The organism is Agrobacterium albertimagni AOL15 (genome assembly GCF_000300855.1).
Classification (GTDB): Bacteria; Pseudomonadota; Alphaproteobacteria; order Rhizobiales; family Rhizobiaceae; genus Allorhizobium; species Allorhizobium albertimagni.
This window is the reverse complement of the sequence record NZ_ALJF01000015.1, coordinates 1-57,671: the sequence shown is the minus strand read 5'-3', so window position 1 is coordinate 57,671 and position 57,671 is coordinate 1. Positions and strand designations below refer to the sequence as shown.

Genomic DNA, 57,671 nt, shown 5'->3' with positions numbered 1-57,671 from the left:
GATGAACATGTGCACTACTCCGCCGCCAAGTCCGGCGTCGTCGGCCTCGTGCGCGGCCTCGCCGTCGAGATGGCACGCGACGGCGTGCGCGTGAATGGCATCGCACCCGGTTATATCCGCACAGCCCAGCTCCTTTCGGAAGAGAACTCACTCGGCCCGGCTGGTGCGGAAAAAGCTGCCGAATTCATTCCGATGGGGCGGCTTGGAACGCCTGAGGACATCGCTGATGTCGCAGCGTTCCTCGCCTCTGACAACGCGAGATACATGACTGGCCAGGTGCTGGTCGTGGATGGCGGCCTACTCGTTGGCCGTTACTGAACGGCTCCGGTTTCGGGGCAAGAAAGGGGTCGCGGAGCGTCCCCGGGGAACGATAAACAAACTGGAGAAGAGACATGTTCAAGTCGGAAATAAATCGCCGCTCGCTCCTGAAGCGCTCGGCAGGCGCCATGGCACTCGCCATGGGTGCCGGCACGCCCTTCCTGTCCTCTCGCATGGCCTTTGCGCAGGCCGCTGACCTCGCCGGTCAGCAACTCCGCACCATCGGCCTTTCGGTAACGGTACAGGAGCGCATCCTCGAAGAATTCAAGAAAGCGTCTGGCGTCGGCACGACCTCAGGTACCGCCGCGACTTTCCCGGACGCGCAGACCAAGATCCTCTCGGGCTCCAAGGATTACGATTGCTGGGAAATCATCGCGGAGCGTCTGCCGTCGATCACCATGACCGACAATGTCGAGCCGATCCCTGCTGCATCGCTCAAGAACTGGGCCAATATTCGAGATACCTTCACCACGCCCAGCGACAAGTGGGATCGCTCCGCGCAGATCATTGGCCAGATCTGGGCCGATGAGGCGCAGACCGTGCTCAACATGGTTCCTGCCGTCTACAACTATGACTCGATCGGCTACAATCCGGACGTGGTCTCGGCAGAAGAAGCCAATACCTGGGCCTGCATCTTCGATCCCAAGTGGAAGGGCAAGTCGGGCCTCAACACCGACCCGCTCATAGCGTTTGGACAGGCGATCATGGCGATGAATTCGCTTGGCCTCTCCGACGTCAAGAACCCGGGCAATCCGACGACCGCCGAAATTGACGAAGCCGCAGCTTTCCTCATCTCGAAGAAGAAAGAAGGCCAGTTCCGCGCCCTCTGGGGTGACTTCGGGGAACTCGTCAACCTGATGGCCTCGGGCGAAATGGTCGTCTCCGACGCCTGGCAACCGGCCGTCATGGCCGTCAAGGCGCAGGGCAAGCCTGCCAAGTATGCCGTGCCGAAGGAAGGCTATCGTGGCTGGGCCATCGGTCCGTCGATGATCGCGGGCACCGCCAACAGGGAAGCTGTCATCGCCTATGCCGACTACTGGCTTTCGGGCGAACCGGGCATCACAGTATCCGAACAGGGCTACTATTCGCCGTCCACCAACATCAAGGATGTCATGGCCCCGGAAAAATATGCCTTCTGGTACGAAGGCAAGCCCTGGGTCGGCGCGGAAGAGCGCGGCATCAAGGAAGGCGACCTGCGCGACGGTGGCTCGCTGGAAGAGCGCTCGAAGAACGTGGCCTACTGGCACCAGTGGCCGGAAGAATACGACCACCTCATCCAGAAGTGGGACGAGTTCCTGAACGCATAATCCCAAGACGCGCGGACCGGGGCGATCGGCCCCGGTCCCTGGCCTTCACTTCGGGAGACCCCCCAATGATATTCGATCTGGAACTCAACAAAGTCGGCAAGGTCTACGACAATGGCACGCCGGCCGTCATCGACTTCAACATGTCTGTGAAAAAAGGTGAGTTCATTGCTTTCCTCGGTCCATCCGGCTGCGGCAAGACCACGACGCTGCGGATGATCGCGGGCTTTGAGAGCATCTCCTCCGGCGACATGATGATCCGGGGCGAGCGCATGAACGACGTGCCGCCGCAGCGCCGCCCGACCTCCATGATCTTCCAGAATTACGCACTCTTTCCGCATATGACTGTGCGCCGCAATGTCGGCTACGGGCTGGAAGTCAAGGGCGTGGCCAAAGCCGAACGCGAGGCAAAGGTCGACCGCATTCTTGCAACGCTCGGGCTTGAAGATATTGCCGAGCGCAAGCCCGACCGTCTCTCCGGGGGGCAGCGCCAGCGTATTGCACTTGCCCGCGGCCTCGTCGTCGAGCCGGACATCCTGTTGCTTGACGAGCCGCTAGGCGCGCTCGACGCCAACCTGCGCAAGGCAATCCAGAATGAACTGAAGCTCCTTCAGAAAAGCCTTGGTGTCACCTTCATCTTCGTCACGCACGCCCAGTCGGAAGCCCTGGCCCTGTCTGACCGCATCGTCGTGATGAACCAGGGGCGCGTGGAGCAAGTCAGCCCTCCGCATCAACTCTACACCCGACCGAACACGCCGTTCGTTGCCCAGTTCATCGGCCGCAATACGGTCCTGTCGGGTGAGGTTGCCGGGCAGGAAGGGGACGACATCATCGTTTCTACCGGGATTGGCACACTGGCGGGTCAAGCGAACGGGACGGTTGCCAGCAAAGGCCGCGTCAACCTCGTCATTCCCGCCGAAGCTGTCGAGCTTCATTGCGCGACACGTCGCGAGGCGCTGGCGGGAAATCGCAATCTTGTCGATGCCCGCATCGAGCGTTCAGAGGTGGTGGGACATATCGCCCACCTCGTCGCACGGCTCGGCGATGGCAAGGCCGTGTCCCTCGAAGCCCATGTCGACAAATATCCCCCGGGGCAATTCCCGGCCGGCAGCGAAGTATGCCTGAGCTGGAGCCCGGCGGAAGCGACGGTCATCCCGGCTCAATAACCACCCAAGAACAATCAGGAAAAAAGGAGAAATACCCATGGCTAAGGAGATTTTTTGCAGCTTCGGCGTCGACGTTGATGCGGTTGCTGGCTGGCTCGGCTCCTATGGCGGCGAGGATTCGCCAGATGATATCTCACGCGGCCTTTTTGCCGGTGAGGTGGGCAGCCCGCGCCTTTTGAAGCTGTTTGAACGTTTTGGTATCAAGACCACCTGGTTCATCCCGGGCCATTCGATCGAGACCTTCCCGGAGCAGATGAAGGCGGTGGCTGAAGCCGGCCATGAAATCGGCATTCATGGCTATACCCATGAAAACCCGATCGCCATGACCCGCGAGCAGGAAACCGAAGTTCTCGACAAGTGCATTGACCTCGTCACCAAGCTCTCCGGCAAGCGCCCAACCGGCTATGTCGCGCCGTGGTGGGAATTCTCCAATGTCACAAATGAATTGCTGCTTGAGCGCGGCATCAAATACGACCATTCGCTGATGCACAACGACTTCACACCCTACCGCGTGCGCGTTGGTGATAAGTGGACCAAGATCGACTATTCCAAGAAGCCGTCGGAGTGGATGGTGCCTCTGACCCGCGGTGAGGAAACGGATCTCATCGAGATCCCGGCTTCGTGGTATCTCGATGACCTGCCGCCGATGATGTTCATAAAGAAGTCGCCGAACAGCCATGGCTTCGTCAACCCGCATGACATCGAGCAGATGTGGCGTGACCAGTTTGACTGGGTCTATCGCGAGATGGAATATGCCGTCTTCCCGATCACCATCCATCCTGACGTTGCCGGCCGCCCCCAGGTCCTGATGATGCTCGAGCGCCTCTATGCTTATATGATCAAGCATCCGGGTGTTAAGTTCGTCACGATGAACGAGATCGCCGACGACTTTGCCAAGCGTTTCCCACGCAAGTAAACCTGAAAATGGGGGCGGGTCGCCCGCTCCCTCTTAAAGACATGAGGCAGGAGCGCCATGTGTTCTCTTTGTGGTGTCATTGGTGGCAACGAACACTGGACCGATGCCGTGGCACGGCCGGGGATCTATACCCGCAATGTCGAAAGGTTCGACCGCCGGCGTGAGCGGGCACGTCGTGTGGCTGCTGCAAACCGCGTCCTGTCCGCCTTTGGCATGAGCCTATCCGATTGGCAGGGTTCTTCCTTCCTGCTTGCCACCCGCACCGGCAAGAACGAGATCATAGAGGATCTCGGCCATCTATGGCCTGCTGCCGAGCAGTTGTCGGGCCGGATCTGCGATCCACTGGATCCGGTGCTGATTGCCCGGCTGGAGGAGGGCCACGATGGCTGACATTCCTGCATTCACGCCCGTTCACTTGCTGACCGGATTTCTCGGCTCTGGCAAGACGACGCTGTTGAAACGTCTGCTCGCGGATCCGGCACTGGCCGATACAGCGGTTTTGATCAACGAATTTGGCGAGGTCGGGCTCGACCATCATCTGGTCGAGCGGATTGATGACACGATGGTTTTGCTGCAATCCGGCTGCGTTTGCTGCACTGTGCGCGGCGAGCTTGCCGATGCGCTAAAGGACCTCCATTCCAAGCGAGATCTTGGCTTGGTGCCGCCGTTCACCCGCGTGGTCATCGAGAGCACGGGGCTTGCCGATCCGTTTCCGGTCCTGTCCACCCTCAAATCCGATCCGGTCCTGCGGCATCATTTTCGCGCCGGCAGTGTCGTCACCACAGTCGATGCCGTCAACGGTCTCAGGCAGCTTGAGACCTATGTGGAATCGAATCGTCAGGTGGCCATTGCCGACCGCATCGTCGTCACGAAAACGGATCTTTCTGCGACCGGCACTTCGGCGCTGCTTTCGCGGCTTGCTGAGCTTAACCCTGATGCCTCAACGCATATTGCGAGCGACGAGGGACCGGATGCAGAAACCCTGTTGGCGGAGGACCATCGCGGCGCGAAGCTGCAGTCTGTCTCAGGATTTTACTGCGACGCACCTGCAACCCTTCAGACAGCCGAGGGCGTCGCGCATACGACTGCCATCTCCTCTTTCGTGATCACGGTCCAGGATCCGATCGACTGGACCGGTTTCGGGGTCTGGCTCACCATGCTCCTCAACTGCCACGGCGAGCGCGTCCTGCGGGTCAAGGGCATCCTTCATCTTGCAGGAGAAGAACGCCCGGTCGCAGTCCACGGCGTCCAGCATCTCGTGCACCCGCCCGTGCATCTGGAAGCCTGGCCATCTTCTGACCGAAGCTCGCGCCTTGTCTTTATTGTTGACGGTCTCGACACGAACCTGTTGAAACGGTCCTTCTCTGCCTTCGCCCTGCCGGGTCAGGCACAGGGCCGCTTGCCGCAGGAGGCAGCCGTTGGGGTCCAGAACGCCTAGAGTCCTTGATGAATAAGCATTCCCCCTATCCAAACGCTGCCGCGCCCGCCGTTCATACGGCCGGCAAGCCGAAGTTGCGCGTGCTGGGCACCGCTATATCTCTTCTGGAGGAGCTGCGCTTAAAGGCGCAGGCAGATCTCGGTATCGACGTCGTCTTCGACAATAACGACTTCGTGGTCACCCAGCACAAGGCTGCGCAGGAGCCTGATAGCTACGACATCTATGATCAGTGTTTCCATAATCTGGACATCGTCTGGTACTGGCGGGCGGTCCAGCCGATCGAGATTGAGCGGATTGCTCTGTGGGACGAGATAAACGACCTGACCAAGACCGGTCAGATTGGCCCAAGCGCACGTATGGGGCAGGGGGATGTGCCGGCCCGCAAGCTCTTTGTCCAGCCGAACCTTGCGCTTGGTGACATGCCGACGAGCCGTATCTCCATGCTGCCAACGACCCATAACTTCGACAGTTTTGCCTATCGCAGTGATGTGGTGGATGGGGTGCAGTCTGTGGCGAGCTGGTCTGCACTCCTGAACGAGCGCTGGGCGGGACGATGCGCTTTGGTTGATGAGCCGGCGATCGGCATTTTCGATGCGGCACTTGCCGCACAGGCCGCCGGCTTGATGAGCTTCGGCAATATCGGCAACATGACGGTCGCCGAGATCGATCAGTTGATGGATATCCTGGAAGCGCGTCGCAAGGCCGGCTTTTTCCGCAGCTTCTGGCGCACCGCCGAGGATGCCGCCCGCCTGATGATCGATGGCGACACCGACATCCAGAGTATGTGGTCTACCGGCATCGGTATTCTCAATAGCAAGGGATTACCAGTGGAGCAGGCCGCGCCCGTGGAGGGTTACCGGGCATGGCATGGTGGCTTGTGTCTCTCGCGCAGCCTTTCAGGACGCATGCTCGACATTGCCTATGACTATCTGAACTGGTGGATTTCCGGCTGGCCGGGCGCTGTGGTCGCCCGCCAGGGTTACTATATTTCCACCCCTCAACGCTCCAGAAGCCACATGACCGCGGCCGAGTGGGACTATTGGTACGAAGGCCTTCCTGCCCGCGAAGATCTTCCAGGACCTGACGGCGTGATCCGTATAAAGCGCGGCTCCGTCCGCAGTGGCGGTTCCTACTGGCAGCGCGCCAACGGGATCGCCGTGTGGAACACGACCATGGATGAACACAACTATCTTGTCCGCCGCTGGATGCAGCTTGTCGGACGTGCAGAGAAGGACATTTGACGATGTCACGTTCGATCGCCCAGCTTTCCGCGCTGCTGCAATCCGGGGCTCTCGACGCGGTCGATCTGTTCGAGGAAACCTTCGAAAAGATCGAGACCCATACCGACGAGACAATCTTCACAGTGCTTCTGAAGACGAGGGCGCGATCGGAGGCCGAGGCTTCGCGTCGGCGCATCCGTGAAGGCCGTTCGCTTGGTGCACTTGACGGGGTTCCAGTCGCTTGGAAGGATTTGTTCGACATAGAGAGCTTGCCGACGACCGCGGGCTCTTTCGTGCTGAAGACCAACGAGCCTGCAGCCCGAGATGCTGGTGTGGTGCGCGCGCTTGCCAGCGCCGGCATGGTCAGTGTCGGCCGCGTCAACATGAGCGAGTTCGCCTTTTCCGGCCTCGGCATCAATCCCCATTACTGCACGCCGCGCAACCCGGCCTCGCCAGATGGCGAACACCGCATTCCAGGTGGGTCCTCGTCCGGTTCGGGCGTGGCGGTTGCTGCCGGTCTCGTGCCCGTTTCCATCGGCACCGATACCGGCGGCTCGGTTCGCATTCCAGCGGCCTTCAACGGTATTGTCGGCTACAAGGCGACGCGCGGCCGCTATTCGATGGATGGCGTCTTTCCGCTAGCGCAGAGCCTTGATTCGCTCGGACCACTTTGCCACACGGTCCAGGACGCGGCCTGGGTTGACGCTGCCATGCGCGGCCTGCCGGCTGGCATGGCCTTGCCGCGTCCGGCGATCTCCGATCTTTCCTTTGTCGTTCCTGAGACCGTGTTTTTTGATGACGCGGAAGCCGAAGTCGTCGAGGCCTTCGAGCTGGCTGTCGATCACTTGGCAAAGCAAGGGGCCCGGATCCGCCGCGAAGCGTTCCCCGATTTCTCATCAATATTCGATCTGATGGCGAAGAACGGCGCATTGGTCACAGCCGAAGCCTTCATTCTCCATCGTGAGCGGATCCTGGGAGCCGCAGCAGCGGATATGGACCCCCGAGTGGTCAAGCGAACGCGACTGGGTGAAAAGATTACGCTTGCCAATTACATGGAGACGCTCGCCGAGCGCGACAGGATGATTACAGCTTTCGAGGCCCGCCTTGAGCCGGGATCGCTTCTCCTCAGCCCCACACTTCCCCATGTTGCGCCTGCGCTTCAGCCATTGCTGGATGATGAGGACCTGTTTTTCCAGGTCAATGGCAAGACACTGCGCAATACGCTGATTGGGAATTTTCTCGACTGGTGCGGGGTCTCCATGCCTTGCGGTAAGGGCGCCAGTGCCATGCCTGTCGGATTGCTGGTTTCGGGACCGCGAGGAAGTGACGAAAACGTTCTGGCGGCTTCGCATTCGCTTCAAGTTGCTTTGGGCTCGTGATGGCCAGTTTGACCCCGGCAATACTGAAGTCTTCGGACTCCCAAAACGCTGTTACCCGGTCAAGATTGCATCAGCGAATCTCGTTTACGCGTCGCCGATGAGCGGCAAGGAGCACAGATCCGACTAGGCGGCGCGTGCGATAGTTGCCGAGCCCAGCGATTGTTTCTTGTCTCTACACGCGGAAACTGGCTCTGTCGGGAGACTGACCCTAGCTTTTCTCAATTGGCTTGACGGGCCGGTGGCAAATAGCTGACGGCGTTCCATGATTTGGCTCCTGAGCGAGTGTTTTGATGCAGCCTCACTCTGCCAGAGCGGCGGCCGCCGTGCACTTCTCATTGGATATAGAGCCGAAGAGATGTGCCCCTCACGCCCCGATCTGATCTTGCAAGCGGTTCTGCCGCTCAGATCGGGGACGGCAGCACCGGTGCCGCGTTTCTAACTGGCTGGTGAACACGCGCCTCTAACCAGCTTTGACAGGATCGACCTTTGGCCTAGCAGCTAGATCGACTGCAAGCAGATTTCTCCCCGCGCTGATCTATAAGTTGACAGTAAAAGCAGCGTTTCGCTTCAATTTGCCTCAAATCGACTTGATTTGATCATTCGCCAAACAGGAATAGACCGTAGTCCGTTGCGCCGTGTAGGATGTGGATAATGACCACTTTGGTGGGCTCGATGCGATAGAGGATCAGGTAGTTGCCGTAAACGCGCCGACGGATTCCATGATGTTCATAGCGAGGGACGAGGGCGAAGCTGTCGGGGTTATTTACAAGATCTTCACGACGGCTCCTCAGCTCTCGAATGAATGAAAGCGCGCGCCGTGGATTTTGCTCGGCAATGTAATCAGCGATCTACTCAAGATCGCCTTCGGCCTCACTGGTAACCTCAAGGATCATGCGGAATTTTCGGCTTCGTCAGCCATTGCACGGTATTTTGCGTCGAGACGGTTGAACACATCGCTGGCCGACTTAGTTCGACCGGTGTCCGCATCGGAGATGCCGCGCATGATTGAAGCATCCAGAGCGGCCAGTCGCGTTTCACGGCCCTGAACCAGTCGCACGCCTTCGCTTTTCGAGCCGTAGCGACCTGATCCACGAGCTGCTGAATATAGCTTTCGAGCTGCTTTCCCAGATCGGCGCTGATCATACATATCTCCCGCAAAGGTAACCGGAATATAATAGTCGATTTATCAACTATTACCAAGGGAGCAAGTTCTCGCACTGCGGGTTCAGCGTTGGCCAATTCCCCCTCTCCCAATGGGCGACAAAAGAACTTTGGCGATAATCGCAGTCGGGCGAGCACAGCAGGGAGGAACTGAGGGGAAATCCTCCGGAATGTGAGCCCTGTCTCAGCCCGGGATAGATTTGCGCTACTCAACCCTGAGAGTGCAAACGGCAGGTCGACGGTTCGAACCTATTCAAGAGCATTCGAATCCGGATGGGCGCCGGGAGGCTGATCGGAGTGGATCTGTCAGTCGTTCACAGCAATCAGGGCGTGAACTTTTTCACCCGGCTAGGGCTTCACGGTACGGTGATGACACTATGTGACCGGTAATCTTGACGAGAGTTGGCCAAGGCCCTTGTACCGGCGCTACCGCGGTTGATGCTGAAGTGACGCCAAACTTGGCTTAGCGCTAGCCGATGTCATGGGGTTCTCATTGAGAAAGCGTGCTCAACCTCAGCTTCAACGAATGGGCCGGCGTCTTCGGTGATGCCAAGATGACCACGGCGCTACTGGACCGGTTCACACATCACTGCCACATCCTGAAACCGGAAAAGACAGCTTCCGCTTCAAGAACAGCTCAGCGCACGACACCAAAACGGCGAAGGAAAAAACTAGGAACTTGACCACGACCGCAGATCCGAAACATACCTGACAGGCGGGTCAACTCTCGGTGCGAACGCCGGGGCGTCTCTCAGTGGCAATTAAAAGAATCTTGTCTTGGCCTGCATGTAGAGAATTTCTCAGGGTCGTTCCGAGGTGAGTGTTACCGGTCGTACGGCCCCCCACGAATATGGGCTCCTCCCATTAAACGACTAAATTTCACTGCACAGTGAATATCATTTTTTTGTTGAACATTCAGGATTTATGCATTATTCACTGCGCAGTGAAGCGGGTATGCGCGATGAATAACAGTCTTGAATATCTGCTGGTTGACGAATTCCGCCAAACTCTGGACCGGATACCGGGCGGCGCCGTCTACCAGGTAGAGCGAGAAAGCCCTCTAGACAGGTTCCGCGTTGACGCAGTCGTCAAAGCTACACTTCGCGACAGCGAGGCCACTTTCGTCATCGAGTGCAAGAGGTCTGGCTTCCCAAGAGATGTCCGCGCTGCAATCTATCAGCTCCATAGCTATCTCAGTCAAACAGGCGACCTCGGGTCTGACATTGTCCCCGTTATCGCCTCCGAGGCTCTTTCGGATGGAGCGATGAACCTCCTGAAGGAGGAAGGCGTTGGATACTTCGATCTAGACGGCAACCTGTTTTTGCCAGGCAAGTCCTTCTATGTGCTGATCGAAAAGCCGCGAAGCGATAAGAAGCGAAAAATCACCTCATCTATCTTCAAAGGGAAACGCGCAAGGGCGCTCCACGCAGTGTGGCTTGCCGGTGATGCGTGGTTCAGTGTCGGCGAAATCGCCGACCGCGCCGGCGTATCAGCAGGTACTGCATCTGAGACACTGACATCACTGGAGGAGAGAGAATGGGTGGCAACAAGAGGCCAGGGGCCAAGCAAGGAGAGGATGCTCAAGAGCCGTACCGAACTGCTGGACGCATGGTCGGACGCTTGTCGTGCAATCAAGCCGCCAGCGACGCGACGCTACTATATGAAGAATGGCACGCCCCAGTCGATCATGCAAATGATCGACGACGTGAGCGAACGCAACGGCTGGCAGTATGAGATCACTGGGGAGGCCGCAGCTCAACTCTATTCCCCATATCTGTCGACCGTCTCGCAGGTACGGTGCAGACTGAACATCCTGGACCGCATCGATCTGGCTGAGCATTATGATCTTCGCCCGACATCTCAAGGCTGGAATCTCTCGATTCTCTATCCTGAAGCCGATGGCGACCTTCCGTTCCGGACATTCCGGGACGGCGTCTGGTTCGCCGACGAACTGCAGACCTATTTCGATCTGCTACAGGCCGGCGGCCGCGCGAAAGACTTTGCGGCCCATCTTCGCCAGGAAATTTTGAAAGCGTGATGATGAAGCCGAATGTACTGAACGGATATAAGGAAGAGATCACCGCCCAATGTGAGCGGGTGCTGGTAAGTCTCCTTCGCGGCTTTGGCCCCTGGAAGGATTCTGTATACCTCGTGGGAGGCCTCGCGCCGCGATATCTCGCGCCTTCGAGGCCGCCCGGAGCAGTCCATGCCGGGACCGGTGACGTCGACCTCGTCGTCGACATGGCCATTCTCACGGATGTGGAAGCCTATCACACGCTGGAAGACAATCTCAAAAAGATGGGATTTGAACGCGCAGAGAATGCTCAGGGCAAGAAGGTCAACTGGCGCTGGCAAGCGCCTGTGAAAGTCGGTGCGGCGATCGTCCTTGAGTTCCTTGCCAACGACCCAAAGCTTGGCGGCGGGAAAGTCCAGGAACTCCCCACCGAGGGTAATGTCTCAGCCATCAATATTCCGTATGCATCCATGGTGTTTGATCTCCACGAAAAAATCGAGGTCACTGCCGAACTCTTGAATGGCGACGGCAAAACCACGGAAACCATCTCATACGCCAATATCGTCAGCTTCACCTGCCTTAAGGCATTCGCGTTCGACCATCGTGGCGAACGCAAAGACGCGCACGATCTGATCTATTGCCTCGAAAATACGGAAGGTGGGATCGACAAGGCTGCCGAAGCTTTCAGATCAGCCCTCAAGGGCAAACACGCAGGTGCAATCCAGGCCGCCATCGACATTCTAAAAAAGCGCTTCTGCGACGACGAGAAAACTGAAGGGCACGAAAAGGATGGCCCGACCTCACTTGCAAACTTCGAGATCGAAGGAGATGAGCCGGAAGACCGCGAGACGAGAAGCCTGCGACGTCGTCAGGCAAGTGACCTCGTCATGTCCCTTTTGAAGGCGATCTAGCCCGCCGGATAATGAACGGCGCGCCGATGGAAGGTGAGCCGTTTTCCTCTCGAAGCTCACAACAAAACATCGTTGTCGGTCGCGGTAGCCTTTTTCCGCGACCAAAGCTCGGACTTTCCATCCATGACGATCATATCCAATGGAAACGCACGTCCCGCAGCGCACGAGTTGCACCGAAGGTCGAGCTCATACCTATTGGAAACGTCACCCGTTCTGCCAGCCGATCCGGAGCGACCGAGCGTTGGTTGGGATTGCAACCCAGATTCAAAATCCGTGATGCAGGGTTGCAAGTATGGGTTTGTCCGCTCTCTCCCCATGGCTACTCTCGTTGCATGGGATGGGGATGCCGACGTGCGCAGACGCGGTTTCATTCTTGCCAGTGGATTGTCGCCTCTTGGCCCGCGACTGGGACAATTTGGCCTTTCAACGATCCTGTTTTCGACGACCTCGCTCACCACCGCCAATGCGCGCGGAAATACCGGCCGGCTCGTGAAACTGGCCAAGCTTGCCGCCATCCGCGGCGACTGGAACGGGCAGGGAGCCGCCAACCTCATTACCAGTCTCTTAGCCGTTCAGTCGGAGACTTGTTTGATGATGTCTATTCACTCATGCTGCGCCTGCTTCAGCACGCTTTCGCGTCCGGCGCCGGTGGGCCCGCAGCCTCATTCTTCTGTGACGCAGCCATCAATGCCATGACCACCCTCATCCAGCCGCTCGGGGAGGAGTTAGCGCTTCTGCCGTCGGGCCACCCCGACGGATCACGGGCTGGCACGGCTTTTGGTCTGACCCGTCACGTAACTCTGCCATCGCAAGCGACCATTGCACGCATCGTCGCCGCCGAGCGTGGGCGAGAACTTGCGGAGACCGCCGGTGCCTTCGCTCGCCTTGCCGGGGCTCCCTCATCGTTTGGACTTGCAGCGGCAAACCTCAGACGGATCGTCGACAGGCTTCAAACTCCACTTTGTTGATGTGGGCTGGGCCTAAGGATAGGGCGTCAGGAAGCTGTCGGGAAGAGGCTGCCTTTGCTCATCGACCATGACAACGGGGCGGGACTCGAAGACCACTTCACCCGCCCGGTAGCGGAAGGCCCCATCGGGGCCGATCAACGACCCCATGGACAATTTCCTGGCCGCCGACCAATCCCCGCTTGCCGCGATGAAGTCGCTTAACATCACCACTTCTTCGTCATTGCCGCGCATGTAGTCCAGAAGGGTGGTTGGATCGCCGAGAGCGTCTTGCCGTCCGACCCAGTCGATGCAGCGCCGATAGAGCTTGGGATCGAAACATTTGGAACGGAATGAATCCGTGCCGCGAATAGAGTTCGAACCATTGTCGTCCTGGTCTGTGTCGCGCATCGACCGTGATGTGCACAGGCCCGGCTCGAAATCCTGCAACTGGCTTGAGAGATTGCTGCGCAGTTGCGACTTCCTTGCCCCGCCAGCACCGTGGCTTGCAAAAAGGCCGGTCAGACGCTGCATTTCGCCGACCGTCATGCTGCCGTAGAACGAGCAGAAGGCAAAGCCTTCCTGCAATGCCACGTCATTGAGCACGACATCCTGGCCGTTCTGCGAGAGCGTGACATATCCCACGATGCGCCCGTAGACGTCGGCCGCCCCATTGATACTGTCGGCGAGAATCTTGAGCTTGGCCGGCACGAGCACTTCCTGTTTGTCCTTGTCAAACGCACCAACCCCAAGCTTTGTGCGCAGGCTGTTGGCGAAGAAGTCGGTCGAGATCTTTCCATACGGCTGCCTGTAGGACATCTGCCGCGCGACATGCTTGGCGATCCACTTCGCATAATCCCCGTCGAACATCCCCTCACGGTAGTTCGGCGCATAATGCGTTTCGGGGGCATCGATTCCTTGTAGACGAACCGAAAGCGAGCTGCCGCCGCTGCCTCGCAGGATGGATCTAAATTTTTGCTCGCCGGGCTTGTTGTCATCCGGCTGGAAGGTGCCGCCCCGTTCAAAGAACTTTGCCACCTTCACGGGCGCGCCGTCGGAATAATAGGTTGCTGTGCTCAGGTCTGGCAAAAATTTGAGCGTGTCAACATCAGATGCGCCATGTGGCCAGTACTGGAAAACATCAGCCTGCCCATTGATCTCTACGTAGCCCATCGCAGTCCTCCCTAAGCCAGCAAGACTATGCTGGAACACGTATAGTTTGCATGTTTCAATACTTGCGTGAAGATCTATAGTTGGATGGGCAGTGACTGCCGTTCACTACTTGCGGCGTCGATGGAACATTGGGGTCGCGGGCGAGCCCGAATGGACGATACCGGGCAGACATGTCAGCCTGTTTTCAGCCTAATAATAGCCGTTCGCCTGCATCAAGTGAAACATTTCGTCACCGGATATTTCACCCGTTTTTGATGCATTCGTAATGCTTTCCAGGGTGCGTTAGCTCCCCTCAAGGGCAGATGGTTAGGGCACCTTTCGCTAGAAGCAGGCGTTGCGACCTTATTCTCAACCGCTCTTGCGTCTAGGACAGGTCGTGGAGGTCTTTGCTCAGGGCCCGCCTCAATTGCCACTCCCTAAACCTGACCTCCAAGCCGGCTCGTTCTGGAGTGCAGCACATTGGACCAACGAGATAATGATCCGCTTTCGGGAAGGGGCAGAGGCGAACGAGTGGCCAAGTCTGCCCATCCTCTGACGCTTGTATTCTTAGAACGCCGCTCTCGACGGTCACCCGGACCCAGAAATCGGAAGGGTTGCCGTTGTATCGGCACGTGGCCCAGTCGGAGGCACCATCCGTCAGCACGCTACCGAGCAAGCCATGTCCGTCGGAGAACTCGATTCCGGTCTTGACCCACCGTCTTTCGTCGAGCCTGACCATGAGGCCAGCCTGATCATAAAGATGTTGGAAATGCGCCTGGACGCGAACCTGGGCGGTGAAATCGCCTTCGGCCCGGAATGCGTAGAAATGGCCGCTGTCGCGCACAAAGCCGTAATGCGTCTCTCGCCAGAAATCGGTATTGGCGTCAGTCGTCACGAAAAGATCGGCATCCGAAACATCTGCTTTTGTGGGCTCATTGAGCCAGCGTCCATTCTTGAAACTCTGCATCGGTGTCTCCTGTGACAACACGAGGGATTGCTCCTGCGCCTCTTATGTCGATTGGTGACTTCTTGAGCCCATTTGGTGCCAACAGACAAGGATTGAAACTGATACCCCGGGTCGCGCCGAAACGCCTATCAGCTGTTTCAAGGTGGAGGATTCAACGGGGCCGGGATCGCCTGTGTGCGAGCAGCACTTGTAGTCGATACCCGGTGGAGAAACATTTTGGCCCGGTAATTCATGAACGGGGCACGCCACGCAGGCTCGTGGCCCTTGAAGATTGTTGACCCCTGGCGTCATCGGGAGACGCCCGGTGTTCGGGCTCAACCTGCTACGGCCTCCTATCCGATGTGGGGGCCGGAAAACGAAGCTCCACGCGCGTGCCTTCCCTGAGGCGAGAGCTGATCTTCACCTCACCGCCGGACTGCCGGACGAAGCCATAGACCATTGCAAGCCCGAGCCCGGAGCCTCCGGTTTTCGAGCGTGTGGTGAAATACGGTTCCATCGCCTGATCCAGGACCTCCGGTGACATGCCGACACCTTGATCTATCACGGCGATGACGACGCTACCCGCCTCCTTGCGCGCCTCTACTCTGATCGCGCCGCCGTCCGGCATCGCCGCTGATGCATTGAGGCACAGGTTAAGGATGGACTGCTCCAGAAGCATGGGGTCCAGCTCGACCGTCGGCAGGTTTGCGCTGAGCTCCAGTTCCAGCCGATTGCGCGAGCCGATTGCCATTTCCAGGACATCGGCCATGCCCTGCAGAATGGCCGCAACATCGATCGATGCCGGGTGAATCTGCTGCTGGCTGCCGACGGACAACATGCTGGAGGCAAGCGCGCGACCGCGTTCTGCAGCCTTTCGGATGCGCCCCAGATGACGTTTCTGTCGTTCGCTAAAGCCGGGCTCGCGTTCGAGAAGTCCAAGGCTGCCGGTGATGATGCCGATCATGTTGCCGACCTCGTGGCTCACCTGATGCGTCATGCGCATCACCACATCGAGCCGCTGCGCGCGGGCCGCTTCCACTTCCTGGCGATCCATGGCCGTGACATCGCGGGCAAGCAGCACGACGCCCCCGTCGGGTTGCCGTGACGCGGATATCTCCACCACCTGCTCGTCAGAGAACCTGTGCCGCAGCACGCGCCGCTCGATCAGCGAGCCGCTATCGTTTTCTGCCGGCATCAGCAATGGGTCGATCTCCGGCAATGTCCCGACAAAGCGCCGCAGTGGCATCTTTCGCGACGATCCCGTCTGACGCATCAATTCTATGATCCGGCGGTTCATCGTGATCGGTCTGCCCGATGAATCGAAGAGCGCTATGCCTTCATTCATTGTGCGAAAGGTCGAGCGGATGGTGCGCGCAGCCGCTTCTGCGGTTCTCCTCAGCCGGGAGACGCGGTCCACGCTCTCCTTGAAGGCACGAAATGCATCCAGCAGACGGATGAGTTCCGTCTCTGTCCCGGCATAGACCGGGGGGCCAACATTTTCCTCCCCACGGGCCAGTGCATTCATGCCACGCGACAGATCACCGATACCGCGTGAGACACGCATGACCGAACGAATGGAAAGGATCGCGAGGATGACGACCGCAAGGGAGGCGAGCACGATCATGACCAGCAACTGGCGCAGGGCAACAGAGGTGGATTCGAGGTTCTTGTTCAGCGCGCCGGCCACCAGCTCGCTCTGGGTTTCCGTCGCATGCGATAGATCGCGCGAGACCGAGTGCAGGCGCGAGACGGATGCGCGGATGGTGAACATCTCCAAGAGGTAGCGTGTCTGTGCCTCGAAGATCCGTCGATACGGTTCGAGTTGATCGGGCGATACGCGCAGATCGGGGCCAGGCACGATCATTCTGGCGGACGTCTCGGCAACGAAACGCCGCTGGAGTTCGCCCAGTTGGAAGAGACTGTCCGAGGTCGAGGCCGATTGGGCAATGCCGTTCAGGCGCTGCCGCAGATCCTGATCCTTTATGGCGCGCGCGGTTGCAATCTCTCCGAGCGCCACGGCTGCCTCGGCCTTGTGCCCTTGTGCGGCATCGGCATTGGCCGCGAGTGCCAGCGTCTGGACCTCGATACGTTCGAGCAGGTCGATGATGCGTCGCGCCCCGTTGCCTTGCAGAGCCGGTCCGGGCTGATCGGGTGACATGGTCTCAAGCAGGGCCTCAACCTGGGCGACCACCGCCCGGCTTTCACTCGAAACTCTGTAGGGAGACGTCGCATTCATCAGAAATGGTGCGCTGGAGACGAGGTCCGAGACCTGCCGGGAGACGAGCGAGGCCTTGGCAAGGCTCGAGAAGGCCTGCACGCTGTAGGCGGACATTTCGTTGCGCGCCCTCTGAAGGCCGTAGATTGCGACGGCCGAAAGGAGCAGCACGGAGACGCAGATGAAGGTGATCGCAAAAGGCAATCGGAAGGCGATCGACGACAGAAAGGCCCGGTTGATCAAGGTTGCGACCCGGCCTCATCCGTGTGCAGCACATAGCCCTTGCCGCGTCGCGTTTGGATATGGCGGGGCAGGTCGGGATTGCGCTCGATCTTGCGTCTCAGTCTCAGCACAAGCACGTCGACGTTTCGGTCGACAAACCGGTCGGTCTCCGCGCCCATGCGGTCAAGGATCTGCGAGCGACTGACCGGCATGTTCGGCGTTTCGGCCAGGATTTCCAGAAGTGCGAATTCGGCCGCGGTAAGCGTTCTAGCCGGATCCGTCAGGCAGAGCGCGCGTCTTTCGGTAAGATCGATGGCCCATTCTCCCAGTTTGAGCGATGGCGAATGCTGCTCACGGTCGGCTTCCCGCTCCTGGCGCAATTGCGGATGTGTACGGCGGAGCACCGCCTTGATCCTAGCCGCAAGCTCGTTTGGTTCGAACGGCTTGACCACGTAATCGTCAGCCGCCGTCTCCAGTCCCAGAACCCGATCGGCGGCACTGCCCGCCGCCGTCACCATGACAATGCCGACATCGGTCTGAGCCCTTAAGCGCTGGGCGAAGGCCCGTCCGGAAAGGCCCGGCAGATTGTGGTCGACCAAGACGAGTTGCACCGTCTCTTGCTGCAATCGTTCCTGAGCGGCTTCTGCCGAAGGCGCGGTCACCGGTATCCAGCCTTCTGCCTCCACCAGATCGCAGATAAGCTCCGCCATATCCGGATCGTCCTCGACGATCAGAATTTTTACCTTCTGGTTCAACACGTTGCAGTCCTCCCGACGGCATCATAACCGTGCCGTGACAAAATACCAAAGACTTGCTGGTTATCGCCTGAAGTCACATTTGTAATATTTGAAATCTCTGAAACGCATGGGGAGGGCCCTGTTGAAAGATCGGTAACCATTCTCGGGTTGAACGCCTGGACCGATGGCGACATGCTTTGGACATTGGAACGGGGAGGTTCCAGGGAGGACGACGTGAATTCATTGACCGTCATGGGCTTAGGGGTATTCATAACCCTCGCCACGGTGCTGCCAGGGCGCGCCGCCGGCTCGTTGAACATCCTCTGTGGTGTCGACGAAGTCTGGTGTGCCGTGATGGAGAAGACCTACGAGGCAAAGACGGGCCTTGACGTCAACATGCCGCGCATGAGCACCGGCGAGATTCTCGATCGTGTGCGTGCCGAAAGCGATGCGCCAGCTTTCGATGTCTGGTGGGGCGGCACCGGTGTCACCCATCTGCAAGCAGCTTATGAAGGATTGCTCGAGCCCTCCAGGCCGAAGCAGGAGGCCGATCTCCTTCCCTGGGCGCGCAACTTCTTTTCCCTTTCCGGCGGAAAATCCGTTGGTCTTTATGCCGGCGCGCTCGGTTTTGCCTACAACAGCGATCTGCTTTCGACGGCTCGATTGCCGGCTCCCAACTGCTGGAAGGATCTGGCAAAGCCGGTCTATCGCGGACATATCCTGTCAGGAAACCCACATTCGTCCGGCACGGCGTTCACCACACTCGTGACGCTCGTGCAGTTGCTCGGCGAGGATGAGGCTTTCGCCTATATGCGCGAACTGGACGGCAACATCATGGAATACACCAAGGCGGGTGCTGAACCGGTCAAGGCTGCGGGCAGGGGAGAGATCACCATCGGCATCTCCTTCATGCATGATGCCGTCACCCAGAAGCAGGCCGGTGCGCCGCTCGTGATCGTCGCGCCCTGTGAGGGCACTGGATATGAAATCGGTGCGGTCAGCATCATCAAGGGCAGCCGCAATCTGGAGGAGGCACGCCGCTTCCTGGACTTTGCGCTGAGCCCGGAAGGCCAGGCAACCGGCGCTGCAGCCGGTCAGAACCAGGTGCCGTCCAACGCTCGGGCCATGCTGCCACCTGCCGCCCCCGATATCTCGATGATCAAGATGGTGGATTATGACTTTGCCACCTTCGGCTCGCCCGAACAGCGAAGTCGGCTCTTGAGCCGCTTCGATAGCGAGATCAACCCGACGAACTGATTTCTTCACGACAGGACCATCTGCCACTGCGCCTCAACGGCGCTGCCGCCGAAGGTTTGTCCGCTTTCTTCGACTTCCATCAGACGCAAAAACAGGAGGATACCCATGCGACTGACAGTGCTTTCCACCCTTTTTCTCGCCACGACGAGCCTGAGTGCGGGCGCAGCGTTCGCCGCTGGTGACCTCAATGTCATCTGCGCGGCAGACGTTGTCATCTGTGAGCAGATGAAGAGCGATTTCGAGAAAGACCATGACATCAAGGTCAACATGGTGCGCATGTCCTCTGGCGAGGCCTATGCCAAGATCCGGGCCGAAGCGCGCAACCCGAAGACCGATCTCTGGTGGGCCGGCACCGGCGACCCCCATCTTCAGGCCGCATCCGAAGGCCTGACCGCGGAATACCAGTCGCCGATGCTCGACCAATTGCAGGATTGGGCGAAGAGCCAGGCTGAAAGCTCCGGCTTCAAGACCGTCGGTGTCTATGCCGGTGCCCTCGGCTGGGGCTACAACACAGACATCTTCAAGCAGAAGGGCTACAAGGAACCCGTCTGCTGGGCCGACCTTCTGGCGCCGGAACTGAAGGGCGAGATCCAGATCGCCAATCCGAATTCGTCCGGCACGGCCTATACGGCGCTGGCCTCGCTCGTCCAGATCATGGGCGAAGAGAAGGCCTTTGAATATCTGAAGGCGCTGAACGCGAACATCTCGCAATATACGAAGTCAGGCTCTGCACCAGTCAAGGCTGCCGCCCGCGGCGAGACCGGTCTCGGCATCGTCTTCATGCATGATGCCGTCGCCCAGACGGCCGAGGGCTTCCCCGTCAAGTCGATCGCCCCATGTGAGGGCACCGGTTACGAGATCGGCTCGATGTCGATCGTCAAGGGCGCACGCAACATGGACAACGCCAAGACCTGGTATGACTGGTCGCTGAAGCCGCAAGTCCAGTCCCGGATGAAGGATGCCAAATCCTTCCAGCTCCCGTCCAACAAGACCGCCGAGATTCCGAAGGAAGCGCCGCGGTTCGAGGACATCAAGCTGATCGATTACGATTTCAAGACCTATGGCGACCCGGAAAAGCGCAAGGCATTGCTCGAGCGCTGGGATCGCGAAGTCGGTGCCGTCGCCAACTGACGCGTGATCCTTCCGGCCGGCGGTCTGCGGGCTGCCGGCCCCTCCCACCTTTGCTAGACTTACGAATGAGGTCGACCATGAGACATGGCAACCGCAGACTGGACCTGTTGCTGGCCTTCGGGGCCGCGTCCTTCATTCTGCTTCCCTGGTATCGGCTGGAATCCGGCTTTTTCGGCCTGAACTGGCTTGGCAATTTTCCCTTTTCTGAGGAGACGGCGCCAGGTCTGCTGCAATTGTTCGGCTATGGTCGCCTCTGGTTGTTCGGTGTCGTTATCTTCTTCGGTCTCGGTCTTGCCGCACGCTTCATCGCCGACCCCATGCGCCGCGGAGCCTTCTTTGCCGCAGCAGGCGCGGCCGGTCTCGTCTACCTGTGTCTCCAGGGGCTCGCGATCAGCTTCTCCGGTTGGACCTGGGAGATCAGCGAAAGCCTCTTCGGTGTGCTGTCCGACGGGCAACCTTCGATGGGTGCCGGTGCCGTCTCCATGGCGATCGTCTTTGTCTTAATGTTCGCCTTCGGCCTCGTCGAACGCGGCGTGATGAAGGGTGACGCCTTCGTCGTCGGATCGATCTCGCTGCTCGTGTTTCTGGTCTTCGTCTTCGTCTTCTATCCGATCGGCAGCATGCTCGTTGCAGCCGTCCAGGATTTCGATGGCTCCTTCAAGCCCGATGGGTTCATCAAGAATCTGCAGGACCCCGGCATCTGGAGCCTGAACTGCGTGATCGGTGAAGGACGCTGCGGCGTTGCCTGGCGCACCTTCACACTCGCCATCATGACGGCCTCCGCCTCGACGCTTCTCGGCCTCGCCTTTGCGCTCGTCGCCACCCGCACCCGCTTCCCCTTCAAGAAGGGACTTCGGCTTCTCACCGTCCTGCCGATCATCACACCGCCCTTCGTCATCGGCCTTGCACTCGTCCTGCTCTTTGGCCGCGCAGGCGTGGTCACCGAGACCCTCTCGAGCTTGTTCGGGATCGAACCCGGGCGCTGGCTCTATGGTCTGACCGGCATCTGGATCGCCCAGGTCCTGTCCTTCACCCCGATTTCCTTTCTCGTCCTGATCGGCGTCGTTGAAGGTGTCAGCCCCTCCATGGAAGAGGCATCGCAGACGCTGCGGGCCGACCGCTGGCGCACTTTCTGGCGCGTGTCCTTGCCGCTGATGAAGCCGGGCCTTGCCAACGCCTTTCTCATCGGTTTCATCGAAAGCATGGCCGACTTCGGCAATCCGCTGGTGCTTGGTGGCAGCAATGGCGTGCTCTCGACCGAAATCTTCTTTGCCGTCGTCGGCTCGCAGAACGATCCGTCGCGCGCGGCGGTCCTGGCGCTCGTACTCCTGTTCTTCACACTGTCGGCCTTTCTCGCCCAGCGTCTCTGGCTGTCGGGCAAGAACTTCGCGACCGTTACCGGCAAGGGCGACAGCGGCGCCCATATCGCGCTGCCGCGTGGCATCTCGATTGGCGTGCATGCACTCGTCGTCCCATGGATGATCTTCACCGTCGTCGTCTATGGCATGATCCTCGTCGGTGGCTTCGTCACCACCTGGGGCCTCGACAACACGCTGACGCTCAATCACTACGCCCGTGCGTTTTCGGTGAGCATCGAGAACGGCTCGATTGCCTGGACCGGGGTTGCCTGGAACTCCTTGTGGACCACCATGGAGATCTCGCTCATCTCCGCACCGCTGACCGCTGCCGTCGGTTTGCTGACCGCCTACATCATCGTCCGGCAGAAGTTCGCCGGCCGGAACCTCTTCGAGTTCGCCCTGATGATGAGCTTTGCCATTCCCGGTACGGTCATCGGCGTCAGCTACATCATGGCCTTCAACCTGCCCCCGCTCGAAATGACGGGTTCGGCGCTTATTCTCATCGCCTGCTTCGTCTTCCGCAACATGCCGGTCGGGGTTCGCGGCGGGATTGCGGCCATGAGCCAGCTCGACAAGAGCCTGGACGAAGCCTCGCTGACCCTTCGCGCAAGTAGCTTCCGCACGGTGCACAAGATCATCCTGCCGCTTCTGCGGCCGGCAATTACTGCGGCCCTGGTTTATTCCTTCGTCCGCGCCATCACGTCGATCAGCGCTGTCATCTTCCTCGTCAGCGCCGAACACAACATGGCGACATCCTACATCGTAGGCCTCGTCGAAAACGGCGAATACGGTGTGGCGATCGCCTATTCCTCCATGTTGATCGTGGTGATGATCACCGTCATTGCAGGCTTTCAGCTCCTTGTCGGCGAACGCAAGTTGCGCCGCGAAAATCGTGTCGCCGGTCTCAGCGACAACAGCCCCCTTCCTCTTGGTCAGGAGAAAACCGCATGATCAATGTCAAAGCCGGATCCGTTACCTTTCAGAATGTCCGCAAGACCTTCGGTGCCTTCACGGCCATCCACGATCTGTCACTCACCATTGAACCGGGTACGCTGGTAACCCTGCTCGGACCCTCCGGCTGCGGCAAGACGACGACGCTGCGCATGCTGGCGGGGCTGGAACACCCGACGTCCGGCAAGATCCTGATCGGCGGCAAGGATGTGACCATGCTGCCGGCCAACGAACGCGACGTGTCCATGGTTTTCCAGTCCTATGCGCTCTTCCCCCACATGACTTCGCTCGAGAACGTCGCTTATGGCTTGCAGTCATCAGGCCTGGCCAAGAAGGAAGCGCGCGAAAAGGCCGAAGAAGGCCTGAAGCTCGTCGGTCTTGCCGGCATGGGCCATCGCCTGCCGGCAGAGCTTTCGGGCGGCCAGCAGCAGCGCGTCGCCGTCGCCCGTGCGCTGGTGCTGGAGCCTCAGGTGCTGCTGCTCGACGAGCCGCTTTCCAATCTCGATGCGCGTCTGCGCCGTAGGGTTCGCACTGAAATCCGTGATCTGCAGCAACGCCTTGGCTTTACCGCCGTCTATGTCACGCATGACCAGGACGAGGCGCTTGCCGTTTCCGACCGGATCATCGTGATGAAGGATGGCGAGATCGCCCAGTCGGGAGCGCCGCGCGAGCTCTACGAGGCGCCGGCCTCGCCCTTCATCGCCGACTTCATGGGCGAGGCGAATGTGCTGCCCTGTGAGGTCATCCAGTCAGATGCCGGCGAAGTCCTGGTCCGGGTCAGCAATCTCGAACATCGGCTGCAGTCGAAAGCGGCTCAGGGCCCGGCCAAGCTTGCTGTCAGACCCGGCGCCATCAGAATAGGTGCGCCGCACGCTGCAGGCTTGAGGGGCCGTGTCCTTCACTCCGCCTATCTCGGCGGCCATGTCGAATACGAGGTCGAAACCGATGTCGGGACGCTCTTCGTCATCGATCACGACGTCGACCATGCCCATGCGGCGGCGAGCGACGTCACACTTGCGTTCAAGAACCGTGGCATTGCCGTCATCAGCGGCTGACACTTGTTGCAGAAAGATCAAGGAAGAAGAGAATGACAGTGAATGATACGGCGCTCGCCGCGCGGTTTGCGCTTGCCAAGATGCTTGCCGCCGAAGCGGGCGCCATGGCGCTCGACTATTTCAACCGGCGCGACACGCTGGTGATCGAGACGAAGCGAGACCTGCAGGATGTGGTCTCGATCGCCGACCGCAATGTCGAGACCTTCCTAAAAGGACGCGTTGCCGAGATCTATGCCAATGACGGTTTTCTCGGCGAAGAATTCGGCCATGACGAAGGCTCCTCCGGCTTCACCTGGGTCGTCGACCCGATCGATGGCACAGCGCCCTTCGTCAATGGAATGCCGACCTGGTGCGTCTCCGTTGCGATTGTGCGGGAAGGGGAGCCGGTCGTCGGCGTCATTCATGTGCCCTGCTCGGATGAGCTTTACGCCTCAGCGCTCGGTTTCGGTTCAACGCTGAATGATCAGCCCCTACGCCTCGATCCTGCCCGCAATTTGCAAAATGCGATGACGGGAATTGGCTGCAACAACTACGTGACCCCTCAGCGCGTCGGCGCCATCATTGCCGGCCTTATGGACCGAGGCGGCAATTTCATCCGAAATGGGTCGGGTGCGCTGATGCTGGCCTATGTCGCAGCCGGCCGCCTAGTCGGCTATTACGAGCCCCACATGCGCGCCTGGGACTGCATGGCGGGGTTCTGCCTGGTGCGCGAAGCCGGGGGCAAGACCCTGCACTTTCCGGGGCGTGGCGCCGAGTTCCTGAATGGACATCCGGTGCTTGCGGCAAACCCGTCCTGCTATGACGAGCTGCTGGATCTTCATTTGCGCAATCTCTGACCGCCGTGCCTCCCTTTAAGCGGCGTGGATTTCGTCGAACGGCTCGCGTGAGCATGCGAGTTCCGGTCCATGCCGCGTTCAGGGAAAGGTAGGCTGGCAGGTCATGGAACTGGGCGTCGTCCGTCTGCGAGCAATGCCCGTGAGGAATTTTGTTCTGATCCTTGCAACTTGCCGGTAGACCGCGTCTCAGGACAGTGATCGCCAAGGACAATGCAAATGGCCCTGGGGCCTGCTCGAAAATGCCCTTTCGAAGCACTGGGCACGCGGGCCATGGTTCGAACAGAGAGGTCGGTCTGACACGACCATCTGTTCGATCCCTTCCGTCAGCCGGGCGCACCTCTGTCGGGGGCGTTGCCGACGGGCCTTGGCGCCGCTCCACACATTCTCTTTCCGATGCGCAAGCGGGCGAGAGGACCTTGCACCACCTGCCAGACCAACTGCTGCCTGACCTCCGGATGGGTGGTAATACCAGTTGATTCTTGTCAATCGATACGCTGCCTTTTGGGATTAGCGTGATGGTCTGGGAGGACAAGATGATGCACACACAGCCAAGACTGAGTTTCCATGGCGCCGCGGGCACGGTGACCGGTTCATGCTTCAGTCTTGAGGCAAATGGCCGTCACATCCTGATTGACTGCGGGATGTTTCAAGGCTCCAAGAGCGAAAAGCAGTTGAACTACAGGGCCTTCCCTTTCGATCCCCGCCAGATCGACGCCGTCATCCTGACCCATGCGCATATCGATCACTCAGGCCTTCTGCCGAAGTTGGTCAAGCATGGTTATGCGGGACCGATCTATGCGACGCGTGGGACAATCGATCTCTGCAGCGTGATGCTGCCGGATTCGGCCCATATCCAGGAAGTCGAAGTCGACCAGCTCAATCGCCGGAACCGCCGCCGTGCTCGTGAGGTCATTGAGCCCATCTATACGGCCGAGGATGCAGAGGCGACGCTTACACAGTTCAGACCTGTTGCACTGCGCCAATGGCAGGATCTGGGATACGATATCCGTATCTGCTTCTGGAATGCCGGACATTTGCTTGGGTCGGCCTCCGTGGAAATCGAAATCAGTGGCGAGGCGGGAAGACGTCTCCTGTTTTCCGGCGATCTCGGGCCGGCGTTCAAACTGCTCCAGACCGATCCGGAAGCGCCTCAGGGCTGGGATTATGTGATTTGCGAGAGCACGTATGGCGACCGGGACCGCATCGACACGACCGACGCGATGCGCAGGCAAATCTTGCAGGATGAGGTGAACGCCGCCGCGCAGCATCAGGACGGGGCGCTGATCATTCCCTCCTTCGCAGTCGAGAGAACCCAGGAGCTTCTCGCCGACCTCGTCTTCCTGATGGAAGAGAAGAAGATCCTCGAATGCCCCGTGATCATCGACTCACCGCTTGCAACCCGGGCGACCGAGATCTTCAAGGCCCATAGCGGCGAGCTGGACAATGGAGACCTGCTGGAGCGCGCGATCCGGTCACGTTTCGTGCGCTTCACCGAAAGCGTCGAGCAGTCCAAGGCGTTGGATTTCGTCAAGGGCTTTCACATCGTCATTGCCGCAAGCGGCATGTGCGAGGCGGGACGTATTCGCCATAGACTGAAAAACTGGCTGTGGCGGGAGGAGGGGACAGTGCTCCTTGTCGGCTTTCAGGCGGCGGGAACGCTTGGACGTATTCTCCAGGACGGCGCGACCACCGCCAAGATCCAGGGTGAGGAGATTGCCGTAAGGGCACGGATCCGTTCGATCGACGTCTATAGCGGACATGCCGACGGTGCGGAACTGCTTGCATGGCTTGCCGCACGGCAGCCTATTCGCGAGGCGATTTTCCTGGTGCATGGGGAAGATCAGGCACTGGCCGCGATGAAGGAGCGCGCTGCAGCTGTCATGGGCGAGCACCGAATCTTTGTCCCTCACATCGACTCGACTTTTCGCCTCGACGCTGACGGCCCGGTCGACCTTTCGACATTCGTGCCGCCGCCGCGTCTCGATCCAGCGCAGGCAGGTCATCGCGACTGGAACAATGACTACCAGAGCCTGATCCTGGATCTCCAAGCTCAGCTTCGCATGGCCGCCGACGACAAGGCACGCCGCGCCATCGTCCGCAAGATCAGGCGCGCCCTTGAGGATTGACGAAAAAGAGATCAGCTGGACGGATCTCTCAACGGGTTGAACTCGGCCGTTAGCAGTATCTGTGGCGTAGACTGTGTGCGCCGCGCGGCAATCGAGATCCTCAGTCGCTTCCCGCCACGGCGTCGGGGAAAGCTCGGACCCGTCCCAGATAGACAGGATCAAAACTGGCCAGTGTGACAAGGCGCTGATAGTCGTGGATGCGAACAAAGCCGTCACGGAATGTGACCAGTCCTTCCTCACGAAAATGACGAAGCACCCGGTTTACATGCACACTGCTCAACCCGAGCACGTCAGCAATCTCATCCTGAGACAACGGACACAGATAGCCTGTCTCGCTGGCCAATCCCAGCTGGGAAAGCCTGACGCCGGTTTCCAATAGGAAATGTGCAAGGCTCTGCGTCGCATCGCCACCCCCCAGATTTGCCAGATGCTCCACGATGATCGCCTCATCGCGCAAGGCAGCTCGGTACACGGAAGCAACAGTCTGGTTGTTGCGCTTCAGTGCCTGCATGAAATCGCTTGCAGGCACTTCAAGGACCTCGACATCGGTGACAGCCTGAAAGCTCAGGCTGGGCACGCCCAGGAACAATCCTTGTAAACCCAAAATGTCTCCGGGCAGCTGCAAGTTGACGATTTGCCGACCTCCGTTTTGAAGCAGATGGTAGGAACAGGTCCAACCTGCGGTGAGCACATAGACTGCCTGGCAAGGTCTTCCTCGATGAAGAAGCTCAGCACCCGCGCGTCGTGTCAGGCGACGGGTATGCAATCCACTGAGATCGACCGCCCCACTATTCCAGAAATCAGCACCCCAGGGGTAGTCACCGTCTTGCAATGTCTTGTTGGCAAGGCCGCCGCGTTGCGTGACATTTCGATCGTAACCGTCGTCTTCGCCCATGGCCGACCTTTGCCCCGTCGACGGCCACTGTGTGACCGAAAGGCCTATGTGCGTCTTCGCGAATACATAGTCGTAGAATGCTGCCGAGCGTATTGACTTCGATCAAACCGAATTCATTCGGCACCCCGTGAGTGTCATTGCGGTGCTGCGGTTGCAGCGGAGCACTGCTCAAGGAGCTCTCTAAACCATCATTTGCCAGCTCTCGCGACCGGCCGCCGGTATCCTCTTCAACTAGTATCATGGCAATCGTCCCCTGTCGCCGGTCCGGCGGCTGGAAAGGGTAACGACTGGCTGACCAACACCCGGGTAGCAACTGCTGCGGCTTTAAAGGCGTCGACATCAAGGTCGACGCGTTCTTCGGTGCGGTGCGGGAATTGCCCTTCGTCAGGAGGACGCGCATCTGCGTCAGGCCTTGGATGCGGCACTCGTTGCGACCATGGATAGCAGGAAACATGACGAGATCAACTGCCACGTATCTTCCCTACAGCTTGCAGTGATCAAGCCGGTTGGATCTTCGCTGCAGATTTCGGGCAGATGAACGGCATCCGCCCGAAATCCGATACAGCTGATTGGCGACCGACCTCGGTCAGTTTTTGGGCGCGAGTAGCGGCACGCCAGCGCCGTCTGACCCGTGCTGGCGCAACGGCCTGTTTGCGCTGAGCATGCGGGCCAGGAGGTAAAATACCGGCGTCATGAAGATGCCGAAGACGGTCACTCCGATCATGCCCGAGAACACCGCAACACCCATGGCAGCCCGCATTTCGGCTCCCGCACCCGTCGAAACCACAAGCGGTATCACCCCCATGATGAAGGCCATCGAGGTCATCAGGATCGGGCGCAACCGCAGACGACTGGCTTCGATCGCCGCCTGGAACGGCGTCCGGCCCTCGAATTCGAGTTCGCGCGCGAATTCCACGATCAGGATCGCATTCTTCGCCGACAAGCCGACCAAGACGACGAGCCCGATCTGGGTGAAGATGTTGTTGTCCCCGCCCGTGTACCAGACACCAATGAGTGCAGCGAGGACGCCCATTGGCACGATCATGATGATCGACAGCGGAAGCGTCAGGCTTTCATATTGCGCGGCAAGAACGAGATAGACCAGAAGAAGCGCAAGCGGAAAGACGATGATGCTCGAATTGCCGGCCAGGATTTGCTGATAGGTGAGATCGGTCCATTCGAAGTCAATGCCGGCGGGCATGGTGTCATTGAGAATTTTCTCCATCGCCGCCTGCGCCTGGCCTGAGGAATAACCGGGTGCCGGACCGCCATTGATGTCAGCTGCGAGAAAGCCGTTATAGCGTGTGGTACGCTCCGGACCGGTCGACGTCTCCACCTTCAACAGCGCCGAAAGCGGGATCATCTCGCCACTTGCAGAGCGTACCTTCAGCTGACCGATATCCTCCGGCTTTGCCCGAAACTGGGCGTCCGCCTGGACGCGCACGCTGTAGGTGCGGCCAAAGGCGTTGAAGTCATTGACGTAAAGCGAGCCCAGATAGATCTGCAGCGTCTGGAAGACATCGGTGACCGATACGCCGAGCTGTTGTGCCTTCACCCGATCGAGATCGGCAAAAAGCTGTGGCACATTGACCTGGAAGCTCGAGAAGATGCCGGCGAGTTCCGGGGTCTGATAGGCCTTGGCAAGAACCGCCTTTGTCGTTTCATCGAGTGTTTCGTAGCCGAAGCCGGCGCGGTCCTCGATCTGCAGCTTGAAACCGCCGGTCGAGCCGAGGCCGTTGACCGGTGGCGGCGGGAACATGGCGATGAAAGCGCCGTCGATGGCTGCAAATTTCTGATTGAGGGACATGGCAATTGCGCCACCCGACAAGGATGGATCCTTGCGCTCCGCAAAATCGTCGAGCACGGCAAAGACGATGCCGGCATTGGAGCCGATGGTGAAGCCGTTGATGGAAAGGCCCGGAAAGGCGAGCGCATTCTTCACGCCCGGTTCTTGCAAGGCGATGTCGCTCATCCGGCGGATAACCTCTTCCGTGCGATCAAGCGTTGCACCATCCGGCAATTGCGCAAAGCCGATCAGGTACTGCTTGTCCTGCGCCGGCACGAAGCCTCCCGGCACCGTCGTGAACATTGAGTAGGTCATGGCCACGAGCGCGAGATAGATCACCATCACCAGGCTCTTTCTGCCAAGCAGGCCGCCGACGCTGCGTCCATAGCCATTGGAGGCTGCACCAAAGGCCCGGTTGAAGCCACGGAAGAACCAGCCCAGCAGATGATCCATCACGCGGGTCAAGCGGTCCTTCGGCGCGTGGTGGTCCTTGAGAAGCAGGGCGGCCAATGCCGGCGAGAGTGTCAGCGAATTGATCGCCGAAATTACCGTCGATATGGCAATCGTCAGGGCGAATTGCCGGTAGAACTGTCCCGAAAGTCCGGAGATAAAGGCAAGTGGCACGAAGACAGCGACAAGGACCAGTGCAATGGCAATGATCGGTCCGGATACCTCTTTCATGGCGCGATAGGTGGCCTCGCGCGGCGAAAGTCCATTTTCGATGTTGCGCTCGACATTTTCGACCACGACGATCGCATCGTCGACCACAATGCCGATCGCCAGGACAAGGCCGAAGAGGGTCAGCGCGTTGATCGAAAAGCCGAAGGCATACATGACCGCGAATGTGCCGATGATCGAGACGGGAACGGCAATCAGCGGAATGATCGAAGCGCGCCAGGTCTGCAGGAAGAGGATCACCACAAGCACGACCAGCGCGATGGCCTCGAGAAGTGTGTCAACCACCTTGTCGATCGAGGCGCGGACAAACTCCGTGGTGTCATAGACGATCTCGAAACGGACGCCTTCAGGCATGGCCTGCTGGAGATCGCTCATGGTCTGCTGAACGGCGTCGGAAATCGCGATCGCGTTCGATCCAGGCGCCTGGAAGATCGGAATGGCGACAGCCGGTTCGCCGTCGAGCAGCGAGCGGAGAGCGTATTCGGCAGCCCCAAGCTCGATGCGTGCGAGATCTGAAAGCCGCGTGATTTCGCCATTCGAGCCGGATTTGACGACGATCTCTCCGAACTCCTCCGGGGTCTGGAGACGGCCCTGGGCGTTGATGTTCAGCTGGAGATCAACCCCTTCTGGTGAAGGCGAGGCGCCGATCGTGCCGGCTGCGGCCTGGACGTTTTGCTGGGCAATGGCGCTGGTGATGTCGCTGGCCGTGAGGCCCCGCTCGGCTACCTTTTGTGGATCGAGCCAGATGCGCATCGAATAGTCGCCCGCGCCGAAGATCTGAACCTGACCGACCCCCTCGATGCGCGCCAGCCGGTCCTTGATGTTGAGCGTTGCATAGTTGCGCAGATAGGTGAGGTCATAGCGATCGCCGGTGGACACGAGATGGACCACCATCATCAGATCGGGCGAACTCTTGACGGTCGTTACACCGAGCGCTCTAACCTCTGCCGGCAGGCGCGGCTCGGCCTGGGCAACACGGTTTTGCACAAGTTGCTGTGCCTGATCCGGGTCGGTTCCAAGGCGGAAGGTGACGGTGAGCGTCATCACGCCATCGGATGTGGCCTGGCTCGACATGTAGAGCATGTTTTCCACGCCATTGATCTGCTCTTCGAGCGGTGTTGCCACCGTCTGGGCAATCACGGTCGGATTGGCACCGGGATAGACGGCCCGCACCACAACGGATGGCGGCACAACCTCCGGATATTCCGAAATCGGCAATGCGCGAAGACCGATCAGGCCCGCGACGAGAATGAGGATGGACAAGACGGCGGCAAAGACCGGCCGATCAACAAAGAAGCGAGAGAAGTTCATCTTTAAGGCCCCATAAGGCGGACACGGGAGGATCGGTCCCGGGATCACGATCCCGGGCGCGCGGTAGATTGGGGTGGTAAAACCGGTGATGGCAGGTCTGGGTGCTGAAGGCGCAAGTGAGCCTATGCCTTAGGCTTGCCGATCAGTTCTTCAGGGCCGTCTCATCCTGCGGGGCAACGACGGCACCTGGCCGGATGCGCTGTAACCCGCTGACGACGATCCGATCGCCGGCGTTCAAGCCGGTTTCGACAATGCGCTGGCCGTCGACCGCTGCTCCCAGTTCGACCTGCCGGTAGCTGACCGTATTGTCGGCCGCGACCACAAAGACGAACTTCTTGTCCTGGTCGGTGCCAACCGCACGCTCGCTGATCGTCACGCGGTCCTTCGCCTTTGGCTGTCCCAGGCGAATGCGGGCAAATTGTCCAGGCAGAAGCCGACCGTTGTGGTTGTCGAAGACGGCACGTATGCGGATCGTCCCGGTCGAGGCATCGATCTCGTTGTTGATCAGCTGCAAACGGCCAGGGATTGTGGCCGCGGCACCGGGGCCGGTGCCGGTATCGACTTCCACCGGTATCTGATCGAGAAGCAGGCTTGCATCATTGGCCGGCAGTGTCGACAAGACATCGCGCAGATGGCCCTCGTCGATGGTGAAGCTTGCATAGATCGGGTCGAGCGATACAAGCGTGACGAGCGACGGAGAAGACGGGCCGGCCGCCACGAGATTTCCCGGGGTGACCTCGAGCGTGCCGATGCGGCCTGCGATCGGCGCGCGGATCTCGGTATAGGCAAGGTCCAGTTCGGCGAGCTTCAATGCCGCCTTGGCGGATTTTAGCTCGGCCTCGGTCGAGGCTTTCGTGCTCTTGCGCTGTGCGACCTCGCTTTGGGAGATCGTGTTGCGGGACAAAAGCGCATTGCCGCGTTCGAGCTCGGTTGTTGCAAGAATGAGACGTGCCTCAGCGGAGGCTACGGCACCGCGCGCCTGCTCGACAACAGCGCGGTAGGGCTCCGGGTCGATCGTGACCAGGAGGTCGCCCTTTTCGACCAGCCCGCCTTCGCGGAAATGCACCGACTGGATGGCGCCGGCGACCCGCGAGCGGAGCTCGACCCGGTCCACCGCCTCGAAGCGTCCCGATACTTCGCGCCAGACATGAACCGGTCGCGGTTGGACGGTGGTCACCGTGACCGGCACTGCTGGTGGGGTGGCCTCCGTTTGAGTGGACGCTGCCTGCGCGTCTGACCAGGGCTCGACATAGAGAGCCCCGCCAATTGCCAAACTTGTCGCCATCGCGAAACCCCACAGGGCCGCGTTCCTGATCCTTGCGGTCATGATCGTCTCCTTCGGTTCGCCTGGAACCGCTATGTGGTGGGAGCGGGTTGGGAGCCCGCCGTCAGTATGGCAGTTCTTGGACGAACTGCTCGAATTCGGTCGAGACATGCGCACGCCACGCGCCGTCCCGGCCGTCATAAAGTCCTGTCCATCCGAGATGAGCGGGCAGGATCTTGCTTTTCACGGATACGCCGGCCAATCGCAGACACTCCGCATAATCCAGGCCCTCGTCACGCAAGGGATCGTCATCCGATGTCATGACAAGAGCAGGTGCTGTGCCCATCAGCCGTGTGCAAAGACAAGGCGCAGCATAGGGGTGCTGGCCATCGCTGGCTTTGGCGAGATAGTGCTGCCAGCCATCCGCCCAACGCTGCTGCAAACCGATATCGTCTGCGCTGCGAAACGAGATCGTGACCATGCGCGGGTCAAGCATGGGCGACAGAAGAACCTGACCTGCCAGTTCGCCGGGCATTGCATCACGGGCCTTCAATGCAAGGCTGGCCGCGACGTTTCCGCCAGCTTCATCTCCGGCCACCAGCACCGGCGACCGGAGATTGGCGAAGCGCTTGCGCTTCGCAAACAGATGCTTCAACGCGTCAAACGCCTTTTCCAGGGATCCTGGAAACATGTTGCATGACGGGCCGCCGCAGTCCGCCTCAACGACGAGGGCGCCAGCTTCTGCCATCGCCAATGCCGCGGGGGCGTCGTTCGAACGGGGCGGGGCCGCTCCAAATGCGTTTCCGGAAAAATACAGGACAAGCGGCCGGACCCTGGCCTTGCCCGTCCCTTCATAAATGCGGAATGGCAAGGGAAACCGCGTCTCCTCGTCTGCTCCACTTTGCCACGGCTTGATCATGCTCTTGGTAGTCGCTCGTTGGAAACGCTTTCGTTTGTGCGCAATTTATATTATTATCCCATCATGCGGCACAAGTTGGCAATTTGTGAGAACTCTGTTCCGGTATTCTGAATAATACGCGTGTTTTTGAAAGAGGTGTTTCCATGGACCAGTTGTCCGCCATGCGGGTGTTTACGAGAGTGGTGGAGACCGGCAATTTCTCCAAGGCGGCGAATTCGCTGAAGATGCCGAAGACCACGGTCACCACCGCCGTCCAGGCACTCGAAGCGCATCTGGCGACCAAGCTCTTGAACCGGACAACCCGACGGGTCGTGGTCACGACCGATGGAGCACTCTACTACGAAAGGGCTGCTCGCATCCTGTCCGAGCTCGACGAGCTCGACGGCAGTCTGTCCAGTTCGCAAGCGCAGCCTTCGGGCAAGGTGCGTGTCGCTCTGTCTGGCGCATTTGCCGACCGGATCATCATGCCGGCCCTTTGTGACTTCCACACGCGTTATCCGAAGATCCAGCTGGAATTCGATATCGGCGATCGCATCGTCGACTATGTTGCCGAAAACATCGATTGCGCCTTGCGCGCCGGCACGCCGAGCGATCAGTCCCTGGTTGCCCGAAAGGTCGCGGACCTCGAATTGCGTACCTATGCCGCGCCGATCTATCTCGAACGCATGGGCCTTCCCCGTCATCCCCGTGATCTCGAGAAGGGGCATTTCGGGGTGGGTTACATGAAGGCCTATGAGGGCCGGGTCTTTCCCCTGATGTTTCGCAAAGGTGATGAAGAAGTCGAAGTCAGGCTCGATTATGTGATTTCGGTCAACGAGTTCAGGAGCTATATGGCCGCGACTGTTGCCGGCATCGGGGTCGCCCAGGCCGTGGCCTTTACCGTCTCTGACTATGTGGACCGCGGCGAACTGGTCGAGATTCTGCCTGACTGGCCGCGCGAGCCCATTCCGCTCTACATCGTCTATCCGCAGACCCGCCATTTAAGCAACAAGGTCCGCGTCTTCGTCGACTGGCTGGCCAAGAAGCTGCAGGAAGCGCAACGATGCGAGTTGCGTCATGATACGTCACTGCGGGCAAAGGCAGAGGGTTGAGGTTTTTGCCGGTCGACCTTGATGGGCCGGATAACGAGCACTGGTCGCTCTGCCCGCAGCCATGTCCCACCATGTCGGCGATTAAACGATTCCCGCTATGCGCCTTCCACTCGGCCATAACGGTCGTCATAGCGCCTGCCTGGAAGCAGACATCGCCCTGCCGCCTCACGTCGCCTGTGCGCCGTCAAGCACGAACCCGCTTCGCGGGAGGGAGTGCGCGGCGAGTTTCGCATGATTATCTGAGGTTCTAGGCAGGCTGTTGGTGTTGCCTGACCATGACGTTCCCTTCAACGAGAGGAACGTTCAATGGCCAGCTTTCAACACGATGCCCCGACCACACCGCTCCGCCAGCGCATGCAGGAAGACATGCTGATGCGAGGGTTAGGATCCCACACTCGGCAGGACTACATCCGTCACGTTCGGCGCTTCGCTACGTTTCTTGGGCGTGCCCCCGACACCGCGACGGTCGAGAACATACGACGTTTCCAGTTGCATCAGCATGAGAACGGCGTAGGTCCTGCGACTATAAACAGCACGGTTTCGGCGCTACGCTTTCTGTTCACGGTAACGCTGAAGCGGCGGGATCTGGCGCGGGCGCTGGTGATAACGCGCAATCCGCGCAAGCTACCGGACGTGCTCAGTATTGAGGAAGCTGCCCGCTTACTGGAGGCGGCACCTGGCATCAAATACAAGGCCGCCCTCGGTGTGGCCTATGGTGCGGGCTTGCGCGTCTCCGAGGTCGCCCATCTCAAGGTCGATGACATTGACTCCAAACGCATGCTGATCCGGGTTGAACAAGGCAAGGGACGCAAGGACCGCAATGCCATGCTTTCTCCGCAGCTCCTCGAACTGCTGCGGCTTTGGTGGCGCGAAGGAAAGCGGCGCGGCGTAATGCTACCTCACGGCTGGCTGTTTCCGGGGCGTAGCCGCACCGATCCGATCTCGTCGCGGCAACTTCATCGCGCGGTTCAGGAAGCTGCCGATGTTGCCGGCATCCACAAGCGCGTCAGCCCGCATACCTTGAGGCACAGCTTTGCCACCCATCTTCTGGAGGATGGCACCGATATCCGTGTCATCCAGGTTCTGCTCGGTCATAGCAAGCTGGAGACGACGGCTCTCTATGCGAAGGTCTCCACCCGAACCATTCACGCGGTCGCGGGCCCTCTTGATCGGCTGATGGCGCTGATGGAAGGCAAAACGCCCGACGGCTGAACCATGCGTACCTCGATCGAGGTCGCCGATATCTTCCGTGCTGCAGGGCCGAACTATCGGAAAGTCCACACGGGACATCTCAGCTTGAGCCAGCTCAAGGTTATGTCGGCGGTCGAGCACTGCCGCACAGCAGCACTGGGCGGACATGTCGAGGCCTGCGAGGATTGTGGAGAGTGGCGCATCGCCTACAATTCATGCCGCAACCGGCACTGCCCGAAGTGCCAGGGCGCCGCTGCACGCACATGGCTTGCCGAACGGGAGGCCGATCTCCTGCCTGTCGGATACTTCCACGTCGTCTTCACATTGCCAGCCGAGGTCGCCGCCATTGCCCTCCACAACAAGGCGCTGGTTTACGATCTGCTCTTTAAGGCCGCATCCGAGACGATGCTGACAATCGCCGCCGATCCGAAGCATCTCGGCGCGCGCATCGGCATCACTGCTGTCCTGCACACATGGGGATCGGCCATGACCCATCATCCCCATGTTCACATGATCGTGCCAGGTGGTGGCATCGCGCTCGATGGATCACGCTGGATATCGTCACGTCCGGCATTCCTCCTGCCGGTTCGTGTGCTCGGCAAGCTCTTCCGGCGCTTGTTCCTGACACGGCTGCTCCAATTCCACGATGCCGGGCGGCTCGCCTTCTTCGGTTCGGCTGCGCCTCTGGCTGATCACCGGGCATTTGTAAGATACCTGTCGCCAGTCCGTAGGAAGCGCTGGATCATCTATGCCAAGCCGCCCTTTGCGGGGCCGGAAGCAGTGCTTGCCTATCTGTCGCGCTACACGCACCGGGTCGCCATCTCGAACAGTCGCCTGATCGCGTTCGATGAAACGGACGTCACCTTCCGCTACAAGGATTACCGCCGTGACGGTTGCGATCGGCAGCAGGTCATGACGCTCGCGGTCGATGAGTTCATCCGCCGTTTCCTGCTCCATGTCTTGCCGCGTGGCTTCCACCGCATCCGGCATTACGGCCTGCTCGCCGGAGGTTCTCGAAAGATCAGCATCGCTCATGCCCGCGAGCTCCTCAACGCTGCCCCGCCGCCCCCTGACGAGGCGGACGACGAACCGACCGACATCCGGCCGCCATGCCCATGCTGCGGTGGACGCATGGTCGTCATCGAAGTGCTCAAGCGCTGGCGGCAACCGCGAGGACCACCAGACGAGGCAACAACGAACCGGGAGAGTGCGTCATGACCCGGCATGGCCGATCCATTCATATCGTCTACTCACAGCAGAGCAGGCCAACGGGACGGCCTGCGCCAGCACCCATGATGAGGGCGTTCAGCACGACGAACATGTTTCCACTCACCTGGAAAGCCTTCGCAACCCCAATGGAAACCATCATTCGGGACCCGCCCGGACTGACAGTGGTCGTGGCGATCGCCCGACCGCCAGAGGCTCCAATCCAGAAAACCCCATAGCTCAGCAAGTGCAGACCGCGGGTTCCGGCATGAAAGGCTTTCGTACGCCTGACGGCACCCGAAACCCTCCACCACATCGGACATTGAAGGTGGTCGGTTGGATACTCAAGAGGAGTCGTTCAGCTCGCCCTGTCAGCAAAGCGCCGCGAGCGAGCGTTGATGTATCGTTGTCCCCTGGCTTTGAGCTGACGTGAACATGACTCTGGAGCGGCAATAAATTCGGCATCCATGCCAGCGCAAGGAGCTTGGATCACGAGGACAGATTTCGGGGATCGCTTTAGCCGCGCCGCTCGGGTTAACGACATGCCACAGCAAGCCATCCCCTCTTTGAAGGCAGTAGTTGAGAAGACTTTGTTCGTGCCGGAGAGCGAGGCGCAGCGCTAACCACATAAAGCGGGCATCTCTAGTCACGCCCTATGGATGTTTTTCAAGGCCCTTGCAAGTTCTGATAAGCAGGCCCATATTCATGGAAGTGGCAGCCATTGAACGGGCGCTGCCACTTTCTGGGCGGCACTCACCCTGGCCCCAATAAAGGAGGACATCATGTCTTCCGACCTTCATCAGCCTATCGGCAGCTTCGACATCAGCATCATCAGAAACGCGCTCCGGCATGCCGGGTTTCGCTATGAAGAACCCCTCTGCCAGTTGGATCGCGGCGCGGCGCGCCATGCGATGACGCTTTACCAGAAGGGCGTCCACAGATCCGCCGAATTGATTGCCGCCGTGAACCTCTGCGCAGACCAGGCCGTCTTCGCGCGTCTGAAAAGCAGCAGTCAGGTCACGAGCCTGTGACCCTCTCCTTCCCCAATCCGACCCGTGCCTATGACGAGACCCGCGGTCTCATTCGTTTCATCGGGCATGATGGCCTGAACCAGGTTCAGTTTCTCTTGCCCGTCGCCGTGTTTGATCGCGAGGGCGCCCCCGGACGCCGGAAGGAACGCGACTATCTCCTGGCGTTCGATCGCCTTCGGGAGCGCATTCTGACGACAGCGAGGCAAGCCTATCAGTCTCGGCGACGACATACGATCGAACTCGATCTCAGTGCATTCGGGTCGTCCCTCCAGTCAGCGACCTGACGACGCCAAACACAGCGCTTGGCGAACTTCGAAGAGGAATACGTCATGATCGATCGTGAGCAATCCACTGCAGTGATCGTCCATGACGACCGCCTTGGGCAGACACTTGGCCTTCGACCATGCTGAAGAACGATTCTCCAGAGGGTGAGCGAGAGATGGCTGACCAAGCGATGCTGCGTGCGCTGCTCCATCGCTCCAGCTACTCGAGCGCGGATCTCCGGGCGCAGTCAGGTGGCAACTACGCAAGAGAGGTCGTGATTATCGATCGCCTTCGCAAGGGAATGGTCATGAGCGATATGCAGGCGGCCGTGTGGGAGAATGTCGTATTCAGTCACGCTGCGGCTCTGTCGCGCTGGGAAGGCGAGGGCGGAAGTCCGTGCGGTGGCGATCAGGCTGTCACGCCCGAGAAGCGAGGCATCTGATGGAGCCTTCGGACAAGGTGATCATACTGGCCGACATTCGCAAGAAACGGATCGCGTCTGCGACATGCCGACCGAACGTCTTCGAGATCAGGACAGGGGCCGGGAAGCGGCCCGATTGCAGTATCCATCCGTTTACAGCGCGGCCCGCTGTTCCGCCGAAGCAGGCCTGATGACCGCAGAGGTCACATCTCGATCTGATCGCTACACCGCAATCCCGTGACACCGGTCCTGAAAGGAGACTCACATGTTTACGCGAACGAAGACGAGAACCGTGCATTTCGATGCGCCCTTCACCCTGACAGGTCTGGAGGGTGTGCACCCGCCCGGCGACTACCAGGTGCAGGACGACGAGGAACAGATCACCGGGATTTCCTGGCTCGCCTATCGGCGTGTGGCAACCATGATCGAAGTCGTTGCCGGCAAGAAGAAGAGCTTGGTCCAAATAGATCCGTCGGACCTGGATACCGCTCTCGACAAGGACCGGGTCCTGTCCGGCCAACAGAGCCTGAACACAACGCACTGAAGATCGGAAAAACTCATGTCGTCTCACCGTTTTACCGTCGGCCAAATGGTTCGTCTCGTGACCACGAAGGGGCTCTCGCCGGCTGCCGCTGTCACCTACACGATCGAGGCCCCCATGCCGGCCTATCGGAACAGCCCTCAGTATCGGCTCTGGAATCCGGAGCTCCGCCAAGGGCGCGTCGCTCTGGAGCGGGATCTGGAGCCTGTCGGCTCCGCGTGATCCTGATGCCGACGCGCGTGCATCCGCCATGCGGTCGCGCTGTGCGTCCCTGGCTTTTTTGGCGAGACCTCGCCACCATGTTCTGGAGGGAACGCAGATGAGCAGACCGACAAGGATCGCCTTCATCGGCAATTCTCTTCCCCGCCAATGCGGGATAGCAACCTTCACCGGCGATCTCTCCCAGGCGCTGCTCGATGCGGTCGAGCCAGTCCAAACAAGCATCGTCGCCGTCACGGATGCCAAGCAGACTTATGCCTATCCCAGTGACGTAATCTTCGAGATCCGTGAGGAGGAAGTCGAAGACTATGTGACGGCGGCGCGGGTTCTGAATGAAGGCCGGTTCGATGTGGTTTCGCTGCAGCACGAATTCGGCATCTTCGGCGGTGACGACGGCGAGTTCATCCTCACGCTGCTGGAAAACCTGCGCATTCCGCTCGTCACTACCTGCCACACCATCCTTGCCGAACCGACACCGTCTCAACACCGCGTGTTGCAGAAGGTCGTCGCCCATTCCAGCCGTGTCGTCGTCATGGCAGAGAAGGGACGCACGCTGCTCACGGACATTTATGGAGTTGCCCCCCAGAAGATCGACGTCATTGCCCATGGCATACCTAATCGACCCTTTCACGATCCAGACCTTGCCAAGATCGAGCGCGGTTACGCTGGCCGGCCCATCATCCTGACATTTGGTCTGCTCTCCCCCAACAAGGGCATAGAGGTGGTCATCGACGCCATGCCGTCGATCCTGAAGGAAACCCCAGAGGCGCTCTATATCGTGCTGGGCGCCACGCATCCGACCCTTCTGCGCCAGCAGGGCGAGGCCTATCGCGACGGGCTGCGCCAGCGCACCGAGCGGCTGGGCGTCGATCATGCGGTGCAGTTTCTCAATCGCTTTGTCGATCTGCCGACGCTTCTCGACTTCATTGCCATGTGCGACGTCTATGTGACGCCCTATCTGGACGAGGCGCAGATGACGTCCGGAACGCTCTCCTACAGTTTCGGCATGGGCAGTGCCGTGGTTTCGACGCCTTACTGGCACGCCTGCGATCTCCTGAGCGACGGCCGCGGCGTGTTGGTTCCCTTTGGAGATGCGCCGGCGACGGCTAGGGCAATCGCGACCTTGCTCGGTGACGACGAGGCCCGCATGGCGATGCGCAACGCTGCCTACGAGGCCGGTCGCGCGATGATCTGGTCGCAAGTCGCCTCGCTCTATCTCGACAGCATGGCGAAGGCGCGCACCGCCTATCGGCCAAAACTCGTCAGTGACCTCATCTCGTTGCGGATCAAGCGCCCGCCGCAGCAGATGGCCTTGAAGCTCGGGCATCTGCACGCGATGTGCGACGACACGGGCATCATCCAGCATGCGGTGTTCTCCGTGCCGGACAGGTTGCACGGCTATTGCGTCGACGACAATGCGCGGGCCCTGCTTCTGTCCTCACTCCTTTCGTCCGTCGGCGAAACGGGCATAGCGGACAGAATGACAGCCTCTTTCGCGGCCTTCGTCGAACACGCCTGGAACCCCGACACCGGCCGTTTCCGAAACTTCATGAGCTACGACCGCCGTTGGCTCGAAGATGAGGGCTCCGAAGATAGTCATGGGCGAACCCTCTGGGCGCTCGGGTCTTGCGCCCTGTGTGATACCGATGGGCCACGTCGCCGATGGGCGAGTGCCCTCTTTGCCCGGGCGATGACTGTCACGCTCGACTTCCGCTCTCCGCGCGCCTGGGCCTTCACGCTTCTCGGCCTCAACGACTATTGCGCCGCCAATCCTCAAGACCCCCACGCTCGCATGTTGCGCATACGGCATGCTGAAGATCTGATGGACCTGGAGCGTCGTGTGTCGGAGGGGGGGCGCCGCTGGTTCGAGGAGGGGCTATCCTATGAGAATGCCCGCCTGAGCCAATCCTTGATCCTGACGGGCATGTCGACCAAGGTTCCGGCTTTCGTCGAGACAGGTGTTGCAACGCTTGAATGGCTGATGACCCAGCAGACAGGTGAGAAAGGCCATTTCCGTGCCGTTGGCACCGACGGCTTCTTCGAGGTCGGACAGCCACCCAGGCCTTTCGACCAGCAGCCGGTCGAAGCGACGGCAACCGTGGCCGCATGCCTTTCGGCCTATGAAGCGACTTCGGACAGGAGCTGGATCGAGGCCGCGCACAAGGCCTTCGACTGGTTCACGGGCAGCAATGATCACGGCATTTCCCTCATCGACCCGGAGACAGGCAGTTGCCGCGACGGCCTGCATGTGGACCGCCCCAACGAGAACCGGGGTGCCGAATCTGTGCTCTGCTACCTGATCTCCTGCGTCGAGCTCGGTCGCGCCAACCAGATGCTGCGCCCGATACTTCCAAGGGTCGGCGTCAGGCAATTGTCATGAGCCGCTCCAGTCATGCCGAGAATCACGAAGGATCAGTCTTGCTCCAGTCCAGTCTTCTCAACCGGCAGGCCCTCTATCTGAGGCCCGATCCGACGCGCGTTATCGTGCGGCCGTTCAAGCCGTCGACCGAACCTCGTCATCTCAATCCACGCGACAAGTCGCGGGCGAATGAAATCGTCGATCGCGTCCTCTCGCTGGATCCCACGGCCACGGCCAATCAATTGCGCGACATCCTCGCCAATTTCGATGGCAGGCACCGCAACCTGCTGCGCCAGTTCGAACTGCGGGCCGACGCGATGGAGGATGCTTTTCAGCACCACCAGCGCTTCAGCCAGCAGCAAAGACAACTGGTCGGCGCCTATTTCATGAACGAGTATTCCTTCGAGTCCGCCGCTCTGTTCAATCCGAGCATCGTGCCGCATCCGGATCAGTCCGGCGTGGCAGAAGGGAGCCGCCGGCTGATCATCAGTCTGAGGGCTGTCGGCGAGGGGCACATCTCCTCGCTCACCTTCCGCTCCGGCGTGATCGACGCCGAGGGGGGCGTCACCATCGATGCGCCGACGCAACTGGCAGGTCTGCCGGATATCCATGCGAGCGACGGCCTGGCGCCCGCCGGCTGCATCGGCCTGAGCTTCAAGGCCGAAAGTGACCTCAGCGAACGGGTCATCTTTCCAGTGACCGAGGCGCAGTCGAACGGCATCGAGGACGCCCGTTTCGTCGCCTTCGACGACGAGGGCGCAACGATCTACTTCGCGAGCTACACCGCCTATAGCGGCTCATCCATCCGCTCCGAGCTTCTGGAAACCACCGACTTCCTGAACTTCACCCTGACGCCGCTGCGGGGACCTGCTGCCCGCAACAAGGGCATGGCGCTCTTTCCCCGGCGCATCGATGGCCGCTATGCGATGATCGCCCGGCAGGACAGCGAAAACCTCTTCCTGCTCTATTCAGACGACCTGCATCAATGGGATGAGGGACGTCTCCTGATGAAGCCGGAATTCGCCTGGCAGTTTGTCCAGATCGGCAATTGCGGCTCCCCTGTCGAGATCGACGAGGGATGGCTCTTGTTCACCCATGGTGTGGGGCCGATGCGGCGCTATGCGATCGGGGTGACGCTGCTCGACAAGCATGACCCGAGCATCATCCTGTCGCGGACGGTCGAGCCGCTGCTACAACCCGAACCGACAGAGCGCGAGGGCTATGTGCCGAACGTCGTCTATTCCTGCGGTGCCATGCGGCATGGCGATCTGATCGCGCTGCCATATGCCGTCTCCGATACCTATTCCAACTTCACCACGATCAAGATCAGCAGGCTTCTGGAATCGATGCATCCCATCGGAGCAGCCTTATGAATGCGAAGCGTAGGTGGGCCGCCCCACCAGATGACCGGCCATGAGCGTCCAGCAATTGAAACGCGTCTTCCTCGAGGACATTCTTCCCACCTGGAGCAAATCCGGCTTCGACGAGACGTGCGGCCAATTCGTCGAATATCTGGAGCTGGATGGGGCGCCGCAGGAAGCAGGTGAGGTGCGGACCCGAACCGTGGCCCGTCAGATCTATGTGCACGCCCATGCATCCCACCTCGGCCTTGCCCCTTCTGCCTCTCTCGCCATGGCAGAACGGGCCTTCGCCAACCTGCACCGCGTCGCCTGGGTCAGGGGGAAGCGTGGTGGCTATACGAGAAGCTTCAACCGCCATACCGAGCTCGTCACCGATCCGGTTCGCGATCTCTACGACAATGCCTGCGTGCTGCTCGCGCTCTCCTGGCTGCTGACGGCGACCGGCAAGGATGTCTACCGACACCAGATCGAACAGACGATCCTGGCGGTCGACCGGACCCTGACCGACCCCTTTGGTGGCTGGGCGGAAGATAGCAACGGCACGCTTCCTCGCCGCCAGAACCCGCACATGCATTACCTCGAAGCGACACTGGCCTTGTGCGAGAACAACCGGACCCCCAAGCATATGAGGTCGGAAGGCAAGGCCTTTGCACTGTTGCGATCGCATTTTCTTGTCGCACCGAATGGGCCGCTTCACGAATTTTTCGGCCCCAAATGGGAACTTGCCGAGCGATACGGATCCGATCGGCTGGAGCCAGGCCACATGTGCGAGTGGGTCTGGTTGGCGACCCGTCACGACAGTCTCGCGCGCAGCGATAACACCAAGATATGCCTGGACCTGTTCTCGACCGCGCTGGCCGTCGGGCGCACGCCGGGCTCGCTTTTCCTGGTCGATACCGTATCCGTAGGTAAGCCGATCAGCCCGTCACGGCGCCTGTGGCCGCAGGTGGAGATGCTCAAGGCGTTCATGGCGCTCCACGAGCGACTTGGCTTTCCGGGATATCGGACGGAGGCGGACGACGTCGCCGCCGCAATCCTTGCTGCTTACATGACGGGCGTGCCACGCGGTTGCTGGCATGACTGTCTCGACCTCAACGAGGTGCCGACTGCTCGCACGATCCCGGCAAGCTCGCTCTATCACCTTTGGACGGCCGTCGCGGATCCGGTTGCCTCTGGCGTCGGCCATCTATGTGGCTGAAAAATATGAAAAAGATAAGTTGGCTCGGAGTCTGGATTCTGACGTGATTTCAGTGTCTCAGAAAAATAGTCTTTGATTTCCTCTGTTTTCCTGCCGCGAGCAACCGTGGACGTCATCTTTGTGCCCTGGCTTTGGCCGACGTCAACATGGCGGGAGAGTGGCAATTATTTCCGCTCGGGAGCGTCAAGCCGGGGTTGAAGCGGACACGTTCGCGCGACAGCTTTGCGCCTTCATTTTGGTCGTTCGGTCGTCTTTTGAAATTTCTGTAAGCTGCCGATCTGATCGGTAGTGAAACACCTCGTCCGCGCCAATCGGACGTGGCGCCTGAAACCTACGGCACCCGAACGGTGACCCGCAAGAACGAGGCGAGGATCTTCGTGGCGTCATTGGTCCGGGCCTGGTTCTGCCGGTTGAACAGCAGATCAAGCTCATTCTGCAATTCCTCGCCCTTTCCAGTCCTGGCCGCGGCCTCGAAGGCATTCATGGTCGGACCATAGAAATCGCGGAACTGACCGAGGAAATTCGTAGCCGGGCCCGGGTAATTGAACGTGTAAGTATCTTTCTCACAGGTGATGTTTCCAGGAGGAATGCCGGCGGCTTCGAAGCGCTCGATCACATTGGCTTCCACGCCCCAGGTCATCGGACTGACGAAGCCTTCCGGCGGCGGCGCTGAATAGGTCGAGCTTATCCTGAGTATCTGCGCCACGAGGGTAGGGTCGCCGGGAATCCAATTGCCCATGACGATCCTGCCACCGGGCTTGGTGACGCGCACCATTTCTTTCGCTACATCGGCGGGCCTGGGTGCGAACATGGCGCCGAAGATCGAGACGACGACGTCGAATCCCCTGTCTTCGAGGTTGACCAGATCGCTCGCGTCGCCCTCTTCGAAGCGAATGTTGGAAAGCTGTAGGGCCTTGGCACGGGCATTGCCTGCGGCGACAAGATTGCGGGCAATGTCCACGCCCACAACACTCGCGCCGGCCTGCGCCGCGGGTATCGCGGTAGTACCGTCCCCGCAACCGAGGTCCAGCACCCTTATGCCATTTTCGACGCCGAGCGATTTAACGAGGGCCTCACCGCTCTCGCGCATCGCAGCGGCAATACGCGTGAAGTCACCCTTTTCCCAGAGCGCCTTATTGGCATTGGGAACCGAAGTGGTGGTCACATTGGCATCCATGGGGGTCTCCTTTCGTGGTTTGAACGAGACCAACCAATCACTGTTTCGACCGGCCAGATAGTGCAGGAAATGGAGCGAACCGATACAGATTGTGAAGCGGTCTCTCTGGCTGCAGCCTGGTGCTCCGGAGCGGGCGCATAGCTGCTACGCACCATCCATGTATCCAGCGTGGCAATTAACTTGCGGTCGCCGATCAAGACGATAGAGTTTGCATCGATTTCACTGTGCAGAGTCGACCATCCCATCCATGCCGAGGTCATCGCCTTCAGGTCGGCCCTGATGAACAGATCGACGTCGTGGCCTGGATCGAGCAGGCAGAGATCGACGGGCTGGCCCGGACGAGCGACGAGCCAATAGTGCCGTTCGCTCTCGATCAATTCCGGATAGGTGAACTGGATAACCGTCGTCTTGCCACGCGGGATGGCGGTGGTATCGATCTTCTGGCGCATGTTCCACATCAACAGACGCGCATCGAGTTTGGTTAGGGAGACTTCCTTGTCGATATTTCGATGCGCCCATTTGCCTAAAGCCTGCACCACGGGCTTCAATTCGTCGGCCATGGGGGTCGTGGTGTAGCCCGGCTCACCGGCATCGCTTTCCACACGACGAACCAGGCCGTGGTGTTCCATTTCCTTCAGGCGTTTCGACAGGAGAGTAGGAGAGATACCGGGCACACCGCGGCGGATCTCGTTGAAGCGCGTGGCGCCGTGCGACAGTTCACAGAGGATCAGCAGTGTCCAGCGGGGTTCGATGATGTCGCAAGCTTTGGCCACGGGGCAAAAGCTGTCATAGCAGTCGGAAGACATGATTACCTCCCAAAGAAACCATTCTTAATGCGGCGTTTGTTGGCGTCCAGTCCTGAAAGTGTAGCACTTTCTGGCAGCCGCGCGTCAGCTATCTGGAGTGCCTAGATCTGCGCTGCTCCATCGCCGTGGGAAAGACGTCCGTTCTTCGTCCAATTGCGTAGGCGATCTGATGGCGGTAGAACGATAATCCGTCTCCGGCCCCGATCACGCTGACGATTAGCCGAAGGGGAACGGCGGCTTCCGAGAACCCGACGGAGACATTGGAATGGCGACGAGGGGGTCGGACGCGGTCATTGGGGTCGCCCGCGCTCTATGGCAGCTATCTCATCCCACCCCCAGGACTGGACGGTCCGCTCGCGGCCCCATTCCAGCCTCCAACCTTGGAAATTCATATCTCCTTTTGACGCTACGCGTCGCGGCGTCCCGCAACGATGCGTCATCATCACTTTAGCGCCCATCTGCGGCTTGATGGGCGGTCCGGTGATGTCACACTCCAGTCACGGTCGGCGACGTAAAGCCAGATGGCTGAGGCCATTGAGGAAGGTTGAGCAGACGGATGGAGGCTTGCTCGCGCGACGTCCATCTGAACTGATGGGAACCCATTTGATCGGGTGATAGCCGACGCAGCCGGTTGCGGCCTTCGTCAGAGCATCATCGAGTGGTGCTAAAGGTTGCATCCCGGCCGGCCGCCATGCGTCTATTGAAGTGAGCGATGAGAAGATGTCGACGATCGAGGAAATCGCCTCCCGGGCCGGGTGCTCCATGGCCACTGTCAGCCGTGTGCTGAACCGCAGCGGCCCGGTCAGTGAAGCCATGCACAGACGTGTCCGCAAGGCGGCACGTGAGCTTGGATATCAAAAGGTCGAGGGAAGCACTGCCGCAAATCGCCGTCGCCCGGTCGTCGGCGTATTGATCCCCAGCATCAGCAACCCCGTCTTTGCCGCGTCATTGTCTGGCATCCAGAGCCGCATGCGGGTCGCCGGACATGGCGTTCTAATTGCCCAGTCCGACTACGACCCGGCCCGTGAACCCGATGCGATCGAAGCCCTTCTGGCCGAAATTCCAACGGGCCTCATCATCACCCTTTGCAATCCCCTGGTCAGCCAATCGACCTTGTCTGCAGATCTGCCGCCGACTGTCCTTCTCCACAACCAGCCAACATCACGCTTCAAGGCCGCCGTCACCACGGACAATAGACGTGCTGGAAAAGAGCTTGCCAACCACCTCATCCATCATGGGCATCGCCGGATCCTGTTTGTATCCGGCCGCTTTGAGAGCTCCGACCGGGCCCGAGCGCGCTTTGAAGGCTATTGCGACGCCATGCAAGAAGCCGGTCTGGAGATTGCGGACGCCCTACAAGTCTCTTTCGCGACGGGTTACGGCGAGATGGATCTTTCAGGGGTTCTGTCGCTCTATCGGCCGACCGCCATCATTGCCTCCAACGATCTTTTGGCGCTCGGTGTGATTAGCGCAGTGAGACGGGAAAAGCTGCAGGTGCCGGATGACATTTCTGTCGCGGGATTTGACGGGATCGCCATCGGGCGACTGATGGATCCGCCCTTGACCACAATCGAAATGGCCGACACCAGCATGGGCGCAACAGCTGCGTCGCTCCTCCTCGACATGGCAGCAAATTCAGCTCTGCCGCGCCATCTGACGCTGGGTTTCAAGCTCAATCCGGGCGGTACTGTTCGATCGCTTCCTTGACTGCCCCCAGTCTCCGTCCCCGTCATTCAAGGCACTTGTGGTGTGCAGAGGGCGCGCCGCCTTTTTTGGCAAGCGGCGCGCAAGCCGGGTCTTCGTGAACGAGCGCTGTCTTCAGCTTCTCGGCAGCAGGCCCTCGACTTCCGCCGCAGCGTCGTCGAGCGCTTCCTTCGGTTCGGCCGACTGCTCGACGACCCGTGACAGGTTTTCCACGATCGTCTGCGTGACCTTCACGCCGTTTGAGCCGGGGAATGCGTACCAGGGTTGCATCAGCGGCATCTGCTCGAGACCGGCGCGGAACAGCGGGTTTTCCTTGTAGAAGTTACCGAGATAATCCGGCGAGGTGGCGGCAAGCTCATTGTTCGGGACATATCCGGTGCCGGGAACGACAACCGAGGCGCCGTAGGGACCGGCTGCGAACTTGATGAACGTCCAGGCAGCTTCCTGCTTCTTAGCGTCGCGAGTCAGCATGACCGCAGCATTGCCGCCGGTCGGCAGCTTGCCGTTGACGGGATCAAGGCGCGGGATCGGGCCTGTGCGAAGGTCGAACTTGTCGCCGACATTCTTGATGGTATTGCGCAGCGCTCCAGTGGTCTGGAAGGCAAAGCCGACCTTGCCAGCGACGAAGGCCTGCTCGCCCGCCTGCTTGGTGAAGACTGGAAGGCCGCCTTCCTTGACCATGCGGTCGACCAGTTCAAAAGCCTTCAAACCTTCCGGGCCATTGAAGGCGACACTTGCCTCATCGTCACTCAGCATCTGGCCGCCGGCGCCGAACAGGAGCGCGGAGAACATCCAGTCGTCACCCTGCCAGCGAAAATCGATGCCTTCATTGCCGTCGCCAAGCGCCTTGATCTTCGACGAGAGCGCGATCACTTCGTCCCAGGTCTTTGGCGGCTGATCGGGATTGCCACCGACTTTGCGCACGAGATCGGCATTGTAATACATGATCGGGTTGGATGTGGCGAAGGCAAGTCCGACCTGTTTTCCCTTGACCTGGGCAAGCTTCAGGATGTTGTCGGAAAAGCCCTGCTCGGCCATGTTGCCGTCTTTTTCCATGAAGGGGCCGAGATCGACGGGGATGTCACGCTCGTTGACCATGCGCAGGCGGTTGAGGCCGATGAAGGTGACGTCAGGCATTTCGGCCGTGCCAGCCTGGCGCATGATCGTCTGGATGCCTTCCTCATAGGTGGCGGAAGGATTGGCGAAGGTGATCTTGATGTCTGGATTTTCTTCCATGAACTTCTTCGAGATCGTGTCCATCACGTCCTTGAAGAAGCCCGGCATAGGATAGTGGACATTGAGCGTGGTCTCGGCATGGGCCGGGATGCATGTCGCCAGCGACACCGCTGCGGCGGCGAGAGCCTTCTTGAGATAAGTCATCGCAGTTCTCCTGGGTTGAGACCGGTCAGCCTTTGAGACCGGTCATGGTGATGCCCTCGACAAAGCGTTTCTGCGCAAGCAGGAAGGCGAGCACGAGGGGAAGGGTGATGATGAGGGTGGCAGCCATCAGCGCGCCGTAATCGTCGCCGGCTTCCGCCGCGCGGAAGTAAAGCAGGCCAAGCGGCGGGGTGGCGTAATTCTGGTTGGTCACCACGATCAGCGGCCAGAACAGGTCGTTCCAGTGGGCGACCACCGAAAAGATCGAAAAGGCGGTAATGGCCGGCCAGGCATTCGGCACGATCACGCGCGCAACAATGCCGGCCTCGGACATGCCATCGAGGCGGGCGGCATGGATCAGGTCGTCCGGGATGCCGCGGAAGAACTGCAGGAAGAGGAAGATGGCAAAGACCGAAATCGAGAAGGGAGCGACCAGCGCGAAATAGCTGTTCAGCACCGACAGACGATCAAAGGCGACGTAAAGCGGAAGTGCTGTCGCGTGGATCGGCACCAGCAGGCCAAGCATGACCAAAGCCATCATCAGTCGCGCAGCGCGAAAGGAAAGCTTCGCCATGGCATAGGCGCAAGGGATTGCCACCAGGATCTGCACGACAAGGATCAGGCCGCAAACGATGACGCCGTTCAGCAGCAGGTTTCCCATCGACACGCGACCGAAGGCTTTTGCGAAATTCTCCGCATAGGACCAGGTCTGCGGGATGAGGGTAAGCGACGACGAGAAGATTTCGCTTTGCGCCTTGCCGGCCGTCGAGATCATGAAGATGTAGGGTGCAAGGAAGACGAGCGCGCCAAGGACAAGCAAAGTGAGGCGCAGGGCGCGAAGCGGCGTGAAGCGATCGGTGATCATGTGTAGTGCACCTTCCGGTCCATGACGCGGTATTGAAGGACCATCAGCGAGACCAGGATTGCGAGAAAGATGACGGTCATCGCAGAGGCATAACCGACCTTCAGATAGACAAAGCCTTCCTGGTAGATGGTGAAAAGCAGGACCTCGGAGGCCTTGTTCGGGCCGCCTTCCGTCAGTGTCTTCACCGTCTCGAAGACCTTGACGGCGTTGATGATCGAGATCGTTGTGACAAACAGCGTGGTCGGTCCAAGCATTGGCCAGGTGACAAGGCGGAAGCGCGACAGGGCTGAGCGCGCCCCGTCCACCTCTGCTGCCTGGTAGAGGTCGCGCGGAATGGCAGACAGGCCGGCCAGGAAGAGAACCATGTTGAAGCCTGTCGCCTGCCAGATGCCAATGATCGACAGGCTCGTCATCACAGTGCTCGAAGCGCCAAGCCAGTTCGGCCCGTTGATGCCAATCATGGAAAGTGCCGCGTTGATCGGACCGATGGTCGGATGGAACAGGTATTGCCAGACTGTTGCCATGGCGACGAGCAGCGACGCGACGGGGAGGAAATAGGCCGTGCGAAATAGGCCTTTGCCAAAGCCCTCGCTCTCGATCAAAAGCGCAATACCAAGTCCAAGCGCCATGGAGACGGGGGCCACGATCGCTGCATAGACCGTCGTATTCCAAAGCGATCTCTTGAAGGTGCGGTCGTTCAAGAGATCGGCATAGTTTTCAAAGCCGACGAAATTGAAACTGCCATAGCCGAGCTCGAAATCGGTAAAGCCCAGGAAGATTACGGCAGCCGTCGGCAAGATGACGAAGCTGAGCAGGAGAAAGAGGGCCGGGGCAGAGAGCAGGAGCGCAATGCGGGCTTCTCGGCGCCTGGCCGCTTCCGCAGTGCTGATGCCCGCAAGTGCCGGGCCATCATCGACAGCAAGACTAGCCATGCATGGCCTCCGGGCGTTTGGCCGAGACCGTGGCGATGTCGGCCAGCAGCCGATCACCCTTGTCGTCGAAGATCAGAATCGCTGAAGGGTCGAGTTTCAGGTCGACCGGCTGGCTAGCGGAAAGGCCGATCGCTTCGGCCGGCGTGATCTTTGCCACGATGGTCGCGTCCAGGGCTGCAAGCCGGGTAAAGACAATGACTTCCGACCCCAGAAATTCAAGCCGCTCGACGCGTGCCGGCAGGCTGCCTTCGCCGGCGCGTCTCAGGTGAACGAATTCCGGACGGAAAGCCACGGTGACGGGCGTGGTCGGTCTGAAAGGAGCGCGAGGCAGCAGGCGGACATCGCCCGCCTGTACGAGGCCCTTGTCGTCGACGACGGTGGGCAGGAGATTGATGCGCGGCTGGCCCAGGAACTTGGCGACTTCGAGATGGACAGGCTCGTCATAGATCTGGCGGGGGCTGTCGAGTTGCAGCAGGCGTCCACCGATCATCACGGCGACCCGGTCGGCCATCGACAGCGCCTCGGACTGATCATGTGTCACATAGAGCGTCGGGACACCGGCCCGGCGGTGCAGTTCGACGATCTCGCCGCGCGCGTGAACGCGCAGATTGGCATCGAGGTTGGACAGAGGCTCGTCCATCAGGAAGACGCTTGGATGGCGCACCATGGCGCGGGCGAGAGCCACGCGCTGGCGCTGGCCCCCCGACATCTGCCCCGGCTTGCGGTCAAGAAGATGGTCGATCTTCAAAGAGGTCGCCATGGTCTGAACCTGGCGCTGGATCTCGGCTCTGATCTTTCGCTGCTCTGGCAACAGACCGCCGATCACGGGCAGGCGTCCGGCTGTCGACAGACGGCGCATGGCCAAGGGAACGGCAATGTTCTGACCCGCGGTCAGATGCGGGTAAAGCGCGTAGGACTGAAAGACCATGGCGATGTTGCGATCACCGGCCGCCCGTGAAGACACGTCTTCACCGCCGATGATGATCTCACCCCGGTCGGCATGATCAAGGCCGGCGACGATGCGAAGCAGCGTGCTCTTGCCGCAGCCGGAGGGACCAACAAGGGCAATGAACTCACCGGCTTCGGCCTTAAGGCTGACACCCTTCAATATGCTGTTGCCGCCATAGGACTTGTTGACGTCTCGAAGACTGAAGGCACTCATTGCGCGGCCTCCACAGACGCAGCTGTACTGTTGCGCGGATAGACCTCGTCGATCACCTCATCGAGCACATGTGCTGTCGTGCCGGCAACCGAAACCAGCTCGCTGTCAACCCCGGTGCCGAGCCGGTGGATCGCCGCGCCAACCAGGCGTCGACCCGGCATCTCCCGCTCCAGCTTGTCAATGATGAAGGAGGTCGGCGGTGCCCAGACAAGCTGCGTTTCACCCAGCATGCCTTGCCAGGCCCAATGAAGGTGACCGCTGGCAAACAGCGCGACCTGATGCTCTTTCAGCAAATCCAGGATTTCGCGACGTGGTCCGGGCGCTGCTCCCCAATAGCCGTTGTCCCCTTCATTCGGGTCGTCGACGAAGAGGGGCTTGTGGGCGAAAATGACGACGCGGCGACCATCACGGTTTGCAAGGGTCTCGCTCAGCCAGCGACGCTGTGCCTCTTCCTCGACATGACCGGATCCGATGAGCAGGCTGTTGATCCCGATGATCAGCCAGTCGCCGATATCCTTGGCAAAGCGGTCCGGCCCGACGAGATCGCGCCAGCGTGTCAGGCGCAGATCGTCAACCGGCTGATGAGACCCCGGCATGTGTCCGACATCGTGATTTCCAGGCACGACGAGCACCGGCACCGTCAGTTCGCCAAGCAGCGCCATGGAAAAACTGAGATCTTCGTCTAGATCGGCCCCATCGACAGACAGGTCGCCGGTATGGATGACCAGGTCGGGCTGTTCGTCTTCAATCCACTGGCGGATCGGATCCCAATTGCCGTTGAAATGCGGCTTGCTCGGGCTGAAATGCGTGTCGCTGATTTGGATGATCTTCATCGCTTGCACCTTGTCTTGACGAGGCGGCAGCGCGATCCCGAACGAACCGGCTGCCTTCGTCGACGTCTTTAGGCGCTCAGCATGTCAGCAACGTAAGATGGCTTTCAGTCTCCTTCCAGTTTCGTCATCAATCCGTCACTCGGCCACGTTTCACCGTTTCTCGCTCCAAGGTCGATCCGCGGTCGACGGTGTCGAGGACGGCTGCCGGTGGGGCATGGCATCCGCGATCGCCTTCGATCAGATCTTCAAGCCTGTTGACGATCTGGCGGCGCCTCCTCTCAACGAACCACACCATGGCTGCCTTTCTTGGGCGTTCCTGACAGGCCCTCAATCCCATGCAACGGTCTCAACCGTCTTTTCGCTTCGCCCGCCCCTTCGGGGTGCATGGGCTGTTTTGGCCTGTCTCTCCGGACGCCATCAGGCCGCGATGGTCGCGGTCTCCACTGCGAAAGGAGACAATCATGTCGAAATCATCGTCATCCAAATTCGATGTCCATCAGGAAGTCACCAACCGCATCGTCGATGCTCTCGAACATGCCGGCGAATTCCAGCTCCCCTGGATCGGTAACACAGCGACAAGCTTCGCACGTCCCGTCAATGTCGCATCGCGCAAGCCCTATAACGGCGTGAACATTGCCAGTCTCTGGGTCGCGGCCCAGGCGTCAGATTATCCCTCCAATGTCTGGGGTACATACCGCCAGTGGCAAGAGGCCGGTTGCCAGGTGCGCAAGGGCGAGAAATCCACGCTCGTCGTCTTCTACAAGACTTTCGATGCCGAGCAGATCAATGAACAGACCGGCGAGGCCGAGCCGGCCGAACGTAAGGTTCTGCGCGCCGGTTGGGTCTTCAATGCCGTCCAGGTGGATGGCTTTCCGCTTGATCAGGTTGATATCCCGGATCTGCCGGCATTCGATCCGATTGCTCGCGCCGAAGCCTTCGTTACGGCAACCGGTGCCGTGATCGAGGAGGGGGGTGACAAGGCCTGCTATCTTCCCTCGGCTGACATGATCCGCATGCCGGAGCGTCGCCGCTTCATGGGAACGGCCACCACAAGCCCTGCAGAGGGATTTTACAGCACGCTCTGCCATGAACTGACCCATTGGGCAGGCGCAAAGGGCCGACTTTCACGCGATCTTTCCGGCAGATTTGGCACGGAAGCCTATGCCATGGAAGAGCTTGTCGCCGAACTGGGGGCTGCCTTCCTGTGCGGCGATCTCGGTCTGGTACCCGAGCCGCGTCTCGATCATGCCCAGTACATCAAGCACTGGTTGACCGTGCTGAAGTCCGACAAGAAGGCGGTGTTCACCGCAGCGTCGAAAGCCTCCGAGGCGAGCAACTGGTTGATGTCTCTGGCTGCGAAGCGTCACGACATCGGGGGTGCGGCGTGAGCCCCATCCCTTTGACGAGTTTGGCAATCGCGCGATACGCTCAACATAGCTGAGCAAATTCCATGTATTTCGAACCCGCTAAAAAAGCTGCGGGCAAGAACGCGTCATGGATGCCTGTTGGCTGCCACAGCGCCCGTATCGCTTGCCACTGAGGCCACAAACTGCAATCCATGGGGTAAGATCGTGTCTCATGCCGCCTTGGCCGGCATGGCGGCCAAGGCGGGTCGTGTGCAGATCTGGCGCCGATAGGGCCACCAGTTCCGGCGAATAATGCCTTAGCCGTTCAGCGCATCTTTCAAAGCTTTACCGGGCGTGAATGCCAGCTTCTTTGCCGCAGCAATCTTGATGGTGGCACCGGTTGCAGGATTGCGACCTTCCCGTTCAGGCGTATCCTTGACCTTGAACTTGCCAAAAGACGGGATCGACGTCTCAGCGCCGGCCTTTGCTGCTTCAACAATCTGGCTGAAAACGCTCTCGACGATCGCCTTTGCCTGAGCCTTCGTCAGGTTCTGTTCGGATGCGATTTTGTCGGCAATTTCGTTTGTCGATGTCATGCTCTGGTTCCTCGATGGGTTGCAATCCACCAGCTGTGTCCCAGAAAACCAGGCAGGAATAGCCGAATAGGTCTGAGGACCCTTGCTGACTGTGCATAAACCACAGGAAAATTGGGCTAGTGCGGGCTTGTCGTGGCGCCGATGTCTGCCATTTCAGCCGCATAAAGGAAAAGCTGGCGGAGGCAGACTGCAGTATCCGAGTGTGTAGGGGGGCTCTCACAGCTCTGAGCAGTTGTGAGGATTTCGGCCAAGCGTCCGGAGATAGCATTCACACCGATCGGTTGGCACTATCAATCCTTAAGATTCTCACTCTGTACGGCCTGCCGTTCAAGCGCGATGATTGCTGCTGGCCCCTCATTCGCAGGAGCCGTTAAGCACATCCAGTGAAGTTTTGCTTCGTCCATGCGGCATAGGCTCAACAACCCGCAGATCGATGGAGACAGATGTCAGCTAAACGCCCCGGCCGCTATCTTGCGCAGACATCTGCCTCCTACATGTTTCAGATAAGGCTTCCATCGAAGCTTGATGCCGGGCGATCGTTGATCAGGATCAGTCTTCAGACAAGGAGACTTGCAGACGCGCGGTGGCTGGCCGAAGCCTTGGCCGTCAAAGCGCGGCTGGTCTTCAAGGCGGAGCTCCAGGAGACCCGGCAGACGGGTGGCAATCCTCTTGCGACGCCTGGCATTCAGGCTTTGGAAACTGGCCGTGCGGCCGGTGGGTGCCTCGCCACCGTCATTAAAAGACGCCTCAAGGCTGAGCTTGCGCTCATGACGGCCGAGGCACAAAGTCCAGCCTGCGCTACAGATCAACAGCATCTGCTATCGCCGCAGCCTGATATCGAGGACACCATCAAACTTGCCGCCCGGATGGCGGTCGACGAGTTCCTGATGGAGGCCGCTGATCGCATCAGGCAGAAGCTTGAGGGCAAGCTGGCAAAGGGTTGCCAGCAAAGTAGTCGCGAGAGTGTTTCGCAGTCTGTCCCCGAAATGGCAGTCTCGACAGACAGTTTTGCTGAGCGACGAGCCGGGAAGAAAGGCGGGGCTGCATTCAAGCGAGAGGGCACTCTGCTATCACCGCACGAGCCTGACAGCCGCGGTGATACACTCCCGGCCTTTCTGCTCGATAGGAGGGCTGTCCCGCGCAAGAGGTCAAGGCTCCCGAGGTTCAGCCTCGTTGCAGCCGACTATCTGAAGCTTCGCAGCATGGTCGCGCCCGAAAACACCAAGGACGTCGGGAGCGCGCGCTCAAGGATTTCGGTCTTTCTGGACCTGATCGGGGATCATCCGGTCGACCGCTACGAAGCCGCCGATCTGCAAGCCTTCGTTCTTCTGATGGCCGACTGGCCAGCCAGGCCGAGCCTGCGAAACCACAGGTCAGCCTTTGAGGTTCTCGAAGAGTCAAGGCGACTTGGCCACCGGCCTTTGGCTGAAAAATCAGTCAAGGACGGCTATGTGGCAGCTGTCCGGGCAGCAATGCGATCGGGAATGACGTCCTATTCTTATCGGGATCCCTTCCAGGAAGTGTCTTTGCGCTATCCATGCAGTCTTGCCCCATCGCGACAGACCGCCTCGCTCAGTGCAAAACAGCTGACAACCTTGTTTCGGATCGGCGTTGACGCAGGCCACATGGATGCAGCCATGCTGCCGCTGCTTGGGCATCTGACGGGGCGGCGGCTTTCGGCTCTGATCTACCTCAGGGGGATCGATATCGTTGAAAAATTCGACAATGTCTGGGTCGCGCAACCGAAGAGTCTCGTCGAAATCGAGGGGCAGGCGCGTCGGGTGCCCCTGAAAACGAAGGCGAGCCTCAGCTTTTTTGTGCTGCACGCATTCTTGCATCGCATCGGTTTCATCCAGTGGGCGATAAGCTGTGGCAACCAGTTTCTGTTCCCGGATCTCATGCGCCTCGCCGATCCTTCCAAGAGCGCCTCCCAGTATATGCAGCGCCTGTTTAGAAAGGCCGGGATCGCACCGGGTTGCGGTGAGGTCTTTCATTCGCTGCGTGGTGATTACATCGACACTTTGCGTGATCATCAGGTTGGTCCGCGAGCCGGCAGGATCCAGGTTGGTCATTCGCTCGGGGCAGACGTTCATGCACACTATGGCTTGAAGTCACTCAATGAGGCATCAGCGGTGGCTCTTGCCGGTCTGCCGATGCGACCCGATGTCGATTACTCAGTGTTCGAGACGCTCGATTTCGTGCAGCTTGCCAATAACCACCGAAGGAAAGGGGTTCGTGGCGTCGTGCCGCGCTGAGTGTGCTGATCGCCACGATCAATTGAGGACTTCGTATCGTCAGTCCCGTCCCTGGCCTCGGCCCCAGCCCCAGCCCCAGCCCCAGCCCCAGCCCCAGCCCCAGCCCCGTTAGGGTCTGCGCTCCTT

At 59.7% G+C, this 57,671-nt stretch carries 49 protein-coding genes and 2 pseudogenes (1 of these 51 running past the window's edge); 32 read left to right on the top strand and 19 right to left on the bottom strand.

Translation table 11 applies throughout. The features are described from left to right. The 8 genes from QWE_RS19175 to QWE_RS19140 form a co-directional block, all read left to right on the top strand. A protein-coding gene (locus QWE_RS19175) for an SDR family NAD(P)-dependent oxidoreductase (protein WP_006727831.1) crosses the window boundary here: on the top strand, positions 1 to 318 show its end. The gene continues 450 nt to the left of window position 1, outside the view; the window shows 318 of its 768 coding nt (coding positions 451-768); the start codon falls outside the window, past its left edge; it ends in the stop codon at positions 316 to 318. 74 nt (positions 319 to 392) lie between these two features. Further along, complete coding sequence (locus QWE_RS19170; RefSeq protein WP_006727830.1) at positions 393 to 1,625, top strand: ABC transporter substrate-binding protein; 1,233 nt, start codon at positions 393 to 395, stop codon at positions 1,623 to 1,625. Between the two features lie 65 nt (positions 1,626 to 1,690). Further along, complete coding sequence (locus tag QWE_RS19165) at positions 1,691 to 2,788, top strand: ABC transporter ATP-binding protein (protein WP_006727829.1); 1,098 nt, start codon at positions 1,691 to 1,693, stop codon at positions 2,786 to 2,788. 37 nt (positions 2,789 to 2,825) lie between these two features. Beyond that, on the top strand, positions 2,826 to 3,704 hold the full coding sequence (locus tag QWE_RS19160; protein ID WP_006727828.1) for a polysaccharide deacetylase family protein: 879 nt from the start codon (positions 2,826 to 2,828) through the stop codon (positions 3,702 to 3,704). A 57-nt stretch (positions 3,705 to 3,761) separates the two neighbouring features. Further along, entirely contained in the window at positions 3,762 to 4,094 is a 333-nt protein-coding gene (locus QWE_RS19155) for a hypothetical protein (RefSeq protein ID WP_006727827.1), read from the top strand. Further along, the gene (locus tag QWE_RS19150; protein WP_006727826.1) at positions 4,087 to 5,142 is read left to right on the top strand and encodes a CobW family GTP-binding protein; all 1,056 of its coding nucleotides are present in this window, start codon (positions 4,087 to 4,089) and stop codon (positions 5,140 to 5,142) included. Before QWE_RS19155 ends, QWE_RS19150 begins: the two co-directional genes overlap by 8 nt. Before the next feature lie 8 nt (positions 5,143 to 5,150). Then, the gene (locus QWE_RS19145; RefSeq protein ID WP_006727825.1) at positions 5,151 to 6,383 is read left to right on the top strand and encodes an ABC transporter substrate-binding protein; all 1,233 of its coding nucleotides are present in this window, start codon (positions 5,151 to 5,153) and stop codon (positions 6,381 to 6,383) included. Next, the gene (locus QWE_RS19140) at positions 6,380 to 7,741 is read left to right on the top strand and encodes an amidase (protein ID WP_100220949.1); all 1,362 of its coding nucleotides are present in this window, start codon (positions 6,380 to 6,382) and stop codon (positions 7,739 to 7,741) included. Before QWE_RS19145 ends, QWE_RS19140 begins: the two co-directional genes overlap by 4 nt. A 596-nt stretch (positions 7,742 to 8,337) precedes the next feature. On the opposite strand, the gene QWE_RS24840 is transcribed toward QWE_RS19140, so the two are convergent. Both QWE_RS24840 and QWE_RS19135 read right to left on the bottom strand, forming a co-directional pair. After that, entirely contained in the window at positions 8,338 to 8,589 is a 252-nt protein-coding gene (locus tag QWE_RS24840; RefSeq protein ID WP_240532588.1) for a type II toxin-antitoxin system RelE/ParE family toxin, read from the bottom strand. Positions 8,590 to 8,630: 41 nt separating this feature from the next. Beyond that, positions 8,631 to 8,884, bottom strand: a pseudogene (locus QWE_RS19135) (type II toxin-antitoxin system ParD family antitoxin). Between the two features lie 527 nt (positions 8,885 to 9,411). On the opposite strand from QWE_RS19135, the pseudogene QWE_RS24835 reads away from it, so the two are divergent. From QWE_RS24835 to QWE_RS25355, 4 genes and pseudogenes are all read left to right on the top strand, one after another. Next, positions 9,412 to 9,614 (top strand): annotated as a pseudogene (locus tag QWE_RS24835) (ATP-binding protein); the annotation flags it as partial. Positions 9,615 to 9,863: 249 nt separating this feature from the next. Continuing rightward, the gene (locus QWE_RS19130; RefSeq protein ID WP_040300672.1) at positions 9,864 to 10,940 is read left to right on the top strand and encodes a MarR family transcriptional regulator; all 1,077 of its coding nucleotides are present in this window, start codon (positions 9,864 to 9,866) and stop codon (positions 10,938 to 10,940) included. Continuing rightward, entirely contained in the window at positions 10,940 to 11,827 is an 888-nt protein-coding gene (locus QWE_RS19125; protein WP_006727821.1) for an antitoxin, read from the top strand. Before QWE_RS19130 ends, QWE_RS19125 begins: the two co-directional genes overlap by 1 nt. A gap of 351 nt (positions 11,828 to 12,178) precedes the next feature. Then, a complete protein-coding gene (locus QWE_RS25355) occupies positions 12,179 to 12,523 on the top strand; it encodes a hypothetical protein (protein ID WP_157790739.1) in 345 nt (114 codons plus the stop codon). Positions 12,524 to 12,807: 284 nt separating this feature from the next. Here QWE_RS25355 and QWE_RS19115 read toward each other — a convergent pair whose 3' ends face one another. The 4 genes from QWE_RS19115 to QWE_RS19100 all read right to left on the bottom strand — a co-directional run bounded on the left by QWE_RS19115 (position 12,808) and on the right by QWE_RS19100 (position 18,064). Further along, positions 12,808 to 13,944 (bottom strand): thermonuclease family protein, encoded by a 1,137-nt coding sequence (locus QWE_RS19115; RefSeq protein WP_006727819.1) that lies wholly within the window; start codon positions 13,942 to 13,944, stop codon positions 12,808 to 12,810. Between the two features lie 364 nt (positions 13,945 to 14,308). Then, entirely contained in the window at positions 14,309 to 14,890 is a 582-nt protein-coding gene (locus tag QWE_RS19110; RefSeq protein ID WP_006727818.1) for a DUF1349 domain-containing protein, read from the bottom strand. A 322-nt stretch (positions 14,891 to 15,212) separates the two neighbouring features. Then, the gene (locus QWE_RS19105) at positions 15,213 to 17,327 is read right to left on the bottom strand and encodes a sensor histidine kinase (RefSeq protein WP_006727817.1); all 2,115 of its coding nucleotides are present in this window, start codon (positions 17,325 to 17,327) and stop codon (positions 15,213 to 15,215) included. Continuing rightward, positions 17,324 to 18,064, bottom strand: coding sequence for a response regulator transcription factor (locus tag QWE_RS19100; RefSeq protein ID WP_040300670.1), 741 nt, complete (start codon positions 18,062 to 18,064; stop codon positions 17,324 to 17,326). Before QWE_RS19100 ends, QWE_RS19105 begins: the two co-directional genes overlap by 4 nt. A gap of 231 nt (positions 18,065 to 18,295) precedes the next feature. Here QWE_RS19100 and QWE_RS19095 point away from each other — a divergent pair, with 231 nt between their 5' ends. The 6 genes from QWE_RS19095 (at position 18,296) to QWE_RS19070 (ending at position 26,757) form a co-directional block, all read left to right on the top strand. Further along, entirely contained in the window at positions 18,296 to 19,300 is a 1,005-nt protein-coding gene (locus QWE_RS19095; protein WP_052018232.1) for an ABC transporter substrate-binding protein, read from the top strand. Positions 19,301 to 19,405: 105 nt separating this feature from the next. Continuing rightward, positions 19,406 to 20,431 carry an ABC transporter substrate-binding protein gene (locus tag QWE_RS19090; protein WP_006727814.1) on the top strand — a complete coding sequence of 342 codons (1,026 nt, stop codon included), beginning with the start codon at positions 19,406 to 19,408 and terminating at the stop codon, positions 20,429 to 20,431. A gap of 77 nt (positions 20,432 to 20,508) precedes the next feature. Continuing rightward, positions 20,509 to 22,740, top strand: coding sequence for an ABC transporter permease (locus QWE_RS19085; protein ID WP_006727813.1), 2,232 nt, complete (start codon positions 20,509 to 20,511; stop codon positions 22,738 to 22,740). After that, positions 22,737 to 23,795: an ABC transporter ATP-binding protein gene (locus QWE_RS19080; RefSeq protein ID WP_006727812.1), complete on the top strand. Its 1,059-nt coding sequence runs from the start codon at positions 22,737 to 22,739 to the stop codon at positions 23,793 to 23,795. The genes QWE_RS19085 and QWE_RS19080 overlap by 4 nt, the downstream gene beginning before the upstream one ends. 32 nt (positions 23,796 to 23,827) lie before the next feature. Next, positions 23,828 to 24,631, top strand: coding sequence for an inositol monophosphatase family protein (locus tag QWE_RS19075; RefSeq protein ID WP_006727811.1), 804 nt, complete (start codon positions 23,828 to 23,830; stop codon positions 24,629 to 24,631). 536 nt (positions 24,632 to 25,167) lie between these two features. Next, positions 25,168 to 26,757: an MBL fold metallo-hydrolase gene (locus QWE_RS19070; protein ID WP_040300690.1), complete on the top strand. Its 1,590-nt coding sequence runs from the start codon at positions 25,168 to 25,170 to the stop codon at positions 26,755 to 26,757. A 100-nt stretch (positions 26,758 to 26,857) separates the two neighbouring features. Here QWE_RS19070 and QWE_RS19065 read toward each other — a convergent pair whose 3' ends face one another. The 4 genes from QWE_RS19065 to QWE_RS19050 form a co-directional block, all read right to left on the bottom strand. After that, positions 26,858 to 27,652 carry a Crp/Fnr family transcriptional regulator gene (locus QWE_RS19065; RefSeq protein WP_083872961.1) on the bottom strand — a complete coding sequence of 265 codons (795 nt, stop codon included), beginning with the start codon at positions 27,650 to 27,652 and terminating at the stop codon, positions 26,858 to 26,860. 586 nt (positions 27,653 to 28,238) lie between these two features. Further along, positions 28,239 to 31,427, bottom strand: coding sequence for an efflux RND transporter permease subunit (locus QWE_RS19060; RefSeq protein WP_006727808.1), 3,189 nt, complete (start codon positions 31,425 to 31,427; stop codon positions 28,239 to 28,241). A 142-nt stretch (positions 31,428 to 31,569) separates the two neighbouring features. Continuing rightward, on the bottom strand, positions 31,570 to 32,754 hold the full coding sequence (locus QWE_RS19055; RefSeq protein ID WP_006727807.1) for an efflux RND transporter periplasmic adaptor subunit: 1,185 nt from the start codon (positions 32,752 to 32,754) through the stop codon (positions 31,570 to 31,572). 61 nt (positions 32,755 to 32,815) lie between these two features. Then, entirely contained in the window at positions 32,816 to 33,562 is a 747-nt protein-coding gene (locus tag QWE_RS19050; RefSeq protein ID WP_420804567.1) for an alpha/beta hydrolase fold domain-containing protein, read from the bottom strand. A gap of 191 nt (positions 33,563 to 33,753) precedes the next feature. Here QWE_RS19050 and QWE_RS19045 point away from each other — a divergent pair, with 191 nt between their 5' ends. The 11 genes from QWE_RS19045 to QWE_RS18990 all read left to right on the top strand — a co-directional run bounded on the left by QWE_RS19045 (position 33,754) and on the right by QWE_RS18990 (position 44,492). Then, positions 33,754 to 34,701, top strand: coding sequence for a LysR family transcriptional regulator (locus QWE_RS19045; protein ID WP_006727805.1), 948 nt, complete (start codon positions 33,754 to 33,756; stop codon positions 34,699 to 34,701). A 306-nt stretch (positions 34,702 to 35,007) separates the two neighbouring features. Further along, on the top strand, positions 35,008 to 35,913 hold the full coding sequence (locus QWE_RS19040; protein WP_006727804.1) for a tyrosine-type recombinase/integrase: 906 nt from the start codon (positions 35,008 to 35,010) through the stop codon (positions 35,911 to 35,913). 3 nt (positions 35,914 to 35,916) lie between these two features. Further along, positions 35,917 to 37,110: an IS91 family transposase gene (locus QWE_RS19035; protein ID WP_006727803.1), complete on the top strand. Its 1,194-nt coding sequence runs from the start codon at positions 35,917 to 35,919 to the stop codon at positions 37,108 to 37,110. Positions 37,111 to 37,880: 770 nt separating this feature from the next. Then, positions 37,881 to 38,129, top strand: coding sequence for a hypothetical protein (locus QWE_RS19025; RefSeq protein WP_006727802.1), 249 nt, complete (start codon positions 37,881 to 37,883; stop codon positions 38,127 to 38,129). Next, complete coding sequence (locus QWE_RS19020) at positions 38,126 to 38,413, top strand: DUF1488 family protein (protein ID WP_006727801.1); 288 nt, start codon at positions 38,126 to 38,128, stop codon at positions 38,411 to 38,413. Before QWE_RS19025 ends, QWE_RS19020 begins: the two co-directional genes overlap by 4 nt. Before the next feature lie 155 nt (positions 38,414 to 38,568). Continuing rightward, entirely contained in the window at positions 38,569 to 38,835 is a 267-nt protein-coding gene (locus QWE_RS19015) for a hypothetical protein (RefSeq protein ID WP_006727800.1), read from the top strand. Positions 38,836 to 39,079: 244 nt separating this feature from the next. Then, on the top strand, positions 39,080 to 39,358 hold the full coding sequence (locus tag QWE_RS19010) for a hypothetical protein (RefSeq protein WP_006727799.1): 279 nt from the start codon (positions 39,080 to 39,082) through the stop codon (positions 39,356 to 39,358). Between the two features lie 15 nt (positions 39,359 to 39,373). Then, the gene (locus QWE_RS19005; RefSeq protein WP_006727798.1) at positions 39,374 to 39,577 is read left to right on the top strand and encodes a hypothetical protein; all 204 of its coding nucleotides are present in this window, start codon (positions 39,374 to 39,376) and stop codon (positions 39,575 to 39,577) included. Positions 39,578 to 39,674: 97 nt separating this feature from the next. After that, a complete protein-coding gene (locus tag QWE_RS19000) occupies positions 39,675 to 41,954 on the top strand; it encodes a glycosyltransferase family 4 protein (RefSeq protein WP_006727797.1) in 2,280 nt (759 codons plus the stop codon). A 38-nt stretch (positions 41,955 to 41,992) separates the two neighbouring features. Then, positions 41,993 to 43,306 (top strand): glycoside hydrolase family 130 protein, encoded by a 1,314-nt coding sequence (locus QWE_RS18995; protein ID WP_006727796.1) that lies wholly within the window; start codon positions 41,993 to 41,995, stop codon positions 43,304 to 43,306. Positions 43,307 to 43,346: 40 nt separating this feature from the next. Next, complete coding sequence (locus QWE_RS18990) at positions 43,347 to 44,492, top strand: AGE family epimerase/isomerase (protein ID WP_006727795.1); 1,146 nt, start codon at positions 43,347 to 43,349, stop codon at positions 44,490 to 44,492. Positions 44,493 to 44,823: 331 nt separating this feature from the next. On the opposite strand, the gene QWE_RS18985 is transcribed toward QWE_RS18990, so the two are convergent. After that, on the bottom strand, positions 44,824 to 45,669 hold the full coding sequence (locus QWE_RS18985) for a class I SAM-dependent methyltransferase (RefSeq protein WP_006727794.1): 846 nt from the start codon (positions 45,667 to 45,669) through the stop codon (positions 44,824 to 44,826). Continuing rightward, the gene (locus QWE_RS18980) at positions 45,654 to 46,475 is read right to left on the bottom strand and encodes a winged helix-turn-helix transcriptional regulator (protein WP_006727793.1); all 822 of its coding nucleotides are present in this window, start codon (positions 46,473 to 46,475) and stop codon (positions 45,654 to 45,656) included. Before QWE_RS18980 ends, QWE_RS18985 begins: the two co-directional genes overlap by 16 nt. 720 nt (positions 46,476 to 47,195) lie before the next feature. Between QWE_RS18980 and QWE_RS18975 the strand changes: the two genes are divergently transcribed. Further along, complete coding sequence (locus QWE_RS18975; protein WP_006727792.1) at positions 47,196 to 48,182, top strand: substrate-binding domain-containing protein; 987 nt, start codon at positions 47,196 to 47,198, stop codon at positions 48,180 to 48,182. Between the two features lie 111 nt (positions 48,183 to 48,293). Here QWE_RS18975 and QWE_RS18970 read toward each other — a convergent pair whose 3' ends face one another. The 6 genes from QWE_RS18970 to QWE_RS25350 form a co-directional block, all read right to left on the bottom strand. Then, entirely contained in the window at positions 48,294 to 49,559 is a 1,266-nt protein-coding gene (locus tag QWE_RS18970; RefSeq protein WP_006727791.1) for an ABC transporter substrate-binding protein, read from the bottom strand. A gap of 25 nt (positions 49,560 to 49,584) precedes the next feature. Further along, positions 49,585 to 50,421, bottom strand: coding sequence for a carbohydrate ABC transporter permease (locus QWE_RS18965; RefSeq protein ID WP_006727790.1), 837 nt, complete (start codon positions 50,419 to 50,421; stop codon positions 49,585 to 49,587). After that, on the bottom strand, positions 50,418 to 51,353 hold the full coding sequence (locus QWE_RS18960; protein ID WP_006727789.1) for a carbohydrate ABC transporter permease: 936 nt from the start codon (positions 51,351 to 51,353) through the stop codon (positions 50,418 to 50,420). Before QWE_RS18960 ends, QWE_RS18965 begins: the two co-directional genes overlap by 4 nt. Further along, positions 51,346 to 52,515, bottom strand: a complete 1,170-nt coding sequence (locus QWE_RS18955) for an ABC transporter ATP-binding protein (RefSeq protein ID WP_006727788.1) — start codon at positions 52,513 to 52,515, stop codon at positions 51,346 to 51,348. The genes QWE_RS18960 and QWE_RS18955 overlap by 8 nt, the downstream gene beginning before the upstream one ends. Then, positions 52,512 to 53,348 carry a metallophosphoesterase family protein gene (locus QWE_RS18950; protein ID WP_006727787.1) on the bottom strand — a complete coding sequence of 279 codons (837 nt, stop codon included), beginning with the start codon at positions 53,346 to 53,348 and terminating at the stop codon, positions 52,512 to 52,514. Before QWE_RS18950 ends, QWE_RS18955 begins: the two co-directional genes overlap by 4 nt. A gap of 127 nt (positions 53,349 to 53,475) precedes the next feature. Further along, entirely contained in the window at positions 53,476 to 53,643 is a 168-nt protein-coding gene (locus QWE_RS25350; RefSeq protein ID WP_157790738.1) for a hypothetical protein, read from the bottom strand. Between the two features lie 166 nt (positions 53,644 to 53,809). Between QWE_RS25350 and QWE_RS18945 the strand changes: the two genes are divergently transcribed. Beyond that, entirely contained in the window at positions 53,810 to 54,736 is a 927-nt protein-coding gene (locus tag QWE_RS18945; RefSeq protein WP_006727786.1) for an ArdC family protein, read from the top strand. A gap of 275 nt (positions 54,737 to 55,011) precedes the next feature. Here QWE_RS18945 and QWE_RS18940 read toward each other — a convergent pair whose 3' ends face one another. Beyond that, a complete protein-coding gene (locus QWE_RS18940) occupies positions 55,012 to 55,290 on the bottom strand; it encodes an HU family DNA-binding protein (protein ID WP_006727785.1) in 279 nt (92 codons plus the stop codon). Between the two features lie 443 nt (positions 55,291 to 55,733). Between QWE_RS18940 and QWE_RS18935 the strand changes: the two genes are divergently transcribed. Then, positions 55,734 to 57,545, top strand: a complete 1,812-nt coding sequence (locus QWE_RS18935) for a DUF6538 domain-containing protein (protein WP_006727784.1) — start codon at positions 55,734 to 55,736, stop codon at positions 57,543 to 57,545. Positions 57,546 to 57,671 lie beyond the last annotated feature (126 nt).

What these genes read in the sequence shown, in the direction of transcription:
- QWE_RS19160 (WP_006727828.1), top strand. Translation starts at nt 2,826, where the DNA reads ATGGCTAAGGAGATTTTTTGCAGCTTCGGCGTCGACGTTGATGCGGTT.
- QWE_RS18950 (WP_006727787.1), bottom strand. Translation starts at nt 53,348, where the DNA reads ATGAAGATCATCCAAATCAGCGACACGCATTTCAGCCCGAGCAAGCCG.
- QWE_RS18970 (WP_006727791.1), bottom strand. Translation starts at nt 49,559, where the DNA reads ATGACTTATCTCAAGAAGGCTCTCGCCGCCGCAGCGGTGTCGCTGGCG.
- QWE_RS18975 (WP_006727792.1), top strand. Translation starts at nt 47,196, where the DNA reads ATGTCGACGATCGAGGAAATCGCCTCCCGGGCCGGGTGCTCCATGGCC.
- QWE_RS19080 (WP_006727812.1), top strand. Translation starts at nt 22,737, where the DNA reads ATGATCAATGTCAAAGCCGGATCCGTTACCTTTCAGAATGTCCGCAAG.
- QWE_RS19090 (WP_006727814.1), top strand. Translation starts at nt 19,406, where the DNA reads ATGCGACTGACAGTGCTTTCCACCCTTTTTCTCGCCACGACGAGCCTG.
- QWE_RS19095 (WP_052018232.1), top strand. Translation starts at nt 18,296, where the DNA reads ATGGGCTTAGGGGTATTCATAACCCTCGCCACGGTGCTGCCAGGGCGC.
- QWE_RS19040 (WP_006727804.1), top strand. Translation starts at nt 35,008, where the DNA reads ATGGCCAGCTTTCAACACGATGCCCCGACCACACCGCTCCGCCAGCGC.
- QWE_RS18935 (WP_006727784.1), top strand. Translation starts at nt 55,734, where the DNA reads ATGTCAGCTAAACGCCCCGGCCGCTATCTTGCGCAGACATCTGCCTCC.
- QWE_RS25350 (WP_157790738.1), bottom strand. Translation starts at nt 53,643, where the DNA reads ATGGTGTGGTTCGTTGAGAGGAGGCGCCGCCAGATCGTCAACAGGCTT.
- QWE_RS19115 (WP_006727819.1), bottom strand. Translation starts at nt 13,944, where the DNA reads ATGGGCTACGTAGAGATCAATGGGCAGGCTGATGTTTTCCAGTACTGG.
- QWE_RS18985 (WP_006727794.1), bottom strand. Translation starts at nt 45,669, where the DNA reads ATGGATGCCAATGTGACCACCACTTCGGTTCCCAATGCCAATAAGGCG.
- QWE_RS18960 (WP_006727789.1), bottom strand. Translation starts at nt 51,353, where the DNA reads ATGGCTAGTCTTGCTGTCGATGATGGCCCGGCACTTGCGGGCATCAGC.
- QWE_RS18990 (WP_006727795.1), top strand. Translation starts at nt 43,347, where the DNA reads ATGAGCGTCCAGCAATTGAAACGCGTCTTCCTCGAGGACATTCTTCCC.
- QWE_RS19035 (WP_006727803.1), top strand. Translation starts at nt 35,917, where the DNA reads ATGCGTACCTCGATCGAGGTCGCCGATATCTTCCGTGCTGCAGGGCCG.
- QWE_RS19010 (WP_006727799.1), top strand. Translation starts at nt 39,080, where the DNA reads ATGTTTACGCGAACGAAGACGAGAACCGTGCATTTCGATGCGCCCTTC.
- QWE_RS19165 (WP_006727829.1), top strand. Translation starts at nt 1,691, where the DNA reads ATGATATTCGATCTGGAACTCAACAAAGTCGGCAAGGTCTACGACAAT.
- QWE_RS19065 (WP_083872961.1), bottom strand. Translation starts at nt 27,652, where the DNA reads ATGGGCGAAGACGACGGTTACGATCGAAATGTCACGCAACGCGGCGGC.
- QWE_RS19045 (WP_006727805.1), top strand. Translation starts at nt 33,754, where the DNA reads ATGGACCAGTTGTCCGCCATGCGGGTGTTTACGAGAGTGGTGGAGACC.
- QWE_RS19005 (WP_006727798.1), top strand. Translation starts at nt 39,374, where the DNA reads ATGTCGTCTCACCGTTTTACCGTCGGCCAAATGGTTCGTCTCGTGACC.
- QWE_RS19150 (WP_006727826.1), top strand. Translation starts at nt 4,087, where the DNA reads ATGGCTGACATTCCTGCATTCACGCCCGTTCACTTGCTGACCGGATTT.
- QWE_RS18945 (WP_006727786.1), top strand. Translation starts at nt 53,810, where the DNA reads ATGTCGAAATCATCGTCATCCAAATTCGATGTCCATCAGGAAGTCACC.
- QWE_RS18980 (WP_006727793.1), bottom strand. Translation starts at nt 46,475, where the DNA reads ATGTCTTCCGACTGCTATGACAGCTTTTGCCCCGTGGCCAAAGCTTGC.
- QWE_RS19055 (WP_006727807.1), bottom strand. Translation starts at nt 32,754, where the DNA reads ATGACCGCAAGGATCAGGAACGCGGCCCTGTGGGGTTTCGCGATGGCG.
- QWE_RS19070 (WP_040300690.1), top strand. Translation starts at nt 25,168, where the DNA reads ATGCACACACAGCCAAGACTGAGTTTCCATGGCGCCGCGGGCACGGTG.
- QWE_RS19015 (WP_006727800.1), top strand. Translation starts at nt 38,569, where the DNA reads ATGGCTGACCAAGCGATGCTGCGTGCGCTGCTCCATCGCTCCAGCTAC.
- QWE_RS19170 (WP_006727830.1), top strand. Translation starts at nt 393, where the DNA reads ATGTTCAAGTCGGAAATAAATCGCCGCTCGCTCCTGAAGCGCTCGGCA.
- QWE_RS19085 (WP_006727813.1), top strand. Translation starts at nt 20,509, where the DNA reads ATGAGACATGGCAACCGCAGACTGGACCTGTTGCTGGCCTTCGGGGCC.
- QWE_RS18965 (WP_006727790.1), bottom strand. Translation starts at nt 50,421, where the DNA reads ATGATCACCGATCGCTTCACGCCGCTTCGCGCCCTGCGCCTCACTTTG.
- QWE_RS19130 (WP_040300672.1), top strand. Translation starts at nt 9,864, where the DNA reads ATGAATAACAGTCTTGAATATCTGCTGGTTGACGAATTCCGCCAAACT.
- QWE_RS19075 (WP_006727811.1), top strand. Translation starts at nt 23,828, where the DNA reads ATGACAGTGAATGATACGGCGCTCGCCGCGCGGTTTGCGCTTGCCAAG.
- QWE_RS18940 (WP_006727785.1), bottom strand. Translation starts at nt 55,290, where the DNA reads ATGACATCGACAAACGAAATTGCCGACAAAATCGCATCCGAACAGAAC.
- QWE_RS19060 (WP_006727808.1), bottom strand. Translation starts at nt 31,427, where the DNA reads ATGAACTTCTCTCGCTTCTTTGTTGATCGGCCGGTCTTTGCCGCCGTC.
- QWE_RS19145 (WP_006727825.1), top strand. Translation starts at nt 5,151, where the DNA reads ATGAATAAGCATTCCCCCTATCCAAACGCTGCCGCGCCCGCCGTTCAT.
- QWE_RS19025 (WP_006727802.1), top strand. Translation starts at nt 37,881, where the DNA reads ATGTCTTCCGACCTTCATCAGCCTATCGGCAGCTTCGACATCAGCATC.
- QWE_RS18955 (WP_006727788.1), bottom strand. Translation starts at nt 52,515, where the DNA reads ATGAGTGCCTTCAGTCTTCGAGACGTCAACAAGTCCTATGGCGGCAAC.
- QWE_RS19125 (WP_006727821.1), top strand. Translation starts at nt 10,940, where the DNA reads ATGATGAAGCCGAATGTACTGAACGGATATAAGGAAGAGATCACCGCC.
- QWE_RS19110 (WP_006727818.1), bottom strand. Translation starts at nt 14,890, where the DNA reads ATGCAGAGTTTCAAGAATGGACGCTGGCTCAATGAGCCCACAAAAGCA.
- QWE_RS19000 (WP_006727797.1), top strand. Translation starts at nt 39,675, where the DNA reads ATGAGCAGACCGACAAGGATCGCCTTCATCGGCAATTCTCTTCCCCGC.
- QWE_RS19155 (WP_006727827.1), top strand. Translation starts at nt 3,762, where the DNA reads ATGTGTTCTCTTTGTGGTGTCATTGGTGGCAACGAACACTGGACCGAT.